The sequence below is a fragment of the Coleofasciculus sp. H7-1 genome (assembly GCF_057473865.1).
Window position 1 is genome coordinate 1 of sequence record NZ_JBYCCT010000086.1, and the last position, 57,360, is coordinate 57,360.

At 47.2% G+C, this 57,360-nt stretch carries 44 protein-coding genes; 26 read left to right on the plus strand and 18 right to left on the minus strand.

The window, feature by feature from the left end; genetic code table 11:
* The first annotated feature begins 148 nt into the window (after positions 1 to 148).
* The 3 genes from AC2VDX_RS24765 to ureC are packed head-to-tail and all read left to right on the plus strand — an operon-like array spanning position 149 to position 2,462.
* Entirely contained in the window at positions 149 to 460 is a 312-nt protein-coding gene (locus AC2VDX_RS24765) for an urease subunit beta (protein WP_378181198.1), read from the plus strand.
* Between the two features lie 31 nt (positions 461 to 491).
* Positions 492 to 704 (plus strand): DUF1349 domain-containing protein, encoded by a 213-nt coding sequence (locus AC2VDX_RS24770; protein ID WP_378181195.1) that lies wholly within the window; start codon positions 492 to 494, stop codon positions 702 to 704.
* Positions 705 to 731: 27 nt separating this feature from the next.
* On the plus strand, positions 732 to 2,462 hold the full coding sequence (gene ureC / locus AC2VDX_RS24775; RefSeq protein ID WP_378181191.1) for an urease subunit alpha: 1,731 nt from the start codon (positions 732 to 734) through the stop codon (positions 2,460 to 2,462).
* Between the two features lie 159 nt (positions 2,463 to 2,621).
* Here ureC and AC2VDX_RS24780 read toward each other — a convergent pair whose 3' ends face one another.
* Entirely contained in the window at positions 2,622 to 3,056 is a 435-nt protein-coding gene (locus AC2VDX_RS24780) for a hypothetical protein (protein WP_378181188.1), read from the minus strand.
* Between the two features lie 609 nt (positions 3,057 to 3,665).
* Here AC2VDX_RS24780 and AC2VDX_RS24785 point away from each other — a divergent pair.
* The gene (locus AC2VDX_RS24785; RefSeq protein WP_378181186.1) at positions 3,666 to 4,805 is read left to right on the plus strand and encodes a hybrid sensor histidine kinase/response regulator; all 1,140 of its coding nucleotides are present in this window, start codon (positions 3,666 to 3,668) and stop codon (positions 4,803 to 4,805) included.
* A gap of 78 nt (positions 4,806 to 4,883) precedes the next feature.
* Positions 4,884 to 6,263, plus strand: coding sequence for an aldehyde dehydrogenase (locus AC2VDX_RS24790; protein WP_378181183.1), 1,380 nt, complete (start codon positions 4,884 to 4,886; stop codon positions 6,261 to 6,263).
* Between the two features lie 105 nt (positions 6,264 to 6,368).
* On the opposite strand, the gene AC2VDX_RS24795 is transcribed toward AC2VDX_RS24790, so the two are convergent.
* From AC2VDX_RS24795 to AC2VDX_RS24805, 3 genes are all read right to left on the minus strand, one after another.
* Positions 6,369 to 6,962, minus strand: a complete 594-nt coding sequence (locus AC2VDX_RS24795; protein WP_378181180.1) for a sulfite oxidase-like oxidoreductase — start codon at positions 6,960 to 6,962, stop codon at positions 6,369 to 6,371.
* 126 nt (positions 6,963 to 7,088) lie between these two features.
* A complete protein-coding gene (gene rpmF / locus AC2VDX_RS24800) occupies positions 7,089 to 7,265 on the minus strand; it encodes a 50S ribosomal protein L32 (RefSeq protein ID WP_378181177.1) in 177 nt (58 codons plus the stop codon).
* Between the two features lie 154 nt (positions 7,266 to 7,419).
* On the minus strand, positions 7,420 to 8,394 hold the full coding sequence (locus AC2VDX_RS24805) for a hypothetical protein (protein WP_378181174.1): 975 nt from the start codon (positions 8,392 to 8,394) through the stop codon (positions 7,420 to 7,422).
* A 171-nt stretch (positions 8,395 to 8,565) separates the two neighbouring features.
* Between AC2VDX_RS24805 and AC2VDX_RS24810 the strand changes: the two genes are divergently transcribed.
* Both AC2VDX_RS24810 and AC2VDX_RS24815 read left to right on the plus strand, forming a co-directional pair.
* Positions 8,566 to 9,114, plus strand: a complete 549-nt coding sequence (locus tag AC2VDX_RS24810) for a DUF2808 domain-containing protein (RefSeq protein ID WP_378181171.1) — start codon at positions 8,566 to 8,568, stop codon at positions 9,112 to 9,114.
* A 165-nt stretch (positions 9,115 to 9,279) separates the two neighbouring features.
* Positions 9,280 to 10,854, plus strand: a complete 1,575-nt coding sequence (locus tag AC2VDX_RS24815) for a DUF1565 domain-containing protein (RefSeq protein ID WP_378181168.1) — start codon at positions 9,280 to 9,282, stop codon at positions 10,852 to 10,854.
* Between the two features lie 322 nt (positions 10,855 to 11,176).
* Here the strand turns inward: AC2VDX_RS24815 and AC2VDX_RS24820 are convergent, their stop codons facing one another.
* Positions 11,177 to 11,734: a chemotaxis protein CheB gene (locus AC2VDX_RS24820; RefSeq protein WP_486928258.1), complete on the minus strand. Its 558-nt coding sequence runs from the start codon at positions 11,732 to 11,734 to the stop codon at positions 11,177 to 11,179.
* Complete coding sequence (locus AC2VDX_RS24825) at positions 11,707 to 12,810, minus strand: chemotaxis protein CheB (protein ID WP_378181162.1); 1,104 nt, start codon at positions 12,808 to 12,810, stop codon at positions 11,707 to 11,709. The genes AC2VDX_RS24820 and AC2VDX_RS24825 overlap by 28 nt, the downstream gene beginning before the upstream one ends.
* A gap of 663 nt (positions 12,811 to 13,473) precedes the next feature.
* Between AC2VDX_RS24825 and pds the strand changes: the two genes are divergently transcribed.
* Both pds and crtB read left to right on the plus strand, forming a co-directional pair.
* Positions 13,474 to 14,907, plus strand: coding sequence for a 15-cis-phytoene desaturase (pds, locus tag AC2VDX_RS24830; RefSeq protein WP_378181374.1), 1,434 nt, complete (start codon positions 13,474 to 13,476; stop codon positions 14,905 to 14,907).
* Between the two features lie 125 nt (positions 14,908 to 15,032).
* Positions 15,033 to 15,962 carry a 15-cis-phytoene synthase CrtB gene (gene crtB, locus AC2VDX_RS24835; RefSeq protein ID WP_378181159.1) on the plus strand — a complete coding sequence of 310 codons (930 nt, stop codon included), beginning with the start codon at positions 15,033 to 15,035 and terminating at the stop codon, positions 15,960 to 15,962.
* Positions 15,963 to 16,177: 215 nt separating this feature from the next.
* On the opposite strand, the gene AC2VDX_RS24840 is transcribed toward crtB, so the two are convergent.
* Positions 16,178 to 16,537 carry a DUF952 domain-containing protein gene (locus AC2VDX_RS24840; protein WP_378181156.1) on the minus strand — a complete coding sequence of 120 codons (360 nt, stop codon included), beginning with the start codon at positions 16,535 to 16,537 and terminating at the stop codon, positions 16,178 to 16,180.
* Positions 16,538 to 16,887: 350 nt separating this feature from the next.
* The gene (locus AC2VDX_RS24845; RefSeq protein WP_378181152.1) at positions 16,888 to 17,775 is read right to left on the minus strand and encodes a PhzF family phenazine biosynthesis protein; all 888 of its coding nucleotides are present in this window, start codon (positions 17,773 to 17,775) and stop codon (positions 16,888 to 16,890) included.
* A 222-nt stretch (positions 17,776 to 17,997) separates the two neighbouring features.
* On the opposite strand from AC2VDX_RS24845, the gene AC2VDX_RS24850 reads away from it, so the two are divergent.
* A complete protein-coding gene (locus AC2VDX_RS24850; RefSeq protein WP_378181150.1) occupies positions 17,998 to 19,236 on the plus strand; it encodes a septal ring lytic transglycosylase RlpA family protein in 1,239 nt (412 codons plus the stop codon).
* Between the two features lie 2 nt (positions 19,237 to 19,238).
* Here the strand turns inward: AC2VDX_RS24850 and AC2VDX_RS24855 are convergent, their stop codons facing one another.
* From AC2VDX_RS24855 to AC2VDX_RS24870, 4 genes are all read right to left on the minus strand, one after another.
* Positions 19,239 to 19,538, minus strand: a complete 300-nt coding sequence (locus AC2VDX_RS24855; protein WP_378181147.1) for a hypothetical protein — start codon at positions 19,536 to 19,538, stop codon at positions 19,239 to 19,241.
* 222 nt (positions 19,539 to 19,760) lie between these two features.
* Positions 19,761 to 21,308: an anthranilate synthase component I family protein gene (locus AC2VDX_RS24860; protein ID WP_378181371.1), complete on the minus strand. Its 1,548-nt coding sequence runs from the start codon at positions 21,306 to 21,308 to the stop codon at positions 19,761 to 19,763.
* A 406-nt stretch (positions 21,309 to 21,714) separates the two neighbouring features.
* On the minus strand, positions 21,715 to 22,140 hold the full coding sequence (gene psaD, locus AC2VDX_RS24865; RefSeq protein ID WP_378181144.1) for a photosystem I reaction center subunit II: 426 nt from the start codon (positions 22,138 to 22,140) through the stop codon (positions 21,715 to 21,717).
* A gap of 172 nt (positions 22,141 to 22,312) precedes the next feature.
* Positions 22,313 to 24,532 carry a DICT sensory domain-containing protein gene (locus AC2VDX_RS24870; RefSeq protein ID WP_378181141.1) on the minus strand — a complete coding sequence of 740 codons (2,220 nt, stop codon included), beginning with the start codon at positions 24,530 to 24,532 and terminating at the stop codon, positions 22,313 to 22,315.
* Between the two features lie 472 nt (positions 24,533 to 25,004).
* Here AC2VDX_RS24870 and AC2VDX_RS24875 point away from each other — a divergent pair, with 472 nt between their 5' ends.
* The 8 genes from AC2VDX_RS24875 to AC2VDX_RS24910 all read left to right on the plus strand — a co-directional run bounded on the left by AC2VDX_RS24875 (position 25,005) and on the right by AC2VDX_RS24910 (position 35,715).
* A complete protein-coding gene (locus AC2VDX_RS24875) occupies positions 25,005 to 26,540 on the plus strand; it encodes a ferredoxin--nitrite reductase (protein ID WP_378181138.1) in 1,536 nt (511 codons plus the stop codon).
* Positions 26,541 to 26,615: 75 nt separating this feature from the next.
* Entirely contained in the window at positions 26,616 to 27,956 is a 1,341-nt protein-coding gene (locus AC2VDX_RS24880) for a CmpA/NrtA family ABC transporter substrate-binding protein (protein WP_378181134.1), read from the plus strand.
* Between the two features lie 104 nt (positions 27,957 to 28,060).
* On the plus strand, positions 28,061 to 28,903 hold the full coding sequence (ntrB, locus tag AC2VDX_RS24885; RefSeq protein WP_378181131.1) for a nitrate ABC transporter permease: 843 nt from the start codon (positions 28,061 to 28,063) through the stop codon (positions 28,901 to 28,903).
* A 343-nt stretch (positions 28,904 to 29,246) separates the two neighbouring features.
* Positions 29,247 to 31,250, plus strand: a complete 2,004-nt coding sequence (locus AC2VDX_RS24890; protein ID WP_378181128.1) for an ABC transporter ATP-binding/substrate-binding protein — start codon at positions 29,247 to 29,249, stop codon at positions 31,248 to 31,250.
* Between the two features lie 45 nt (positions 31,251 to 31,295).
* The gene (locus AC2VDX_RS24895; protein WP_378181125.1) at positions 31,296 to 32,141 is read left to right on the plus strand and encodes a nitrate ABC transporter ATP-binding protein; all 846 of its coding nucleotides are present in this window, start codon (positions 31,296 to 31,298) and stop codon (positions 32,139 to 32,141) included.
* 91 nt (positions 32,142 to 32,232) lie between these two features.
* Positions 32,233 to 34,482 (plus strand): molybdopterin oxidoreductase family protein, encoded by a 2,250-nt coding sequence (locus tag AC2VDX_RS24900; RefSeq protein ID WP_378181122.1) that lies wholly within the window; start codon positions 32,233 to 32,235, stop codon positions 34,480 to 34,482.
* Between the two features lie 278 nt (positions 34,483 to 34,760).
* Complete coding sequence (locus AC2VDX_RS24905) at positions 34,761 to 34,871, plus strand: DUF4351 domain-containing protein (protein WP_378181119.1); 111 nt, start codon at positions 34,761 to 34,763, stop codon at positions 34,869 to 34,871.
* Between the two features lie 4 nt (positions 34,872 to 34,875).
* Entirely contained in the window at positions 34,876 to 35,715 is an 840-nt protein-coding gene (locus tag AC2VDX_RS24910; RefSeq protein WP_378181116.1) for a M20/M25/M40 family metallo-hydrolase, read from the plus strand.
* Positions 35,716 to 36,008: 293 nt separating this feature from the next.
* Here AC2VDX_RS24910 and AC2VDX_RS24915 read toward each other — a convergent pair whose 3' ends face one another.
* Both AC2VDX_RS24915 and AC2VDX_RS24920 read right to left on the minus strand, forming a co-directional pair.
* The gene (locus tag AC2VDX_RS24915) at positions 36,009 to 37,994 is read right to left on the minus strand and encodes an alpha-amylase family glycosyl hydrolase (protein ID WP_378181113.1); all 1,986 of its coding nucleotides are present in this window, start codon (positions 37,992 to 37,994) and stop codon (positions 36,009 to 36,011) included.
* A 103-nt stretch (positions 37,995 to 38,097) separates the two neighbouring features.
* Positions 38,098 to 39,027, minus strand: coding sequence for a ribonuclease D (locus AC2VDX_RS24920; protein ID WP_378181110.1), 930 nt, complete (start codon positions 39,025 to 39,027; stop codon positions 38,098 to 38,100).
* Between the two features lie 365 nt (positions 39,028 to 39,392).
* On the opposite strand from AC2VDX_RS24920, the gene AC2VDX_RS24925 reads away from it, so the two are divergent.
* From AC2VDX_RS24925 to AC2VDX_RS24935, 3 genes are read left to right on the plus strand one after another with little or no spacing between them, the layout of a single operon-like run.
* On the plus strand, positions 39,393 to 43,121 hold the full coding sequence (locus AC2VDX_RS24925; protein WP_378181108.1) for a hydantoinase B/oxoprolinase family protein: 3,729 nt from the start codon (positions 39,393 to 39,395) through the stop codon (positions 43,119 to 43,121).
* 56 nt (positions 43,122 to 43,177) lie between these two features.
* Entirely contained in the window at positions 43,178 to 43,495 is a 318-nt protein-coding gene (locus AC2VDX_RS24930) for a hypothetical protein (RefSeq protein ID WP_378181105.1), read from the plus strand.
* On the plus strand, positions 43,492 to 43,860 hold the full coding sequence (locus AC2VDX_RS24935; RefSeq protein ID WP_378181102.1) for an aspartyl protease: 369 nt from the start codon (positions 43,492 to 43,494) through the stop codon (positions 43,858 to 43,860). Before AC2VDX_RS24930 ends, AC2VDX_RS24935 begins: the two co-directional genes overlap by 4 nt.
* 91 nt (positions 43,861 to 43,951) lie before the next feature.
* Here the strand turns inward: AC2VDX_RS24935 and AC2VDX_RS24940 are convergent, their stop codons facing one another.
* The gene (locus AC2VDX_RS24940) at positions 43,952 to 44,356 is read right to left on the minus strand and encodes a hypothetical protein (protein WP_378181099.1); all 405 of its coding nucleotides are present in this window, start codon (positions 44,354 to 44,356) and stop codon (positions 43,952 to 43,954) included.
* 199 nt (positions 44,357 to 44,555) lie between these two features.
* Here AC2VDX_RS24940 and AC2VDX_RS24945 point away from each other — a divergent pair, with 199 nt between their 5' ends.
* Entirely contained in the window at positions 44,556 to 45,725 is a 1,170-nt protein-coding gene (locus AC2VDX_RS24945; protein WP_378181096.1) for a helix-turn-helix domain-containing protein, read from the plus strand.
* Positions 45,726 to 45,762: 37 nt separating this feature from the next.
* A complete protein-coding gene (locus tag AC2VDX_RS24950; RefSeq protein ID WP_378181093.1) occupies positions 45,763 to 45,960 on the plus strand; it encodes a hypothetical protein in 198 nt (65 codons plus the stop codon).
* Between the two features lie 36 nt (positions 45,961 to 45,996).
* Here the strand turns inward: AC2VDX_RS24950 and AC2VDX_RS24955 are convergent, their stop codons facing one another.
* Together AC2VDX_RS24955 and AC2VDX_RS24960 are read right to left on the minus strand one after the other, a co-directional pair.
* Positions 45,997 to 46,398, minus strand: a complete 402-nt coding sequence (locus tag AC2VDX_RS24955) for an STAS/SEC14 domain-containing protein (protein WP_378181090.1) — start codon at positions 46,396 to 46,398, stop codon at positions 45,997 to 45,999.
* Between the two features lie 22 nt (positions 46,399 to 46,420).
* Positions 46,421 to 46,609 (minus strand): hypothetical protein, encoded by a 189-nt coding sequence (locus AC2VDX_RS24960; protein ID WP_378181087.1) that lies wholly within the window; start codon positions 46,607 to 46,609, stop codon positions 46,421 to 46,423.
* A 561-nt stretch (positions 46,610 to 47,170) separates the two neighbouring features.
* Between AC2VDX_RS24960 and AC2VDX_RS24965 the strand changes: the two genes are divergently transcribed.
* The 3 genes from AC2VDX_RS24965 to AC2VDX_RS24975 all read left to right on the plus strand — a co-directional run bounded on the left by AC2VDX_RS24965 (position 47,171) and on the right by AC2VDX_RS24975 (position 55,457).
* Positions 47,171 to 51,883 (plus strand): MHYT domain-containing protein, encoded by a 4,713-nt coding sequence (locus tag AC2VDX_RS24965; RefSeq protein ID WP_378181084.1) that lies wholly within the window; start codon positions 47,171 to 47,173, stop codon positions 51,881 to 51,883.
* Positions 51,884 to 52,168: 285 nt separating this feature from the next.
* Entirely contained in the window at positions 52,169 to 53,989 is a 1,821-nt protein-coding gene (locus AC2VDX_RS24970) for an EAL domain-containing protein (RefSeq protein ID WP_378181368.1), read from the plus strand.
* Between the two features lie 178 nt (positions 53,990 to 54,167).
* Positions 54,168 to 55,457, plus strand: coding sequence for a sensor histidine kinase (locus AC2VDX_RS24975; RefSeq protein WP_378181365.1), 1,290 nt, complete (start codon positions 54,168 to 54,170; stop codon positions 55,455 to 55,457).
* A gap of 390 nt (positions 55,458 to 55,847) precedes the next feature.
* Here AC2VDX_RS24975 and AC2VDX_RS24980 read toward each other — a convergent pair.
* On the minus strand, positions 55,848 to 57,360 hold a 1,513-nt coding region (locus AC2VDX_RS24980; RefSeq protein WP_486928259.1), incomplete at its 5' end, for a peroxidase family protein.

Consider the following 57,360-nt stretch of genomic DNA (forward strand, 5'->3'; position numbering starts at 1 on the left):
CATGAATTTAAGCCAATTTAGCGTTTATTAAATAGAAAATACAGTCCAAAATCGTTATACCTTGCTAGGTAAGCCTTTCAAGTTTTGGAATCAACTTTTTAGCATACCAAGTAATGAAGAGCCAAAACAATATATATAGGAAGTTGAGATGATTCCAGGTGAAATGATTGTACAAGCAGGGGAAATAGAACTGAATGCGGATCGTCCTAGGATAAAATTGCAAGTAGCAAATACAGGCGATCGCCCGATTCAAATTGGGTCTCACTATCACTTCTATGAAGTGAATGAAGCACTCAATTTTGACCGAGAACAAGCAAAAGGAATGCGGCTAAATATTCCAGCCGGTACAGCCGTCCGCTTTGAACCTGGAGATGAACGGGAAGTGGAATTAATACCTTTTGTTGGTAGCCGTCAAGTCTACGGCTTCAATGGCAAAATTAATGGCTCGATTGAGCTATAAACATTAGATAGATATGAGTTAACGCACTGCAATGGAATGGGACAACGAACCGCCTATTAGGAACGTCCAAAATGACACGATTTCTATCACTTCCGGTGTAAAAACTGATTTTTGGCGCGAGACTCACTACGGGTTCATTCCAGATAGCGGTCATTTTTTTTATCAACAAGTGAACAAAGACTTCCCAAGAATAACCCAAAACTCTGTGTACCTTGGCGCTAGCCTTTGCGTACCTTTGCGTTAAAAATATACCACTCTAAAGGAATAAAGGATGAGTTACAGAATGGATCGCCGCGCTTACGCCGAAACCTATGGCCCGACAGTAGGCGATCGCGTTCGTCTTGCTGACACCGAATTATTCATCGAAGTCGAACAAGACTTCACTACCTACGGCGATGAAGTGAAATTCGGTGGCGGCAAAGTCATCCGCGATGGCATGGGACAATCCCCCATTTCTAACGCTGAGGGTGCCGTTGATCTGGTGATTACCAACGCCTTAATCCTCGACTGGTGGGGGATTGTCAAAGCCGATATCGGCATTAAAGATGGCAAAATTTTCAAAATTGGTAAAGCTGGAAATCCCTATATTCAAGACAACGTAGATATTATTATTGGCCCTGGAACCGAGGTTGTTGCCGGGGAAGGAATGATTCTCACCGCTGGCGGGATTGACAGCCACATTCACTTTATTTGTCCGCAACAGATAGAAGTAGCGATCGCATCCGGCATCACCACCATGATCGGCGGCGGTACTGGCCCCGCTACGGGTACAAATGCTACCACTTGCACTCCCGGTCCGTGGAATATTTACCGAATGCTGCAAGCCGCTGACGCCTTCCCGGTGAATCTAGGCTTCTTGGGTAAAGGCAATAGCAGCCAGCCTGAAGGACTTATAGAACAAGTGTTAGCCGGGGCGATGGGTTTAAAACTGCACGAAGACTGGGGCACCACACCCGCGACGATTGATACTTGCTTAAGCGTTGCGGATAACTATGATGTGCAGGTAGCCATTCATACCGATACCCTAAATGAAGCTGGTTTTGTAGAAACTACCATCGCCGCGTTTAAGAATCGCGTAATTCACACTTACCACACCGAGGGAGCCGGTGGAGGTCACGCACCGGACATCATCAAGGTATGCGGCGAAGCGAACGTCCTGCCCTCTTCTACCAACCCGACGCGCCCTTATACCGTCAATACCCTAGACGAACACCTGGATATGCTGATGGTGTGCCATCACCTCGATCCCAGCATTCCCGAAGATGTCGCCTTTGCCGAGTCGCGGATTCGCCGGGAAACAATTGCTGCTGAAGATATCCTGCACGACTTGGGCGCATTCAGCATGATTTCCTCTGATTCTCAGGCAATGGGGCGTGTAGGCGAGGTAATCATTCGCACCTGGCAAACGGCACACAAAATGAAAGTGCAGCGCGGGAACCTCTCCCCAACCCTTCTCCTACCAGAAGAGGGGCAAGAAAGGGCAGATAATTTCCGGGCGAAGCGCTATGTTGCAAAATATACAATAAATCCAGCCATTACTCACGGCATTTCGCAGTATGTTGGTTCTGTGGAAGTGGGGAAACTGGCGGATTTGTGCCTCTGGCGTCCGGCATTTTTTGGCGTCAAGCCAGAGATAGTCATTAAAGGGGGGGCGATCGCTTACGCTCAAATGGGCGATGCCAACGCCAGTATCCCCACACCGCAACCAGTACATATGCGCCCCATGTTTGGCAGTTTTGGAGGAGCGATCGCTGCCACTTCTCTAACTTTTATTTCCCAAGCCGCACTCGAAAAAAATATTCCCGCTCAGCTTAAGCTACAAAAGCCCGCCGTTGCTGTCAGCGGTATGCGGAAGCTAAGTAAGCGAGACATGAAATTAAACGATGCCCTGCCTCACATGGAAGTAAATCCGGAAACCTACGAAGTCAGAGCCGATGGGGAATTGCTGACTTGCGAACCGGCAACCGTTCTTCCCTTAGCGCAACGCTACTTTTTATTCTAATTGAATCGGTGGGAGAGACGCGATTAATCCTGTAGAGACGCGATTAATCCTGTAGAGACGCGATTAATCCTGTAGAGACGCGATTAATCCTGTAGAGACGCGATTAATCCTGTAGAGACGCGATTAATCCTGTAGAGACGCGATTAATCGCGTCTCTACTTATCTATTTTTCAAAACTAACACCCCTTGCGAATTCACCTCGTATTGTGCCCCCACGTAACCAGTGCGCTCATACAGAATTTGATGAATGTATTGGTCTAGTTTTGCTTCATCAGAAATTTGAGGTCGATAATATTCTTTGATTTGCTCCTCGATTCCCATCACCTCCAGGCGATCGTGAAGTGCGGCGGGTTCTCCTGCTAAATAAGCATTTCGCGCCGCCTCATCGCTCAAGAAGCTCATCACAATTGACAACGGAACGCCTCCCACCGTCATCCTGCCACTGCTCAGTAGTACTGCCCCCAGAAAGATAGATAGAAGTATAGAAAAGTAGATGCCCGTTATAACTTTTACAGGAACTTTGGGTGAAGGACGGTAATCAGGGCGTTGTTGTTTGCGAATGGTTCGACTAGATTCAGGCGCTAAGCGAGCCATAGTTTCCGACTTTAAATCTGTGCTTCTATTGATGCCTGAAATTAAGTTGTTTGGTCAATCTATCCTGAGACGTAAAGATTCAAAGACTGCGGAAACAACGCAGTCAACATAGAGCGCAGATCGCTAAGCGGCGGAGAGTTTCAAGCGATCGCCTGCACGTCATCCTGTAGATAAAGCTGTCCTGATTGCCAACTACTCAAACTCATATCTGGAGCGCGATCGCCCAAAAGACCTGTCCTACCCATCCATTAGCAGTAGGAAATTGACTTCGCTACTTCGGATCTTTCCCGTTTTACTTAATTTATAGATGTAAATAAACTATATATCTGCGACTTTTTCTTTCCAGCAATGAGCAGCCAGATGTATCAGAGGACGGAAAACTATGACCGTCATACTTAAGGTTTATAATTAATTTTCTGTTACAAAGGTCATTTGGCTAGTACAGACACTGGATAGAAGCCAAAGAAACAAAGATTCGATGAAGATGCCCAAGAATCCTTCTGGAGAATGAGGCAAAATGATACCTTAGGCGTAAAGAATGTTACGTGATGCCCGATTAATTTACAAAAATTAATTTCAATAAACTTGAGTTGTTAACCTATCGCTTCCATGAAGAATCATTCGAGTCTCAATCAACCTTGTGAAACTGACCGCATTCTCGTTGTGGATGATTCTCCCGATAACTTGTTTTTGGTTCAAACCATTCTAGAAGAAGAGGGATATCAAATTACCTTGGCGGAAAATGGTCGTTCTGCCCTAAACGAGATTGAACAATCTCCACCAGACTTGGTGTTATTGGATGTCATGATGCCGGGGATGGATGGATATGAAGTCACAAGGAGAGTCCGTGATAATACTAAGTTGCCGTTTATCCCGATTTTGCTGATCACAGCCCACGATCACGCCAGCGTGGTAGAGGGATTAGATACAGGAGCGGATGATTTTATTCGCAAGCCAGTACAAGTCGATGAATTGCTGGCGCGGGTGCGATCGCTTCTGCGGCTGAAGCATAGTGTGGACGAACGCGATCAAATTGCCCGTCAGCGAGAAGATTTCGTTTCTTGGCTCACCCATGACTTACGGACGCCGATCGTCGCCGCAGAGCGGATGCTGGCTCTATTTAGGCAAGGAGCCTTAGGAGAACTCTCGCCAGGAATGCAAGAAGCGATCGCCACGATGGATCGCAGCAACCGCAACTTGCTGGCGATGGTGAATACTTTGTTAGAAGTCTATCGCTATGAAGCCGGTCGTAAAACCCTGAGCTTCTCGCCTATTGACCTGCGAAAACTACTTCAGGAAGTGATCCAAGAACTTTCCCCCTTAGCAGAGGAAAAAAATCTGACCTTGAAGCTGGATCTAGAAGACAGCGCAGACAATCATCCGCTTGATTGCAAAATAGTCGGCGATCGCATGGAAATCCATCGGGTTTTAACTAACTTAATCGGAAATGCTATCAAATTTACAGATAGCGGTTCCGTAGCCGTCCATGCGTCGATAGCCCCCCATACAAGTAACTCAGCTAATCCTGCCGTCGTTATTGACGTTAACGACACAGGCCCTGGCATCACCCTAGAAGACCAGAATGTTTTATTTGAGCGGTTCCGCCAAGGGAACCACAAGCGCTCTGGCAGTGGTTTAGGGCTGCATCTATCGCGTAGAATTGTGGAAGCTCATCAAGGTGCAATTGAGGTCAAATCTGAGTTCGGTAAAGGGAGTTTATTTAGAGTCCGTTTGCCTGCTCAAGTATGAAATTTTACCGTTGGATTTTAGATTTTGGATTTTAAAGGGCATAAAATCTAAAATTTAAAATCCAACATGGGAGAAAAAATGCTCGTTCCACTGAAAGTTAGTAACATCGTATCTCAGCAACGAAAGTTCTTTGCAACCGGAAAAACTAAAGACATATCATTTAGACTTCAACATTTAAAGCTTTTAAAACAAGCGCTTTTAGAGAATGAAGTCGCTATTTTTAAGGCTCTGCAAACCGATCTGAATAAATCAGTATTTGAAGCTGCTTTATCAGAAATAGGAGTTTGCTTAGAAGAAATTAATTATGCGTTAAAAAACCTAAAAAACTGGACAAAGCCTAAGAAAATAAAGCCACCGATTACCCAATTTTTATCCTCAGCTCAGGTTTATTCTGAGCCGTTGGGTGTAGTTCTGATCGTGGGAGTTTGGAACTATCCCTTGCAGCTACTAATTTTGCCTCTAGTGGGTGCGATCGCCGCCGGTAACTGTGCGATTTTAAAACCTTCAGAAATTGCTGAAAATACATCGCATTTGTTAGCTGAGATTATCCCTAAATACTTTAATCCAGAAGTAGTTGCTGTTGTAGAAGGCGGTATCGAAACCAGCCAGCAGTTACTCGAAGAAAAGTTTGACTATATCTTTTTTACAGGCGGCAGCGAAGTCGGAAAAATCGTTATGGCGGCGGCAGCCAAACATCTGACGCCTGTCACCCTAGAATTGGGCGGCAAAAGTCCTTGTATTGTTGATGCCGATACTCATCTGGAATACACCGCCAAAAGAATTGTTTGGGGTAAATTCATGAATGCAGGTCAAACTTGTATTGCCCCAGATTATCTTTTGGTAGATAAAAGAATTAAAAGAGATTTGTTAGCACAAATCAAAAATTGTATTCACGATTTTTATGGAGATGAACCGGAAAAAAGCCCTGATTATGGCAGAATTATTAATCAAAAACACTTTAACCGTCTCTGTAAATTTTTAGATGGCGGTGAAATTATGATTGGTGGAGATACTAATCCATCCGAGCGATACATTGCTCCTACCGTCATCGATCGAGTGGACTGGGAAGATCCAGTAATGCAAGAAGAAATCTTTGGTCCGATTCTGCCAGTCTTGGAATATACAGAGTTGAACGAAGCGATCGCTCTTGTCAACGCCAAACCGAAACCCTTAGCTCTCTACTTCTTCTCAAAAGACAAACAAAAGCAACAAACCGTCTTGCAACAAACCTCTTCAGGGGGTGTTTGCATCAACGATACCGTCATGCAAGTTGGCGTCCTAGATTTACCCTTCGGCGGCGTCGGAGAGAGCGGCATCGGTCGCTATCACGGCAAAGCAAGTTTTGAGACATTCTCCCATCAAAAAAGCGTACTCAACAAATCTTTTCTAGTTGATGTGAAGTTGAGATACGCTCCCTATAAAGACAAGCTCAAGATCCTGAAGTGGCTGATGAAATAATTAGTCATGAGGAAAAAGCTTTAAATTGTAGAGACGCGATTTATCACGGGTGAGTTTTGAATTACAGAATTCTCTCCTAACTCAAAACTCTCATTCCCCACTCCCTTAATAGCTATATCGCTCTTCTGCCCACGGTTCTCCCCGCCGATGGTAGCCATTGCGCTCCCAAAAACCCGATTCCTCTTGCCGGAGAAATTCTAAACCGTTAATCCATTTGGCACTTTTCCAGGCATAGAGGTGAGGGACAATTAGCCGCATCGGTCCGCCATGTTCTGCAGGTAGCGGTTCCCCAAATAGAGTGTGAGCAAAAAAGTTTTCTTCCCGGAGAAAGTCTTCTAAAGGAATATTCGTGGTGTAGTCGCCGTAGCAGTGTTCCATAACATGAACGGCTTTCGGGTCAACTTCCACCAGCTTCATAAAATCTGTCACCTTAACGCCAGTCCACTGCACATCGAGTTTAGACCAGCGGGTGACGCAGTGGAAATCGGCAGTAAAGTCATGTTGGGGCAGAGCCATGAAATCTGCCAAGCTAAAAGTCTTTTCGGTTGCCAAACCCCAGACGCGAAATTGCCAGTTGTCAGTATCAATCTGGGGAGTGTTGCCGTAGGTCAGCACCGGGAAGCCTTTCGTCAGATATTGACCGGGAGGAACGCGATCGCTCTGCTCCGATTCTGGTTTTTTGAAAAATTTTCCTAGCATGAGTCTAGTAAAGATGGCGTTATGTGTACTCTAATTCTTAATATGCACTTTTTTATCCACAAAAATAGCGCCCAAAGGCGCTCGGAAATTCTAGCAGGCTGAGACGAAAAGCAACCTCTAGGATGATTATTCTTCTTCGGCTTCTTCTTCTTGTTGCACCGGATACACAAACTTAGAACGCCCAGTCAGAATTGATTTGCCCAACGAGAGAGCTTTCTGAGCTTGAATTGTCGCCTTGTGCTTCCAGGTAGCTTTGCGCTTATCGCGCTTGGATTTTGATGTTTTCTTCTTAGGAACCGCCATGATCGTTACTCCAGCAATCGTTTACAGCCTTCCTATTCTAAGAGATCCCTTGACCAGTTCAATCTAGTCGGGCGAAATTCCTAGACCGTCTGAAGTTTGTTCGTTCCCCATGAGGCAATGAGCGGACAGGTTCACGCGGTTGTTATCGCGGTGGTTATAGCCCCTGTCCATTGGTTCCCGTTCCAGCAGGTGGTGGCGTAGTGGGATTTGGAATGTTCTGTGTAGGATTTGGAATGTTCTGTGTAGGATTTGGAATGTTCTGTGTAGGATTCGGAATCGTCTCAGTGGGATTTACATTACCGCCCGGAATCGTTGGTGTAGAGGGAATCGTTGGTGTAGAGGGAATCGTTGGTGTAGAGGGAATCGTTGGCGCAGTTGGCGCAGTTGGCGCAGTTGGCGCAGCTGTTCCGGGTGCCTGGTTCTGAGGAGTACCTGGAGCTGCGGGAGTGGCTGTTCCCGGCGTCTGGTTCTGAGGAGTATTTGTAGGCGCTCCGGGCGTGACATCCCTAACGTTACCGGGCACTAGGGTCGGTGGGGGAGTTGTCGCCGGTGCTGCGGGTGCTGGGGGTTCGGCAGTAGCGGGAACGGGCTGATCCGAAGGCGTCACGTCATCGACAAAACCGAGTAAAGACTTGGTATTGGGAAAGTAGGTTGCCCAGCGAGGAGTATCGGGGCGGCTTTTCCAGGCTCCGCGAGTTACTTTTAAAGAAAGAATCGGCGCGATCGCTCCCTGATTTTGCCCTAGAATCATCACGGCAACATCGGTTACTAAAATGTCGCGGTCAAAGCTACGCTGCGCCGCCGCCCTAGCCACCACCTCTGCTCTGCGGACAAAACCTTCGTAGGTTTCTGCTGGCTGACGGATCAGGGCAACTTCAGCGCGAGCAGTGTAAGCTTGGGCAATCTGCGGTGCAAAAGCCGCCGTCGCCAGCCAAGTTGCTCCTCCACAACCAAGCAATGTCACTAAACTAATGGGTGCAATTCGCTTGCAAGCAAAAGACTTCATCAAATTAGCAGTCCTCTGACTCCACCATCTCCCCTGAAACTCGATTGCTGATAAAACGTTCAAACTATCAGAACCCAACTTGTGCATAGTTGCCACCCGGTTTTTGCCCCGCCCTAGAATCACCGATTTTTAGCCTTCCTACTTTGAAGATAATGCCCAACAAAAATGTAGTTCATCTACATCATGGATGAGAATTACCTCCCACTGTAGAGGGATTTTGCCACAAATAACGACAAAATTGAATTCAAAATAGTTCCGAGTAAATGAATCTTTTCTTGTCGTTGGTACTTGGCTATGCGTTATTTTTTAGTTTTCAGCTCAACCCTAGCGGTAATGGCTAGCATTTGGGGAGTCTTGAGTCCTTCATCTAGAGCGATTCAGCTAGCAGATGGAACGGTTTCCTTTGAAAAACCGCCTCGCTTAATCAATGCTACGACTACCTTTGACGGGATTAATGTTTGGGGAGCTACCTATTATTTCACCGTCAGCTTGCCAGAAAATGCTGGTGAACCGCTCCAGCGAGTAGCGATCGCCCAGAGCGAGGGATTAGATAAAATTCGATTTAAACTCGACGACAGCGAGGCATTTGAAGGGAAGCCAGGAAAAAAAGGTGAGAAGCTAACCCTAGGATCTGTAACCATAGACAGCAAAACAGGCACCGTCTCAGTGACGTTCGATCCGCCAGTACCTCCGGGTCAAACCATTACAATTGGTCTTGAGCCGGTACGTAACCCCTTCAGTAGCGGCGTCTATCTGTTCCAAATCAAAGCTTTCCCAGCCGGAGAGAAAGCTTACGGTTTAGATTTGGGTGTGGGACGCCTGCACTTCTACTCGCCCTTTTAAAAGCTTGTCTTTCTCTTAAACATCATTGCTGAATTTTTCGGATAGGCTCTAATAGAGAATGTAACCGCTGGAATTACTTGCATAAAACAGGTAAAGTTGCAAGCGGTTGATGTGGTTGCAGATTTTTGTGGCAATCTATCCCGATTACCCTCTTTCAATATCACTATGGCTCAAACTTTTTTGATCGATCCAGCGACCGGAAATGATAGCGCTGCTGGCAGCCAGTCAGCGCCGTTCAAAACGATTACCAAAGCTCTCCAGCAAGCACAATCCGATACGACAATTCAACTGGCAGCCGGGAACTACAATGCAGCCAGCGGTGAAATCTTTCCCCTCAAGGTGCCGCCTGGGGTCAAGGTTATGGGGAATGAAGCCAATAAAGGCAGTGGCATTTTGATTGAAGGAAGTGGAACCTACAGCAGCCCTAACTCTTCTGGCGGTCAAAATGTAACGGTAACTTTAGCGAATGATGCTCAACTCCGGGGCGTAACTGTTACCAATCTGGCTACACGCGGGACTGCTGTCTGGATTGAATCGAATAGCTCCACGGTTGCCAATTGTACCTTCACCAATAGCAAGCGCGAGGGAGTCTTTGTTTCTGGTGATGGCAACCCGGTTATTACCAATAATGTATTTACTAAAAATTTGGGCAATGGCATCTCGCTAGCAGGAAATGCCAAAGGCGAAATTCGAGGCAATACCTGCCAGAATACAGGTTATGGCATGAGCATTGCCGATAGTGCTTCCCCATTGGTAATAGATAACCAAATTTCTGGCAACCGATCGGGGATTGTCATCTCTGGAAATGCTCGTCCCAAGCTGCGGAATAATCTGAGCGAACGAAACTCTGACGATGGGGTGACGGTGATTGGGAATGCCTTGCCGGATCTGGGCAGTACCACTGAGGCAGGAAAAAATATCCTGCGGTACAACACTAAATTTGATTTACAAAATAGCAGCTCAAACCAGCTGGTTGTGGCAGGAAATCAAATGAATCCCGACAAAGTAAAGGGAAGCATAAACTTGCTCGACAATCAGCTTCCTCCCACTGACACGGCTGGTGGAGGTACTGGTGGAGGTACTGGTGGAGGTACTGGTGGAGGTACTGGTGGAGGTACTGGTGGAGGTACTGGTGGCGGTACTGGCGGCGGATCTACAGTAGTTGAGCTAACCGATATTAAAGGTCATTGGGCTGAGGCTTTTATTCAGGAATTAGTGAAGCAAGAGATTATCAGCGGCTTTCCTGACAAAACTTTCAGACCCGATGCCAGTCTGACGCGAGCGCAATATGCCGCCTTATTGACAAAAGCCTTTAACCCAACTGCCAAACGAGAGGCGATCGCTTTCAAAGATGTGGCAGACAGTTTCTGGGGCTTCAAGGCGATTCAACAAGCCTATCGCGGCGAATTTCTCTCTGGTTTTCCCGACAAAACCTTCAAACCGAACCAGAATGTCCAGCGCGTCCAAGTAATTGTTTCTTTGGTGAATGGACTGAAGTTAACGGGGGGCGCTCTCAGTGCGTTAAACTTCTTCGATGACCGCACGGGCATTCCTGACTATGCCAAGGATGAGGTAGCAACAGCCGCCCAAAAGCAGCTGGTTGTCAATCATCCGACGCTCAAGAAACTTAACCCCACGCGCGATGCGACGCGGGCGGAAGTAGCGGCAATCGTTTATCAAGCTTTGGTGGATGCCAAGCGAGTGTCAGCCATCAACTCGCCCTATATCGTGACTGCTTGAGCTGACCTCTCCCCAAGCTTTGAAGATGGCTCCCCTTCCCTCCCAGGGAAGGGGTTGGGGGTTAGGTTCGGTATTTTCGCCCCTACTTCTCAAGTCAACAGGACTTACGCAACATCACCACATCTGAGGGCAACCACAAGGGGATTGCCCCTACAAAATGCTATATGTATAAGCTTTGCGTAAGTCCTGATTTGCCACCGCAACCACAGGGGATTGAACCCGAAAAAACCAGGACTTACGCAACTTGCGCGACATCTGAGGGCAACCACAGGGGGATTGCCCCTACAAAATGCTATATGTATAAGCTTTGCGTAAGTCCTGGTCAACATTGAGAGACTACTAGATTCACGAGAGTAGACCCGATCTCATTGAGGGGGAGGACGAAATCTACACTTCCCGTGGCAATGGCAGCGCGGGGCATCTCAAAAAATTCCGATGTACTTTCATCTTGGGCGATCGCTAATCCACCCATTTTATGAATTGCCTGCGCCCCGATTGCACCATCGCTGCCAATCCCAGAGAGAATGACAGCGATCGCTCGCTCTTTAAAACTCGCCGCCAGTGACTGCAACAGCAGGTCGGCAGAGGGGCGTGCAAAGTCCACGAATACCGCTCCAGACAGGCAGAAGGTCCCGTCCGGGGTGACGAGCAGATGCTGATTTGGAGGAGCCACGTAGACCATCCCCGGTTGTAATGGCTCTCCTGCTTGTGCCTGCTTGAGTGGCAAGGTTGTGGGGCGACTTAGGGCGTCGGTTATCCAACTGGAGGCAGACTGAGTGTCGAGTTTCTGCACCACAATGATGGCTGCCGGAAAATCCGGGCGGAAGGCAGGCAGAATGTGACCTAAGGCTCTCAAACCCCCCTCAGATGCCGCCAGCACCACCACTTTGAAAGGGGAGTGCGAATAATTCTGTCTGCACTCTCCCTCGGTTCCGCAGTCGCGGCTAGCTGCACTGTAGCAGGCAGTTGACCTTGGAAAAGCCCTTGCCGGATGAAATCAGAGCGTTGTTCCGCCTCTTTAGCCTGCGCTTCATAACGCTGTGCTGACAAGGTGTTGTTGCGATCGCGCGCATACTTTGCCATCTTATACATCAGCTCCGCACGCTCTTCTAGAGAACGGATTGCAGCCCACAACGCCTCCTCCTGAGCCTGGGACTGCCCCGCTACCAAAGTCTCTGCTGAATAGGCGTGCCCGACGCGACAGCGGTACTGGAGCAACCCTCTCTCATTCAGTTGGAACAAACTACCGCCACAATCTGGACAAGTAAAGTTTGAGCGAGTCCCAGGCTTTCCCCGTTGCCGTAAAGCGGCTCCATCCACTTCCACAATGTCGAGATCCATCTCAAATTCGCTTTCGCTAGGCACGGTGCTTGCTCCTTCCTCTGCCACGGGTTCATGGGCTAGACGCACTAAAGCAGGGGCAATTAACGACAGCGTCAGGATAAAATCAACGTCTGCGTGTTCGATGGCGCTCTTTGGCATCCCCGAAAAAAAGGCGTCCGTTGGGTCTTGAACGACAGCCACACCTTTTTGCCGCTTCAAATCGATGAGTCCCGCCGTGCCATCGTCGAGAGTGCCCGACAGCACCACCCCGACTACCCGGCGTTTGTACGCCCTCGCTGCGGTGCGAAACAGAGGATCGACTGCCGGACGAGTGTTGTTCTCTTTTGGCCCCTGCACCAGGCGGATGTATCCGCGTTTCACCAGCAGGTGGTAATCTGGCGGTGCCACATAGATCCGCCCATGCTCAATCTTCTCATTGTTTTTAGCATGGTCTGCGTGCAACGGACCTTCGCGGTTTAAAAGCTGCGGCAGAATACTCTTACCCCAAGCTGGAAAGTGAACGACGATGAAGATCGCAGCAGGAAGATTTGGCGGTAATTCAGCGACCAATTGAGTCAAGGCTTCCACTCCCCCTGCGGAAGCTCCGATAACGATAATGTCGTGACCAGGCATTTGCCTCTCCTCATGGAACAATGCGGAAAAATCCATCCGATTGATGGAATGGGGTGAAAACTCTGCTCAATCAGTGATGATTGTAGCTACATAGGTTTTGGCTAATTCCTACAAGGAAAAATATGCTTGGCGCGAAGCTCTATCCTTCACCCGCCAAGCATCTTCTTGAGAGAATCGCTATTTTCTGCCTTCGCCGTCAAGCTTGCAAGGCAGTGGAATTTTCAAAGCTTTGGCTTGCTTCTAACTAATGTAACTGCTAGTGTTTCACCCATCTTCTAGCTGGGGAATGAGTCCAGTATGAAGTTCATAAGTGAGCATGAATACAAAGAGTAGACCTCTTGCAAAAATACTTGGCGATGTTCGTAATCGCGGCTACAAAAACGTAGGCTTTAGCCTTCAAGGGAGGGTAGTCCGCCTGCGCGGACTCTTAAAACCCGCTTGGGGTTGTCGTGACGCATCGGTCTTTCCTGCCAGGTAAGCTCTAGCATGATGATTTCTAATAATTGCCCTTATCTGATATCTGATCGCAGCTAGTATTCACCGAGCGGGAGAGGGTGACAACTTTGCAGAGATTTGCAATGGTATAGCGCTATCTTCTGTAACGAAATGCAACGTATAATGAGAGCGACCAAACACGCAAGCAGCTATAAGGTAGACCATCAGATGCGAGTTGCGATCGCTGGGGCGGGGTTAGCAGGGCTTTCCTGCGCCAAATATTTGACAGATGCCGGTCACACTCCCATCGTTCTAGAACGTCAGGACGTTCTAGGCGGTAAGGTGGCAGCATGGAAAGACGAAGACGGCGACTGGTACGAAACCGGACTGCACATCTTTTTTGGGGCTTATCCCAATATGTTGCAGCTATTTAAGGAACTCGGCATTGAAGATCGGTTGCAGTGGAAAGAACACACAATGATCTTCAACCAACCCGATGCCCCCGGTACTTATTCTCGCTTTGACTTTCCGGACATTCCGGCACCATTTAATGGCGTCACAGCGATTCTGGGCAACAACGATATGTTGACTTGGCCTGAAAAAATTCGCTTCGGGATTGGTTTAATTCCGGCGATGATTCAGGGGCAAAAATACGTTGAGGCGATGGATAAATACTCGTGGTCGGAATGGATGAAAAAGCAAAACATCCCCCCACGGGTAGAAAAAGAAGTTTTCATTGCCATGTCCAAGGCACTGAACTTCATTAACCCGGATGAAATTTCTGCCACGATATTGCTGACCGCTCTCAATCGCTTCCTTCAGGAAAAGAATGGCTCAAAAATGGCCTTTTTGGACGGTTCCCCGACCGAGCGGTTGTGTCAGCCAATGGTAGATTACATCACCGAGCGCGGTGGGGAAGTGCGGTTGAATATGCCGATTAAGGAATTTTTGCTCAACGCCGATGGCACGGTGCGGGGATTCCTGATTCGCGGGTTGAATGGTGCTGCGGATGAAATAATAACGGCGGATGCTTACGTTTCGGCGATGCCCGTTGACCCCCTGAAGGTGATGTTACCCCAACAGTGGCGTCAGATGGAGTATTTCCAAAAGCTAGACGGCTTAGAGGGTGTGCCGGTGATCAACGTGCATCTGTGGTTTGACCGAAAATTAACTCAGATCGACCATCTGCTGTTTTCGCGATCGCCCTTGCTTAGTGTCTACGCGGACATGAGCAACACCTGTCGCGAATATGCTAACCCCCACCGCTCAATGCTGGAACTGGTGCTGGCACCGGCAAAGGATTGGATTGGCAAATCTGATGGGGAAATTGTAGACGCCACCGTCGCCGAATTGGAAAAACTTTTCCCCGACCATTTTGGGGGAGAAAACCCAGCCAAGTTGCTGAAATATCACGTTGTCAAAACGCCTCGTTCAGTCTACAAGGCAACTCCAGGGTGTCAGCAATACCGTCCCTCCCAGGAATCACCGATTGCAAATTTCTATTTGACGGGTGATTACACGATGCAGCGTTATCTAGCGAGTATGGAAGGTGCCGTACTTTCTGGTAAGCTGACAGCGCAGGCAATTGTGAGCAGTCAGTCGTCAGTAGTCACCGATCAATCGTCAACGGTCATCGATCAGGCGTTAGTCGTTAGTGGGTAATGGTTAGGGGGAAAGAGTCTACTCCCAAATCTCTGACTATCTATTACCTGCTACCGAAGAATAACAGACTCAGGACAATTGACAATTGACAACGGACAACTGACAATCTCTGGTGCCTGTACTGAATGCTGCAACTGTCTAATTTCCCGCGCATGAGAACGCTGGCTTCAATAGAGGACGCTTACCAACTCTGTCGCCAGATTACGGCTAAGTACGCAAAGACGTTTTATCTGGGTACGCTGCTGATGCCAGCAGCCAAGCGTCGTGCCATCTGGGCAATTTACGCTTGGTGTCGTCGCACCGATGAACTGGTGGACGGTGCCACAGCCGCGATTACGACTCCTGAAACTTTGGATCGGTGGGAAAAACAGCTAGAATCTGTCTTTGCTGGCGAACCCCTAGACGATCCGGATGTGGCTTTGGTAGACACGCTGAAACGCTTCCCGATGGATATTCAACCATTTCGGGATATGATTGCGGGTCAGCGAATGGATCTATACCGCAGCCGATACGAGACGTTTGAGGAACTCAATCTTTACTGCTATCGGGTTGCCGGTACGGTGGGGTTGATGTCTACTGCGGTGATGGGTGTCGATACGGAACCGTATACAGCACCCTGGAAGCGCCATCAAGAGATTTATGTTCCCACCTCGGAAGCGATCGCCCTCGGCATCGCCAACCAACTCACCAATATCCTGCGAGATGTCGGAGAAGACGCCCGTCGGGGTCGCATTTACCTGCCCCTCGAAGAATTAGCGTTATTTAACTACACCGAACAGGATCTGATGAATGGCGTGGTCGATGAGCGATGGTGCGAATTGATGCGTTTCCAAATTCAACGGGCACGCAAATTCTACGCTGAAGCCGAACAGGGGATCGGTGCCCTTAGTTCCGACGCTCGTTGGCCCGTCGCGGCGGCTTTAATCCTCTACAGCCAGATTCTCGATCGGATTGAACGCAATCAGTACGATGTATTTAGCACCAGAGCTTACGTCCCGACTCCCCGCAAGCTGCTGAGTTTGCCAGCCGCTTGGTTGAGGGCGCAGGTGCTATAACTCTGTGGTAGCGACAACCAGAGGAAAATCAACTCATGTCTGGAAACCCTATGCTGTTTGGGATTAGCGATTCCCGATTTCAAGTCCGTTTATCGATCGATCGATAAACGGACTTGCTCCTATCAAATCGCTTGAAAGTCTGAAATCAATCAGGGATGCGGTTCAGGTCGCCTCTAATGGGCAACTGATGCTGCTCACGAGGACGCTCCCGTTCTTCAAGCCTTGTCAGCACCATCAGCAATTTCTGGCGGCAATTCAAAGCAGCCATCTTCCCCCGGATAGAAGTCCAGCACTTGCACCACAGCAGTGATATTTAAAGCCCCATAGATATGAGGAAAACGTTCTCCTTCGTCTAATCCCTCATATCGGATTTCTGCCTCAATTTCCTCCGATTCAAGGCACAGCAGAACTAAGCCACTTTGGGAATGAAAAAAGCTATTCGCTACTTTGATAACTTGCTCTGGAGTTGAGCAGTGGATAAAACCCTCCGATTCCAACGTATCGCCGCAATATTTTTTAGTTGATTTTGCTTCTTCCCACTGTTCGCGCTTCGTGATGTGCAAAATAATACTCATGAAATTTTCCAAAAATTGTTATTTTAAAATCTCAGGACTTACGCAAAGCTTATACATATAGCGTTTTGTAGGGGCAATCCCCCTGTGGTTGCCCTCAGATGTGGTGATGTTGCGTAAGTCCTGATCTAATTGGTAAGAGGTAGACCTTTATTTACTTCCACGGATAGAGGCACAATCTGGTTCGCTTAAGGCTAAAAACCTTACCCCGTGAGGTTGGGTTAAGGCAACATTACCCAACAAACGCTTTATAATGTTGGGTTTCGCTTAGGCGCTTAACCCAACCTACAATCATTACAATCACTAGAATTATACTTAACCAAACCCGATTGCGTTGAAACAAATCTCGCAGATTAGACGAATTCCCCTTTTGCAACTAAAATTACCTTACCACCCACCGATACTTCAATGGAATCAGCATTTTTGTGAGCTTTTAACAACAACAAAGAAGGTCTGCCAATTTCATATCCTTGCTCAACTCTAAGATTAATTGTCTCTACTCCCAAATAGGAATGCTGAACTAAATAACCAGCTAAACAACCATTCGCACTTCCTGTAGCTGGATCTTCTGGAATCCCTGCATATTCTGCAAACACGCGCACACTCAAGTCATTCTCTGGATTATAAGTTTCAGGACAGAAAACCAATATACATTTGCCTTGAGTGTGACTAACTAAATCAAAATATTTATCCTTATTTATCTTGATTCGCTTTAAGGATTGGTGCGTTTTCAAGGGAACGATAATAAAGGGAACCCCAGTCGAAACTTCTTGAATTGGGAATTGACGATCTATCTCGCTTGGTTCTAAATTCAAAACTTGGGCGAGTGTCTCTCTCTCGAAGGTTTGGCTAAAAATAGGTGGTTTTTGCTGCATCCACAACCATTCTACTGCTTGCTCTGCGTAATGCAGCGATACGGGAATTTGCCCAACCTTCAGATTTAAAATTAAGTTTTCAACCAGCTGATTAATAATTGCTTGTTGCAAAATATAGGCAGTTCCTAAGGTAGGATGACCCGCAAACGGTAATTCTTGCTCCGGCGTAAAAATTCGCACATCATAACCTCCTTCTCGAACCTCAAGAGAGGTTACAAAAGTGGTTTCTGAATAGTTCGTCTCCTTAGCAATTCGTTGCATCTGAGCATCAGAAAGCTCACCGGCATCCGTAAAGACTGCTAGCTGATTACCAGTATATTTTTCTACGGCAAATACATCAACAATGTAAAAGTTAAGTGGCTTCATACTTGTCAAAATCGCTGCTATATGGTTTATTAGCAAGAGGCTGGGATCGCGTCCAAATGCACAACTCAGCCGGAGGGCAGATATACCAAATAGGGAGGTTGGTATACTAGAGAACGTTTGCAAATCCAGCGTGCATTGTAACTAAAGATTTTTTTGCCAATGCCATTTTTCGGACTTGTTTGGGTAACTTCTTGGGTCAGCTGTTTTTTCTCTAACCAGGCGTTGTCGAGTATACCTGATTACCTCTCGATAACACTTCCAGCCAAGGTTTTTTCAGCTGTCAATAATCCCCTCGAAAGCGATAAACCTCTGTTCGTTCAGGCTGTAGGAACGGGGGAACCTTACTCTTATTTAAGTGGTTTACATTCTCAGACTTTCAGTGCGTTCTTGCCTTCCTGGGGTTTCCAGCTAGGAGGAAACCAGAGCCAGTCTTCATCAAACAAAGCCAAAGCGCCCGGACAAGCTAGCCGGAAGCTAGATACGGTGGATAATGTGCTTTGCCGCCCCGGATCGACATCAACGAAGGAAGTGCCAGTAGCGCCAACCATCCTATCCCAGTCGGCTTCATGGGTTGAAGTCCCTGCCAGTCGAGTGCCAAAGCCTAGTTTTCCGGACAGAATTATGCAGGTGATGCAGAATTTATTGAAATTGCCTGCTTGGGCTGAATCTCGCGACAAAACAACGCCTTCGCCGGTTGCAGTGGTTCAGACTCGCTACAAGGGCGAATCGGGCGATCGCCCAATCGGTGAAAAAATGGGTAAACGGCGAGGTTTTTGGATGTCGTTGACTGGGCGCAAAAGCAAGAGCGTCGCCACATCCGACAGAGAACAAGAGCAGTTTCAAGTCTGGGTGAAGGGACATTTGGTTGCTCAAATACCCGAAAAAACCCAAGCTGAGCTATTTGCTAAGCGAGTCGCGCAACTCCTGCAAAACTCCCATCTAGATGCTTCGCAACTGAAACCAACGCTGGTGGAAGGGAAGCCAGGGGGTAAGCTGGGCAATGACCAGTTGTTTGTAATTGACGACGCGATCGCCACCAACTTCAATCGCGATCGCCAACTCTTAGCAATCGAATGGGTAAATAATCTCCGCATCGCCTTGGGGGAAAAGCCTTTAAGCTTGGTGGAAGCTCAAGCCCAAATGCACGGATTAATCCAGACAGATACCAAACTGGAGGGTTTAGCCTCTTGGTATGGGGGCTATTTTCACGGACGCCAAACGGCAAACGGCGAAATCTACAACCAGGATGCACTCACGGCGGCTCATCCCTCTCTACCTTTTAATACCTTTCTAAAAGTGACAAACTTGAAAAATGGGGATGCTGTCATCGTGCGGGTGACTGACCGTGGCCCCTACATTGCGCCGAGAACGCTGGATTTGTCGCGGGGAGCCGCTCGCTGCGTTAAGAGTGAAGAGGTGGGCGTCATTCCGTATGAAGCAGTAGTGATGAAACCGCTCTAAGCTCAAAGACTGAGGAGTGAGGGCTGAGGACTGAGGGCTGAGGAGTGAGGGCTGAGGGCTGAGGGCTGAGGGCTGAGGGCTGAGGGCTGAGGGCTGAGGACTGAGGACTGAGGGCTGAGGGCTGAGGACTGAGGGCTGAGGACTGAGGGCTGAGGACTGAGGACTGAGGGCTGAGGACTGTCAAGCGTAGCGGTGCGAAGCACGGACTGAGTATACCCCAGACTTAAAAGTCGGGGATTGAAATAATGATGCGATTTCTTCGGGCTGCGCCAGAAGAGAAACAATTCTTTCTTCTTCTCCATAACTAAATAATGGTGCTTTAAACCATTAGTTACTCAGTCCTCAGCCCTCACTCCTCAGTCCTGACTCCTCAGTCCTCAGTCCTCAGCCCTCACTCCTCAGTCCTGACTCCTCAGTCCTCAGCCCTCAGCCCTCAGCCCTCAGTCCTCAGCCCTCAGTCCTCAGCCCTCAGTCCTCAGCCCTCACTCCTCAGTCCTCAGTCCTGACTCCTGACTCCTCAGTCTCTATTCAAGACAGCGGATAGCCTCTAGCAAGCCTTTGGCTTTGTTGAGGGTTTCTTGGTACTCAGTTTCGGGGCGAGAATCGGCAACCAGACCCGCACCCGCTTGGACTGACACCTGATGTTTACCACTGGCTTGAGAACGAACAACCATCGTGCGAATAGCGATCGCTGTATTTAATTGCCCCTCAAAGTCATACCATCCATAAGCCCCCGAATAGGGACCGCGACGACAGAGTTCAAGTTCGTGAATAATCTCCATTGCTCGAATCTTCGGCGCACCGCTGACGGTTCCTGCGGGGAAGCAGGCTTTGAGTAAATCCCAGGCGGTTTTACCGGGCGCAAGTTCTCCCAGCACGTTGCTGACGATGTGCATCACATGAGAGTAACGCTCAATTAGCATCAATTCATCGACTCTCACCGTACCGCTAGTGCAGACGCGCCCCAAATCATTGCGACCTAAGTCAACCAGCATCACGTGTTCGGCAATTTCCTTAGGGTCTTGAAGTAAGTCCTCGGCAAAAGCGTCATCTTCTTTTGGCGTCTTCCCTCGCGGGCGCGTCCCAGCAATCGGGCGCACGGTAGCGCTCATCCCCCCCTCAGAAGTTAGCGCATCGCCTGCGTAGGAACTCAGCACCGCCTTGACCATCACTTCCGGACTAGAACCGATAATCTGCCAATCGCCGAAGTTAAAATAAGCCATATAAGGCGAGGGATTAATTAGGCGCAAAGAGCGATATAAGGCAAAGGGGTCGCCGCTATACTCGGCACAGAGTTGTTGAGACAGGACGACTTGGAAAATATCTCCGGCGCGAATGTAATCTTTTGCCTTTTCGACGTTAGCGCAGAATTGTTCGCGTCCGGTGTTGCTGGTGTAGGTGAGTTCTTTCTCTCGGTTTTCTGGGGGCGTCCATTGCAACAAAGTATCTTTTCCCGACAGAGGTAGCTGGAGTTTGCTTACCAGTTGAGTAACGCGATCGCACGCCTGTTGATATGCCTGAGCATAATCCACATCCAGGTCGCGCAAATCCGCATACGCGATCGCCCAAATCTTCCGCTTCACCTGATCGAAAATAATCAGGTTATCTACCTGCATCCACAATCCATCCGGCAAATCGTCCTCTGAGGCGGGATAAATCGGCACGCGCGGCTCTATCCAGTTAATCAGTTCATAACCCCAGAAGCCAAATAATCCGCCGATTCCAGGCGGCAATTGGGGCAACTTCACCGGGTGAAACGGCTTTAGACAATAAGCTAATGCTTTAAACGGATCGCCTTCAAAAGCGATCGCCCTCCCGTCACGGTGGGTTTGCGTCGTTTTACTTCCTCTAGCCTCCAACACCCACAAAGGATCGCAGCCGACAAAACTGTAGCGTCCTACTTTTTCCCCACCTTCCACGGATTCCAGTAAAAAGCTATAAGGCTGTCCAGCACAGACTTTGTACCAAGCCGACACGGGTGTATCTAGATCTGCCACCCATTCCTGATACACCGGCACAAAATTACCCTGTTTAGCCAGATCGGAAAATTGGGAAAAATCAGGAAAAATCATAATTTTCTTGCGTTCTGGATCGAGGCGATTCGCCCTAGCGACGCCATTATTCATCCAGGGTAAAACAGAAACGGGCGTAAAAGGGAAAAGGGAAGAACCAGACGCTTCAGTTCATCCTTCATCCTTCAAATTTTGACTCTCGTGTTTTGACAGAGCAGGACTTACGCAAAGCTTATACATATAGCGTTTTTTCGGGTTCAATCCCCCTGTGGTTGCCCTCAGATGTACTGACTTTTCAGGGAGTTCCCCCCAATTTATCGAGGAGTCGTGGCGGCTCACATATCTGAATGCAAACCTTTAACCCACCAGTATTGCCATTTCTCCGCCCATCTATGCCATCATCTTTAACGAACAAAGTAGGGTGGATAGTACCCACCCTACTCAAGAAGAAAAAATTTAAAAGGTGCTAAACCTCGTAAGTCGGACGACCGCTAAACTTAACGGTTGGAGGTTCCGGGTTGCTGCCAATGTTACGGTCTAGCTTATTCACATAAGGACGACCTTGATTGACTTTCTCTGGGAAGACGCCATCCTTAGGATGCAAGTACTCAGTTTCACCGTTCGGAAAGACACGGTAAATCTTGTAGTTGTTGATTTTGAACTTGGCTCGGAGTACCTGACCGCCTAACATGATGCAGTATTCTTTACGTGCCAGGTATAGCAAGTTTTCACCTTGATTCATGATGGCAGAGCCACCAGTGGGCAATTCAAATACTTGCTGTTTCGGGCTTGTCCAAGTGATGGCGTACTTTTCTTCTACTTCAGCTTTGGTGAGCAAGCCGCCGGTACCGCCACCAAATATGGGGGTTTGTCCAGTAAGAGTTTCTGGCATAGATTTTTCTCCCAACGTTTTAGGGCATCCTATCACCGAGGCAACGCCTGTCTTGCGAGTCTGTCAAGAACTGTAACAGTTTGTCATTAGTCATTGGTCGTTGGTCATTTAGTCATGGGTCATGGGTCATTAGTCAAGGGCTGCTGACTACTAATTGCTGACTGGTGATTAATCAAGGACTACTGACTGCTGGCTGCCTTGCCACGATAGGGACGGTAAAGTGAAACTGACTGCCTTGGTCTTTACCAGCAGATTCAGCCCAAATTTGACCGCCCCAACCCGTGACAACTTGGCGACAAATCGCCAGTCCCAGACCAGTACCGCCAGTGGTTCGCCGCAGAGCGCCTTCTTCCTGATAGAACCGATCGAAGACAACCTCAAGCCCGTTGGGTTCAATGCCACGACCTGTATCGGCAACCGTAACTTCCAGCATCGAGCTGTCGTTACACTGAGCGAGTATAGTAATTTTTCCTTTAGGCGTTGTAAATTTGCAAGCGTTGTCCAGCAGTTTGGCAAGAACCTCGACCAGCCACTCCCCATCCGCTCGCACTAAAGGCAGCGAATCTGGCACTTTGGTGATAATCTTTGGCAGCTGACCATCCGAATTGCGGGCGCGGATACTGCTGAGGGCAAGATCGATGCACTCTGGCAGCGCTAAGGCTTCTGGATGCCATTGCACCCGACCACTTTCCAGGCGAGAAAGTGTGAGGAAGTCTTGCACCAGTTTACGCATCCGCTCGGCGTCGGTGAGAGCGGTGCTGAGCATCACTTGCCGCATCTCCGGGGGCATATCAGGTTCGCTTGCCAGACTTTCCAGGCAGACTTGGATAGTGGAGAGGGGGGTGCGGAGTTCGTGACCCGTAATCGCGACTAAGTTGCTGCGGGTGCGGTCGAGAGCTTCTAGCTGTTGGTTGAGGTCTTCCAGGTTCGCGTAGGCTTCGGCTTGAATCAGTGCCCCGGCGATTTGAATAGAAATGGCTTCTACGAGTTCCAATTCGTCGTCCTGCCACTCATAGGGGGTAGCACCGCAATGATGCAACTCTACTATTCCCAGCAACCGATCCTGATACAGGACTGGCACCAGCAGCCAAGACTGAATAGAAAAGTCGCTCACCAAAGTCTGGAGTGAGGGATTAGAAGGAAGTTCCGACACTCCTACAATGCGAGGGTCTATATGAGTATCGGCAACATAAACTCGCTCTCGGTGCTGCACAACTTCCTGAAATAGAGGATTTTCCTGTAGAGGCCAATCCTGACCGAGTGCAGAGACAAGTCGAAAATTCCCGTTATCCGTCACTTTCAAAAATTCATGGTTAATCGTGGCAGATGTATCCGTTGCCCCGGCACGATAAATCAGACACCGGCAAGGAGAGAGTGCCTGTCCTAATTCCTGCACGGCAACGGACAGAATTTCATCCGGGTGCAAGGGCTGTCCGGTGTGGCTGCCCCGCCGGATGGCAGCGGTAATTGAGTTCACCAGGCGCTCTTTGCGTTCTTGGGCAGAAATCGAGCGATAAGCTTTGAGCAGCTTGTATTGCCCCGCTTGCAAGTAAGTCACCAGGCACTGGACAAAGGGATCGGGATTGTCGGTTAGAGACTCTGGGGTTTGGGCGGAGGATTCCTTCGCCGCCTGTATGGAGTTTTGAACTAAAAAATTCTGCCTATCGGCTGCTTCCCGATTGGTTTTTCCCAAGGAAGCTTCTAAAAACTGACCCGTGGAAGGGATGCCGTAAATATTCCGGGCTTGAGCGAGCTTTTGAGCCAATTCTGGACGGTACTGCAAAATCCGATTCAGCAATAATTCAGCAACGACGCAACTGACTTGCCGATCGAAAGTCCAGATTCCCTCAAACCGGCGGGCGGGGTCTATCCCTTCAAACGATGAAATACGCAATCGGGAGGTCGTTCGAGGGGGGTCGGAAGGGAGGCGGGTGGAGGAAACCGCTGGTGGGATTGCAATTCTTGCTGCTGTATGACCTTTTGCACCCTGACGCGATCGCATATCATCCGTTATCTTTCGTTCTCGACAAACTAAGCAGGTGGCATAATTCTGTCCAATCACTACTAAGTGCCACTCTTCACTTAAACCATCTGTTGGCTCAAACGCGACCGTTTCGTAAGCTCCCGAACAGCTGGTAAAGTCCGTTTCTGGTGCTGCCAGCACATATAACTGCTCTGTCCGTTCTCCAATCCGTCGATAACGGTGAGCCTCCTGACGATAGAAGCGCTCTCGCTGGAAGCTGGCAATCACCAGATGCTGGTCTAAAGATGCCAGAACCTGGTCTTCCATCGCATGGGATAAGGCGATTAAAGAAGACTTGAAATACATTTGAGGTCGCAGCTGGGGCAGGACTTGCAGCAAATCTGCCAGTACAGAAGTCGGGATGCTCATTTAATAATTTGCCGAGTTTTGTACCCGTTCTATGCCTATCGTACAAAACAGCGTTCCTCTTAACGTTTTGAATATTTCCTGCTAATCCGGTTTTACGGAGCGTAAATTCTCACACAATTGCTTAACTCTAGGTTCTAGGGGAGGCGGCGTCACGCTCCTGTGAGTTCTGCTACTTGATGGCTGTGAGTTGAGGGAAACTCAATGGTTGCATTGATAGGGCTTTGAGAGGAAGCGATCGCTTCCCCAGCCCTCCCTATAAAAATTTCTTATGCTTATTATTAATCTTCCTTAAGGAGGATGTCATGACTAAACTGCATCTAACCGATGCAAAAACTTCATTTCTATTAATATTTTGTAATTTCTTATACGAATTTCCCGGTTCAGTTTGCATAACTTATCATCAACGAGCAATTGACAAACACAAGATTATCCGTTTGGGGGCATTCGAGCGACACGTAATGAGGACATACCCATGACAAGCACAGCCACGCCCACAGCAAGTCTGAATAAATTTGAAAAATTCAAAGCAGAGAAAGATGGTCTGGCGGTAAAGGCAGAAATCGAACATTTTGCCCAGGTTGGCTGGGAGGCGATGGACGAAACAGACCGCGACCACCGACTCAAGTGGGTAGGGATTTTCTTCAGACCCGTTACGCCCGGAAAATTTATGATGCGGATGCGGATGCCCAGCGGTATCCTCACCAGCGCTCAAATGCGAATGTTCGCCGAGATTGTGCAGCGCTACGGCGAAGATGGCAGTGGCGACATCACCACCCGGCAAAATATCCAACTGCGGGGAGTCCGGATAGAGGATGTGCCAGAAATCTTCCGACGGTTAGAGCGAGTGGAGATGACCAGCGTTCAGTCGGGTATGGATAACGTCCGCAACATCACAGGTTCGCCAGTAGCGGGGATTGATGCGGATGAATTGTTTGATACGCGATCGCTAGTTCAGCAAGTTCAGGATATGATTACGAATCATGGGGAAGGCAACAAAGCTTTCAGCAATCTGCCCCGGAAATTCAATATTGCGATCGCGGGTTGTCGCGACAACTCAGTTCACGCTGAAATCAATGACCTCGCCTTCGTCCCCGCCTACAAAGATGGCATCTTCGGTTTCAATGTCCTCGTCGGTGGCTTCTTCTCTGCCAAACGGTGCGATGCTGCCATTCCCCTCAATGCTTGGGTGCATCCCGACGATGTTGTAGAAGTATGCCGAGCCGTTTTAGAAGTTTTTCGCGATCGCGGCCCTAGATCGAATCGGCACAAGGCACGCTTAATGTGGCTGATCGATGAATTGGGGTTAGAACAGTTCCGAGCATTGGTAGAAGAATATCTGGATAAGCCACTGCAACTAGCCGCAGAAAAAGACGAAATTGACTGGGAAAAGCGCGACCATATCGGCGTGTACCCGCAGCAGCAACCCGGCTTAAACTACATCGGCTTACACGTTCCTGTAGGGCGTCTTTATGCCCAGGATATGCTAGACCTCGCCCGAATGGCTGAAGTCTACGGCAGCGGCGAAATGCGGTTCACAGTTGAGCAAAATGTCATCATCCCCAATATTCCCGACTCGCGCTTAGACTCCTGCTTAGCCGAACCCCTGCTAGAGCGATTCTCCATCAATCCCGATCCCTTATCGCGATCGCTAGTCTCCTGCACCGGGTCACAGTTCTGCAACTTTGCCTTGATAGAAACCAAAAACCGCGCCCTGGCAACGATTGAGGAACTGGGAGCCGAATTATTTCTAACCAAATCCGTGCGGATTCACTGGACTGGTTGCCCCAACTCCTGCGGTCAGCCTCAAGTCGCCGACATCGGTTTGATGGGGACGAAAGTTCGCAAAAACGGCAAAACCTTAGAAGGTGTCGATCTTTACATGGGCGGCAAAGTCGGTAAAGAAGCCCATCTGGGTACCTGCGTCCAGAAAAGCATTCCCTGCGAAGACCTCAAACCCTTATTGCGGAACTTATTGATCGAACAGTTTGGGGCTACACCTCGCTTTTAAGCGGAGAAGCTTTTACCGACTCCCTACCGCCAATTACCGACTCCCTACCACCGACTTACCACTTGCATGAGAAATATGAGCAGATTTTCTAGACGGCAATTCATTATTACAGCAGGAGTAGCCACAGCAGGAAGCCTGTTGGCTCATGGCTGTAGTTCCGGCCCCACCAATAGCGCCAAATCCGCTTCGGGTTCCTCCCCCGCTGCCACCAGCACGGCAGCCAACGCACCGAAAGTAGAAACAACCACCGCCAAGCTAGGATTTATTGCTCTGACGGATTCTGCACCCCTGATCGTAGCGAAGGAAAAAGGGTTGTTTGCCAAATACGGCATGACAGATGTCGAAGTTGTCAAGCAAGCTTCTTGGCCCGTCACCCGCGATAATTTGGAGCTAGGTACAGCCGGTAACGCCGGTGGCATTGATGGGGCGCATATTTTATCCCCCATGCCTTACTTTATGACCTTGGGACAAACCAAGAACAAGCAGCCAGTGCCGATGTACATCCTGGCGCGGTTGAATACCAACGGTCAAGCAATTTCTGTTGCCAATACTTACAAAGATGCAAAAGTCGGCTTAGACAGCAAAGGACTCAAAGAAGCCTTTGCCAAAGCCAAAGCTGGAGGCAAGAATGACCTCAAAGCAGCCATTACCTTTCCCGGTGGTACCCACGACCTCTGGATGCGCTACTGGTTAGCAGCAGGCGGCATCGATCCCAACAAGGATCTTTCTACAGTCCCCGTACCACCGCCCCAGATGGTGGCGAATATGAAAACGGGCAACATGGAAACCTTCTGTGTAGGCGAACCGTGGAACGCCCAGCTGGTGAACCAAGGGCAGGGTTACACCGCCTTGGTGACGGGAGAACTGTGGAAAGACCATCCCGAAAAAGCTTTTGCCATGCGGGCTGATTGGGTAGATAAAAATCCCAATTCTGCCAAAGCGCTGCTAATGGCAGTCCAAGAAGCCCAGCAGTGGTGCGACAAGGCAGAAAACAAAGAGGAGATGTGCCAAATTGTCTCCCAAGCAAAGTGGTTCAAGGTGCCAGCCAAAGATATTATAGAGCGTGCCAAAGGCAACATTGACTACGGCGATGGTCGCCCAGTCGTGCAAAATAGTCCGCTGCTGATGAAGTTCTGGTCAGATAACGCTTCTTATCCCTACAAGAGCCACGACACCTGGTTCCTGACTGAAAACATCCGTTGGGGTAATATTCCTGCTGACACCAAAGTTAAAGAACTTGTTGACAAAGTGAACCGGGAAGACCTCTGGAAAGAAGCGGCAAAAGCGTTGGGAGTTGCAGATACAGAAATTCCGACCAGCAGCTCTAGAGGTGTGGAAACGTTCTTTGATGGCGTCAAGTTTGACCCAGAAAAGCCAGAGGAATACTTGAAGAGTCTCAAGATTAAGAAGGCATAAATGGCGAATAGCGAGTAGCTAATTGCTAATTGTTCAAGAGCGATCGCCTACTCGCTATTCCCTAGCCAATAACTAATCAATATGATTAACAAATAGGAGAAAAAATGGCCGCTAGGACTGAGAATCGCTTTTTAAGTAACAATCCCCAGAAGTTAATCGGCAACTTCTTCCAGAAGAAACTTAAACACATTGTACCACCGCTGCTAGCACTGGCAGTCTTTTTGATCGTTTGGCAAATCCTCTGCCCTCCCGGTTCTAAAGGGTTGCCAGGACCACTGCTAGTGCTAAGTGAAACTTGGGACCCTTATATCATCAATCCCTTTTTTGATAATGGCGGTACGGATAAAGGCTTGGCGTTGCAAATTTTCGCCAGCTTACAAAGGGTGGCGATTGGCTTCTCTCTGTCTACCATAGTTGGGATCGCCTTGGGTATCTTGATTGGCACCAATCAGTTTACTTACCGTGCTTTAGACCCCCTCTTTCAGGTTCTGCGTACCATTCCCCCCTTAGCATGGCTACCGATTTCTCTGGCGGCATTTCAACAAAGCAATCCCTCAGCTATTTTCGTAATTTTTATTACATCTATCTGGCCCATTATTATTAACACCACGGTGGGCGTACAGCAGATTCCTCAAGATTACCGAAACGTCGCCAGAGTGTTGCGACTTTCTAAGCAGAAGTATTTCTTTAAGATTCTCTTTCCCGCAGCGGTTCCTTATATCTTTACTGGACTTAGGATTGGGATTGGTTTGTCTTGGCTGGCAATTGTTGCTGCTGAAATGTTGGTAGGCGGTGTGGGAATTGGTTTCTTTATCTGGGATGCTTACAACAACTCTTTACTGAGCCAAATTATTCTCGCGCTTGTGTATGTCGGCATTGTGGGTCTGCTGCTAGACAGGGTGGTCGGTTTCGTCGCCTCCAAAGTTGTACCAGAAGAACAGAAGTAAGGAGTAAGGACTGAGGACTGAGGACTGAGGAGTGAGGAGGAAGTATAAGTAAAATCTTCGCTTTTAACTTCTCAACTCATCTTCAATCTTTATCCCTCAGTCCTCTTTTAGTTCCCTCACTTAGTCCTCAGCCCTCAGTCCTCAGTCCTCAGCCCTCATACCTCAGCCCTCATACCTCAGCCCTCAGTCCTCAGCCCTCATACCTCAGCCCTCATACCTCAGCCCTCATACCTCAGCCCTCATACCTCAGCCCTCAGTCCTCAGTCCTCAGTCCTCATACCTCAGCCCTCAGTCCTCAGCCCTCAGCCCTCAGTCCTCAGTCCTCATACCTCAATCCTCTTTTATGTCTGTCTTTGTAGAAATCGACCATGTTGACCGGGTGTACTCGCTTGCCAATGGCGGTACTTATGTGGCACTCAAGAATATTGACCTGAAAATCAAACAAGGTGAATTTGTTTCTTTAATTGGACACTCTGGATGCGGCAAATCCACCCTACTGAATATGGTCGCTGGTCTAGATAGACCCACGAGTGGGGGTGTGATTTTAGAAGGGCGACAGGTGACTTCGCCAGGACCAGACCGAATGGTGGTGTTCCAAAATTATTCGCTGCTTCCCTGGCTAACCGTGCGGGAAAACATCGCTCTGGGGGTAGATGAAGTATTGCAAAACAAGCCCAGGGGTGAACGCAAGGGGATTGTGGAGCATCACATCGATTTGGTGGGGTTGCGGAATGCTGCGGATAAACGACCCGGTCAGCTATCGGGGGGAATGAGACAGCGGGTAGCGATCGCGCGTGCCCTCGCCCTTCGTCCTAAGTTGCTGCTACTCGATGAACCGTTCGGGGCACTAGACGCCTTGACACGGGGCGGCTTGCAAGAAAAGTTGATGCAAATCTGCCAGGAAAGCAAAGTCACCGCGATCATGGTGACGCACGATGTGGACGAAGCACTGCTACTGTCTGACCGAATTGTGATGCTGACCAATGGTCCAGACGCGCATATCGGGCAAATTCTGGAAGTCCCCATCCCCCGTCCGCGCAAGCGGATGGAGGTCGTTAATCATCCCAGCTACTACGGCTTGCGGAATGAGATAATTTACTTCCTCAACCAGCAGAAAAAAGCCAAGCAGCGCAAGGCAACGCAACCTGTGGTGGTTGCCCGGAATGGGTTGGAGAAAATCAATCTGGAAATTGGTTTTATTCCCCTGACTGACTGCGCCCCTTTGGTAGTGGCAAAGGAAAAAGGTTTCTTCGCCAAGCACGGGTTAGAAGATGTGACGCTGAACCGCGAACCCAGTTGGAAAGCGATCGCGCAAGGGGTGGCGACAGGACGCCTGGACGCCGCCCAGATGGTTGCTGGGATGCCGATGGCAATGACTTTGGGAGCCGATGGTCAGCCGCCAATGCCCGTGTGTACGGCGATGACTTTATCGCGCAATGGCAATGCGATTACTTTGAGTAAGGATTTATACGATCGCGGCGTTCGCACCTTGGCAGATTTCAAGGAAGCGATCGCCCAAACTCCCGACAAAATCCATACCCTAGGAGTGGTGCATCCTGCCTCCATGCACAACATGATGCTGCGCTACTGGCTGGCAAGTGGCGGCATCGATCCCGATCGAGATGTCAGTTTGACGGTGATTCCACCCGCCCAAATGGTCGCCAATCTGAAATCTGGAAGTATTGATGGCTACTGTGTTGGCGAACCTTGGAACTCTCGCGCCGTTCATGAAAAACTCGGTTTTGTCATTGCGACCGATATGGAGTTGTGGGCGGGACATCCGGAGAAAGTACTCGGATGCAAGGAAGAATGGGCAAATAAGCATCCGCAAGCTCATATCGCCTTAATCAAAGCACTTTTGGAAGCTTGCGAATACTGCGATGACCGACGCAATCGGGAAGAAATTCTCAACTTACTTTGTCAGCCGCAATACGTCGGCTCCGCCCCAGAATACACCCGTCCCGGCTTTATCGATCCCTACGTTCGCGGGACGGGCGCAGCACCCGAACAGATATTGCGTTATAACCAGTTCTTTGTAGATAAAGCGAACTTCCCAGAACGGGAGGAAGGACTGTGGGTGATGACTCAGCTAGCACGGTGGGGAATTGTCTCGTTTCCCAAAAACTGGCTAGAAATTCAAGAACGGGTGCGGCGCATCGATGTATTTGGGGAAGCGGCGCGGGAACTAGGCTTAATGGATATTGGACGCGATCGCGCACCCATGCAGATGTTTGACGGCACCATTTTCAATCCCGACGATCCCATCCAATACCTCAATAGCTTGGAAATTAAGCGTCCAATTCACATCGAAGAAATTAACATCGACCCATTAGTTGTGAGTCGTTAGTTATCAGTCATTAGCCATTTCCTATTAACAACCTTCAACCTCCCCATGCACACTTTGAACAACACAGGCGTCGTCACCCAACTAACCCCAGAAACCGTCAACCGCGACCCGTATTTGGTAATTGAAGACGTTTCCAAAATTTATCCCACGCCTACCGGGTCGTATACCGTTCTGGATGGGGTAAACCTCACCGTCTACGAAGGCGAATTTATCTGCCTGATCGGGCACTCTGGTTGCGGCAAATCTACCCTGTTAAACATGGTGTCAGGTTTCAACAAGCCAACTGACGGTGAAGTGCGGCTAGAAACCCTGAAAATCCGCGAACCCGGTCCAGACCGGATGATGGTGTTTCAGAACTATTGCCTGCTTCCCTGGTTGACTGCCTTCGAGAACGTTTACCTAGCCGTGGATTCTGTCTATTCCGGCAAACCCCGATCGGAAAAAGTCGCCATCGTCCGGGAGCATCTGGCAATGGTAGGACTTACTGAAGCGGCTGACAAAAAACCGTCTCAGCTGTCTGGGGGGATGAAACAGCGAGTAGCGATCGCTAGGGCGCTCTCGATTCGTCCTAAAGTATTAATTCTGGATGAGCCATTCGGAGCCTTAGATGCCATCACTAAGGAAGAATTACAAGAAGAACTGCTAACCATCTGGCGCGAACATCAAGTCACCGTCTTGATGATTACCCACGACATCGACGAAGCACTCTTCTTGGCAGATCGGCTGGTGATGATGACCAACGGGCCATCGGCAAACATCGGCGAAGTTTTGAAGATTCCCTTCCCCCGCCCCCGCAATCGCGCCCGGATTATGGAAGATCCGGAATATTACAACCTGCGGAACTACGCCCTCGACTTCCTGTTCAACCGATTTGCTCATGATGATGATTAGTTATTGGTTAATGGCTAATCCCCTTTTCCCCAATGCAAGTATGGCTAATAGCAATTAGCAATCCAACAAGATAGCAACTGACAACTGACTAATGACAACTGACAGTACAAAAACCCTTTGCCCTTACTGCGGCGTCGGCTGTGGATTGGAGGTGTCACCTCCAGCCCAAGCCGGTAAGCTAACGCATCGGGATGCTCAAGGGAATCCCATCTGGAAAGTGCAGGGCGATCGCGCGCACCCTTCCAGTCAGGGGATGGTGTGTGTCAAAGGTGCTACCGTTGCCGAATCCCTTTCCAAAGACCGCCTTCTCTATCCGATGATGCGCGACTCCCTGGATGAACCCTTCCGCCGCGCCAGTTGGGAGGAAGCCTTGGATCGCGTAGCGGGCAAGATTCAAACCGTTCTGGCAACTCAAGGAGCGGACGCCGTGTGTATGTACGGCTCCGGGCAACTGCAAACTGAAGATTACTACGTTGCTCAGAAACTGCTCAAAGGGTGTCTGGGCACGAATAATTTTGATTCCAACTCCCGGCTGTGTATGTCCTCCGCCGTTGCGGGTTATATGCAAAGTTTTGGTTCAGATGGTCCTCCTTGCTGCTACGAAGATTTAGACTTGACCGACTGTGCTTTTATCATCGGCAGCAACACCGCTGAGTGTCACCCCATCATCTTTAACCGCCTGCGGAAACACCACAAGAAAAACCCCCACGTCAAAATGATTGTGGTCGATCCGCGCCGGACGAAAACGGCTGAGGCAGCAGATTTGCACTTGGCGATTCGGTCAGGCACGGATATGGATCTCCTCAATGGCATCGCTCACCTGCTGCTGCGTTGGGGCGAGATTGATTCTTATTTCATTGACGAGAACACGACAAATTTTCCAGCTTTTGCAGAAGTCATCCAGCACTATCCACCGGAAGTGGTCGCCGACCGATGCGGCATTTCCATCCATGAGCTGGAAACAGCAGCGCGATACTGGGCAAAGTCGAAGCGCGTGCTGTCTCTGTGGTCGATGGGTGTGAATCAGTCTTCAGAAGGTACTGCCAAGGTGCGAACGATCGTGAATCTGCACCTGATGACCGCCCAAATTGGCAAACCCGGTGCGGGGCCGTTTTCCCTCACGGGTCAACCCAATGCAATGGGCGGTAGGGAAACTGGGGGTCTTTGCCACATTCTGCCTGGATATCGAGCGGTCAAAAATCCCCAACATCGAGCGGAACTTGAAGCGTTTTGGCAACTCCCCGCCGGACAAATTTCGCCCTATCCCGGTCGCACGGCGTGGGACATCATCACGGGTTTGGAAACCGGAGATGTGGGCGTTCTCTGGATTGCCGCTACGAACCCCGCTGTTAGTTTACCTGACTTGGAACGTGCGAAAGCCGCATTGCAGCGATCGCCTTTCACGGTCTATCAAGACGCCTACTACCCCACCGAAACCGCCGCCTTTGCTCACGTTTTGCTCCCGGCGGCGCAGTGGAGCGAGAAAACCGGCACGATGACCAACTCCGAGCGAGTGGTAACGCTGTGTCAGGCATTTCGCACTCCCCCAGGAGAAGCCAAACCCGATTGGCAAATCTTCGCAGAAGTCGCACGGCGCTTAGGTTTTGCCGAAAAATTTTCCTACGATACGTCAGCGTCAGTCTATGCCGAATATGTGAAGTTGACACGCGATCGCGTCTGCGATATGAGCGGCATCAGTCACGAACGACTGGCGCAACAAGGTCCGCTTCAGTGGCCCGAACCAATTAAAAATGAAAAATTAAAAATTAAAAATGAACCGAAAAAATCTTCCCTCAGCACTCCTAAAAGGCTTTACACCAATTTGAGCTTTCCGACGCCGGATGGACGGGCGCGGTTTGGTGCCTATCATTCGCGGGGGCTGGCAGAACCGCCCGATCCCAATTATCCTTTTGTTCTGACGACGGGCAGACTTTACGGACACTGGCACACCCAAACCCGTACCGGACGCATTGAGAAACTCCGCCAGATGCACCCGCAGCCATTCATTGAAATTCATCCCCGCGATGCGGCTTCTTTGAAGATTCAGGAGAATGACTGGGTGGAAGTGCGAAGTCGTCGCGGCACTGCTCGATTCCCCGCCAAGGTCACAAAGGCGATCGCTCCCGGTATTACCTTTGTCCCCATGCACTGGGGCGCTCTTTGGGCGGATGGTGCCGAAGCTAACGCCCTCACCCATGCCGAATCTTGTCCCGAATCACTGCAACCAGAACTGAAAGCTTGTGCGGTGCAACTGGTACCCTTGGCTGCTGAAAAAGTTGACTCTGAGTATCTACTCCAGCCCACTCAGTCCAAGGCTTTTTCCTCAGCTTTGTCTGTTTAAAATAACTGCTAAGTTGAGGTTATTTGTTCTCAATTCTTTGGGCTTAAATAGGGACACGGCATTGCCGTATCCCTATTTTTAGAAACGATGCAAGTATAGCCAGGACTTACGCAAAGTTATGGAAAAACGAACCGCGAAGGACGCAAAGGACACGAAGGAATAAGAGTTGCAGAGAGTTCTTGCGTAAGTCCTAATAGTAATCAATCCGGTTCACGAAGAAGCTAAAAATCCCAAACAAAGGTAGGTTGGGTTGAGGTATCGAAACCCAACAAATGCTTATGCGTGTTGAGCAATTATCCATTCCCCAGTTAGAAGATTTGGGCAAGGCGCTATTGGATTTCTCGTGTGTAAATGATTTAATCGCCTGGTTAGAAACTCAGGAGCAATAGACAATTGGATTTAAAAGAAAACTTGCGATCGCATCTCACCCAAATAGTACGCGATCGCGATCCTTATCTCGCCAGTTCGGGGCATTTCTACGTACAGCACTACATCCGCGAACAACTGCAACAATGGGGAACTGTAAAAACCCATGAGTTCAGCATTCGAGGTCAAAACCATCAGAATCTCATCCTGAATCTACCCGCTGTGACAAATAACCAGAAGTCCCCGATTCTCATTGGCGCACACTATGACGCGGCACCGGGCACCCCAGGCGCAGATGATAATGCCACGGGTGTCGCCGCGCTATTGGAATTAGCGAGAATTTTCGCAGCAGAACCGGCAAAATACCCGGTGCGATTGGTTGCTTTTGATATGGAAGAATACGGGATGCTGGGGAGTCAGCAATATGCCGCTGATTTGAAGCAACAAGGACAATCGCTTCGTTTGATGCTTTCCTTAGAAATGCTGGGATATTGCGATTCTGCCCCTGGTTCGCAACGCTATCCGACTGGTTTAGAACGCTTTTACCCCAATCGGGGTGATTTCATTGCTTTAATCGGTAATTTGCCGACCATTCCTGATTTAATCCACCTTAGCCGCAACATTCGTAAAGTTGGGGTTCCAAGCGAATGGTTGCCGGTGCCAAATAAAGGATTAATGGTTCGCCAAACGCGATTGAGCGATCATTCGCCCTTCTGGGATTTGGGCTATAAAGCAATGATGGTGACGGATACGGCGTTTATGCGGAATCCACACTACCATCAGCCGAGCGATCGCATTGACACCCTGGATTTAGATTTTCTTACTGGCGTCTGTCACGGCTTGGCTTTTGGCATTCGCCATCTGTGACGGTAATTTGGACAAAACTAATTCTCTCAACTTTTAATTAGATGCCCATCTAATCAGAAGAAAAACTATGGAAAAATGCAAAAAACGCTAAGTCATTCTCAAGCGGTTGGCAAACCAAGTTGAAATCGGGATTAACTACTAGAAATTCAGTCAAGCGCTATCATTCTGACTGCGCCACGCTACGACGAAACTTAATTAGCTACCAGCGAATTTAGCAGAAAATAGCGTGTATTGATGTTTAGAAACCCATAGGGACACGGCAGTGCTGTGTCCCTATTTAAGGGTGAATTGCTTTAAACTAGCTCGTACACCTTCGCTTCCCACGGGAAGACACCTTCTTTGCCTGCCCATTCAACTGGAACCATGCGATCTTGCGTCATTTCTTTCCACTGTTTACCTGCCGGAGTTGCAGGCCAATTCGGTATTTTATACTCAGAACCTGGAGGAGTCCCGTACTCAGAGAAATTCGCCACCACAATCACTAATTGATCGTCTTTGCCTCGCTGCCAAACAACAACTCGCTTGCCTTCATTGAAGTCAACCTGAATAAAATGAGTGTCATTTACTGCTAAAGCATTAGAAGTAGTCCGAAACTTCACTAATCTACAAACATAATTGAAAATACGCTGTCGCCAATCATCCGTCAGACGGCTGTAGTTAACCGGATCGACCTGTTTTTTATGGTCATCTGAAGTTGGCAAGTCATTCTGATCAGCGAATTCATCTCCTGCCAAAATCATCGGAACCCCGACAGCAGTAAACAAACAAACAAATGCTAGTTTGATGCGCTTTTCTGTATCAAAAACTTGATTGTTATTTAGGTAGCTGTAGAGACGTTCGTTGCCAAAACCTCCCACATCATGGGAAGTCAAATAATTAACCGCTTGAGAACCATCTGCAAACCCTAAGTTACGACAGTCAATGAGTTTGCGGACGCTCCATTCAAAGCTAGGCTCATCAGAAGAATTTTGTCCTAGAATGACGCTACGGACAATCTGCTTAAACTTTTCGTTCCACAGTCCGTCGAGGCGATTCTGAGAAATTAAAGCCAGAGGGACGCTTAATTCTTCACCGACTACAAGAAATTTATCACCGCTTTTGCCTTGCTCCTGCCAAAGCGATCGCGCATAATCTTTGAATTCCTGCAAAAAGTCAAAATTGCCGATATTGTTGACGCTATCGAGGCGCAAACCATCTACCCGATAATAATCTATCCAGTGGGCAATGTAGGCTTTCATGTATTCGCGGGCAGGAACGAAATGCGACAGGTTTCCTGTTATCGGGTGATAGCCTTGTACCCAAAAGTTGTACTTAAACAAATCACCGCCAAATCCGTCCCGATTTCCTTGTTCTGCATCGCCGCTGTTAAATTTGATGTAAAAATCCAGATAATTGATATTACGGTAAGGATTGTTGTAGGAGAAAGCCATTACCGCATCAACAAAAAAGCGCACGCCGTGTTCATGGCAAACTTTGATGATATTGATTAAATCGGTGGAAGCAGTAGGTGCTTCTTGACTATCTGGGCGACCTAAGTCATAATCGGGGGCAAAATAATTAGCCGTACCGTAGCCCCAATTATCCGTTTGATCGCTATCAGATGGCGGTAAAAGTTCCAAAGCATTGACACCTAATTCCACAAGATGAGCGCGGTTTTGTAAGGCGCGGACTGTAGAAAAATTAGGCGCGATCGCTTCTTGCACAAATAGAGAAATTACGTCTTGAAAAGTCCCATTTCCTTCTTGAATTCCCCCAGTTGAACGAATTCGAGTCCAGCGGGTGGGTAACTCGTAAATAACTAACCGATTATTAGGTTGTAGGTTTTCTGTCGTATCTCCTTCCCAATCCGCAGTTTGCCCCTCCGGATCGCACGGAACCAGCATTTTATCTCGATACAATATTACGCTGGCTGGATCTAGGCTGGAGATACTGTTTTCTTGGGAGGATTCTTTTGGGGCAGAGAAACGCCGATCTACTGTGTAAGCTGTAGGATCGGTGCAGTAGAGAATTCGAGGGGTGTTGGTGTAGGCGTCGGTGTCGCGGACTTTAAACCAGTAAAAATAAACCTGCCCGTCGATTAAATTGCAGTTTTCAGCGGGGATTTCCCACAATTCTGGAAAATCTGTTGATTGGATCAGGTCAAATTCTTGAAAGTTTGCAAATGAGTTTGGATTATCTGCTGGAAAGTAGCCAATGTAAAGCGTTGGATGTGGTTGAATATTTCCTGGACGCCACAAAATGAAATGCGTCTGTTTGCGGTGTAATAAATTGGGAAGCATTACAAAAACCTCTTGAATACGAAGGTTAGCTACGAGCTTTTACACACGAGAACAGACTGCTATTCCGGATAAAAATCTGGAATCTAAGTTACCAGAATTTTCCCTAAAATGGAATATCATCATCCTCTTCGTCTTCCTGTTCTTTGGGAGTCAGCCGCACATTGGTACTTTTCTCCTCTTCCACTGGAAGTTCCGAGATCAAGTCTCCCAGTTCTTTCTGAAGATTTTGTGTCAGCGTCACCGGAAACTCTAAATCAATTCCATGAATTTCTGCCAGTCTTGCCAACTGATTAAACGCAACTTTTTTTGTAGTTCGCTCATAACTAGATAGCTGGAAATACTTGGTTTCTGATAATTCCTGTGCCTGCATTGCTGCTTTGAGCCTGTTTTGGATGTGGTTAATTTCTGTATCCAGCAACTTCCATTGCTGCTCAATTTCTCGATAGCGTTGGGCTAGGGCTGTTACATCTTCCTGTTCTGGATTTGGACTACTCAATTGAGTTAATTCCAACAGTCGCTGATGCACATGAGCCAGATAAATTGGGTCCATCTTTGCATAATGTAGCTGGTTTTCTGTCAGCGATCGCACTCCCCAGTCGCTGCCTTGTTCGGTTTTGTCTACATTGGGAAAATAGCACAGGTTTTCTGCCAGAGTTCTCAATTGTAAATTTGGCACTGGCAATAAATAGTAAGGTATTGATTTAGCAATTTCTAAAGTGCAACTTACATTTTTAGCTTTAGTTTTTCCTAAGAACTTCACATCATAGCTAGAATTGTGAAACACTTTTTCAATCGCGGGATTAAGCATAATTTTTTCAATAAATATTTCTGCGATTTCAGGTTGTTCTAAAACATCTAAAATACAAACACTTTCACCACTTACATCGGTGAAGTCATCTAGTATTTGAATTAAAGAGAGTTTCGGCTTGCGAGTATTATAATCAGCAACTTCTGTATCTAAATATAAAAGTTGACGCTTTGAATATTCATCAATTATAAGTTTGATTTTACTGGCTTCGGTGAGATAAGGCATTATCTAAAACATCCTTTTGCTATAAAAAACTGAGTTACATTTATATTTGTTAGTTTAACTTTTTAACCAAAATTATAATCTAATCTTTTTTTACAAAAAAGCATTTTCATAAGTAGGTGGGAGTAATTATTTGTAGAATGGGATAGCAATAGCGTAACCCGTGCAGATGTTGGGTTTCCTACGTCAACCCAACCTACGAACTTAAAAGATTTTTTAGGGCAAAAAAGCATTTTTATATTAAAAAATATGGTTATTAAAGTAAATTGGCTATTTTTAAATTAAAACCGAACAAACTAGCAACTGTATTTATAATAAGAATTACTCAGAAAGATTTTATCATCAAGATAGCCCGATTATTTTTTATTATGCATTCCAATCAACCTTCCCACGGGAATAACCGCTGGCAATTCTGGATCGATCGCGGTGGTACGTTTACTGATATTGTGGCGCGGCGTCCGGATGGACAACTGGTAATTCATAAGCTGCTGTCGGAGAATCCCGAACGCTATACTGACGCGCCAGTGCAGGGGATTCGGGACATTTTGGGAATTGCGGCAGATGCACCCATTCCATCGCAACAGATTGCGGTTGTCAAGATGGGAACGACAGTGGCGACGAATGCGCTGCTGGAACGCAAAGGCGATCGCACTCTTCTGGTGATTACTCAGGGATTTCGAGATGCCCTCCGCATCGGCTACCAAAATCGTCCCGATATCTTCGCCCGTCACATTGTATTGCCAGAGATGCTCTACGAGCGAGTGATTGAGGTCGAGGAACGCTACAGCGCCCAAGGCGAAGAATTAATCCCGGTAGAAACAGGATATATTGCGTCTCTACAACAAGCATACGACGACGGTATTCGCTCGTGCGCGATCGCCTTCATGCACGGCTATCGCTATCCCGAACACGAAAAGCAAGTCGCGGCGTTAGCGCGGAAAATTGGCTTTACCCAAGTCTCGGTGTCGCACGAAGTTAGCCCGTTGATGAAGTTGGTAAGTCGCGGCGATACCACTGTCGTTGATGCTTATTTGTCACCCATTTTGCGCCGATATGTAGATCGCGTGGCAAGTCAGTTGGGTGGTACGGGCGGAGACAATACATCTGGATTAACCTCTCCCCAACCCTTCTCCGACAAGGAGAGAGGCTTTTCCCCGCCCCTACAGTTCATGCAATCCAACGGTGGACTTGCCGATGCCCAACAGTTTCAAGGGAAAGACAGTATTTTATCTGGTCCGGCTGGGGGCATTGTCGGCGCGGTACAGACAAGCTTGATGGCGGGATTCAACAAAATCATCAGCTTTGATATGGGCGGCACTTCTACCGATGTCGCCCACTACAATGGCGAATACGAACGCACCTTTGAAACGGAAGTTGCCGGGGTGCGATTGCGAACGCCGATGATGGCAATTCATACGGTTGCTGCCGGTGGCGGTTCGATTCTCTTCTTCGATGGTGCGAGGTATCGCGTGGGTCCCGAATCAGCGGGGGCGAATCCGGGTCCCGCTGCGTATGGAAAAGGCGGTTCGCTGACGGTGACGGATTGCAATGTGATGGTGGGCAAGTTGCAACCGGAGTTTTTCCCGAAATTGTTTGGATCGAACGGAGACTTGCCGCTGGATGCAGAAGTGGTGCGGCAAAAGTTTACTCAACTGGCGGCAGAAATTGGCGACAACCGGATGCCGGAACAGGTGGCGGCTGGATTTTTAGCGATCGCTGTTGAAAAAATGGCGAGTGCGATTAAAAAAATCTCCCTCCAGCGCGGTTATGACGTTTCGGAATATACTTTGTGCTGCTTTGGTGGTGCGGGGGGACAACACGCTTGTCTGATTGCCGATGCCTTGGGGATGAAGCAGGTGTTTCTGCATCCCTACGCTGGCGTGTTATCGGCTTATGGTATGGGTTTGGCAGATGTGCGGGTGCTGCGGGAACGGGCGGTGGAGGCACAGCTGAGTGAGGAATTGCTACCGACGCTAGATCGGATATTGGCGGAGTTGGCAACAGAGGGAGAGGAGGAGTTAAACCGCAAAGACGCGCAGGAAGAGGAGGTTCAGATAATTCGGAAGGTGCATTTACGGTATGAGGGAACTGATTCGGCGCTGATTGTAGATTTTGGGGATACAGGGGCGATGAGGGGGCGGTTTGAGGAGTCGCATCGGCAGCGTTACGGCTTTGTTGTGGAAGATAAAAGGCTGATTGTAGAGGCGGTTTCGGTTGAGGTGGTGGCGAAGACGGAGGTGGTAGAGGAATCAATAATTGAGCGTCGCAGCGCTGAACTTCCCTCGCCGGTGGCAACTGTACAAATGTATACGGCGGATCGGTGGCACGAGACGCCAGTGTATAAGCGAGAGGATTTGCAACCAGGAGACTGCATTTCTAGCCCTGCGATCGTTGCCGATGCGACGGGTACGAATGTGATTGAACCCGGTTGGCAGGCACAACTAAGCGATCGCAATCATCTGATTTTGCAGCGTTCGGCAGATTTACAATTATCCATCCAAAATCCAGAATCTAAAATCCAGAATCGCCCCGATCCGGTGATGCTAGAGATTTTCAATAATTTGTTTCGCGCGATCGCTGAACAAATGGGTATCACTCTGCAAAATACCAGTTCTTCAGTCAACATCAAAGAACGCTTAGATTTCTCCTGTGCAATTTTTGACCAAAACGGGCAGCTAGTCGCTAACGCCCCCCATATTCCCGTGCATCTGGGTTCCATGAGTGAAAGTGTCAAAAGTTTAATTGACACTGGCGACACTATCAAACCGGGAGATGTTTTTGCATCGAACAATCCCTACAACGGCGGCACGCACCTACCCGATATTACCGTTATTACCCCTGTATTTGCTTCCTCTCCAGACGCGATAAATCGCGACTCTACAATCTCCCCTCCCACTCTTCCCCTCTTCTACGTCGCCTCGCGGGGACATCATGCAGATATCGGCGGTATCACCCCAGGTTCCATGCCTCCAAACAGCACCACGGTAGAACAAGAAGGAGTGCTACTTGATAATTTCCAACTTGGACGGGGACATTTTCGAGAAAAAGAACTGCTGGAACTGCTTGCATCTAGCGCTTACCCAGCGCGAAATCCCAGTAAAAATATTGCAGATTTGCAAGCACAAATTGCCGCCAACGAACGCGGCGTGCAGGAACTCCACAAAATGATGGCTCATTATGGTTTAGAGACGGTGCAAGCTTATATGGGCTTTGTGCAGGACAATGCAGAAGAGTCTGTACGTCGGGTTATCGAGGTTCTCAAAGATGGCAGTTTCACCTGTCCTCTGGATAATGGCAGCGCGATCGCAGTTACAATTACCATCGACAAATCAACTCGCAGCGCCAAAATAGATTTTACCGGCACTTCTGTTCAGCAACCTAGCAATTTCAACGCACCAGCAGCAGTGTGCAAGGCAGCAGTATTGTATGTCTTCCGCACTTTAGTGAATGACGATATTCCCCTCAATGCTGGTTGTCTCAAACCTTTGGAAATTATTATTCCCGAAGGGTGTATGTTAAATCCGCGTTATCCTGCTGCTGTAGTGGCGGGAAATGTGGAAACTTCGCAAAACATTACCGATGCTTTGTATGGGGCGCTGGGGGTAATGGCAGCTTCCCAAGGAACCATGAATAATTTTACCTTTGGAAGCGATCGCTATCAATATTACGAAACTATCTGCGGTGGTTCTGGTGCTGGCGCAAATTTCCCCGGCACCGACGCCGTACAAACTCACATGACAAACTCCCGCCTCACCGATCCAGAAGTATTAGAATGGCGATTTCCCATCCTTTTAGAAAGTTTTGCTATTCGTCCCAATAGTGGTGGGAATGGGCATCATCGCGGCGGTAATGGTGTTATCCGTCGCCTTCGTTTTCTTGAACCAATGACTGCTGGAATTTTATCAAGTCGTCGTGTAATTTCTCCCTTTGGATTGCACGGTGGCGGATCGGGTGCATTGGGTAAAAATTCTGTCCAACGTAGTAATGGAACTGTTGAGGAATTGGGAAGTACAGGGGTTGTAGAAATGCAACCCAGTGATGTGTTTGTTATTGAGACGCCTGGAGGTGGAGGTTATGGAATTGCCAACAATATGTAACCTATAATTAATACATGATAAAACCAACACTTATCCTTAAATAAGAAAGCCAAGTTATGACTCAAACCAAACCAACTCGTCTGCGTCGTCAAGGTAGAATATTCCCTGAATATACAATACTGCCAGAAGAACTAGCCAGACAAGAAGCTGAAAAAAATGCCCGTGGTCAGCGTTATCGAGAGATTTTTGCACAAGTTAGCCCTCAACTGATAAATGACCATTACAACTGGTTCATGATTATTGAACCAAACAGTGGGGATTATTTTATTGATATCGATGAAGAAATAGCTGTTCAAAAGGCTCGTGAAAAATACCCTACTGGTATGGTAGGTGTCATGCGTCTTAATGAAACTGGAACTTGTGGCAAGATATGATTTCAGGCAAGTTCGGTGAGAGGGGAGAGCTAATTTTTGAAATTGATTTAATTGCAGATGATGGAGAAAAATTACCCCTTGAAGTGTTATTAGATACGGGCTTTACAACAGGCTGGCTGGCACTTGATACTCAAGATGTCCAAAGCCTAGGATGGCATAAGGTTGAAAGTGAACGAGCTATGCAACTGGCACGGGGCGAGGAGTTTTTTGATATATATGAGGGAAGAGTTGTACTAGATGAAGTTGAATATATTATCCCAGTTTTGGCGGGAGCAGGAATTGCCGAACCTCTACTAGGTTTACAGTGGTTAAAAAGGCTGCCACTATCGGTGAATTTTTCGGCGGGAGTGTTGACGCTGGGGTAAAAAGAGAAAGCGATCGCTTTTTTTGGTTGAAGTAAATCAAAAGCGCGATCGCCCTTTTAGAATAGTGCGATCGCGCTCTGACCAGCTAAAACTATGGACAGATTCTAAAGCTTGGAGGATTACCACACTCGGAGCTTGGATTATTTAAACACGCAAAAGAGCCAGGTCTAGCAGGACTTTCTCTTATAGGTGTGATATTAGTTATGCGAGATCCTACAGGATTCCCACAAGCAGGATTCGGATTATTTAAACATATAAAACTTCCGGTTTTTGCATTAACACACTGACCATTTTCTGTGGGGCTTTGAGCTACTACTCCTGTACTTTTCGTAGTTGAGTCAATTTGGGAAACATAGTTAGTTAAACAGCCATTAGAGTTATTTTCATTGTGATTATCCAGTGCAAAAGCTGGAAAAACCAGAAAAACGCTGGTACTAGCAACTCCGGCTATACTGAGCATCTTTTTGAGATAATTTTTATTCCGGTGTACGTTCATCGTTATTTGCTGACTCCTAGACTATCCTATAAATATACAAATATCGCTTTATATGAGTTTTGTAAGCCGGATAATGTAGGCAAGTTTATAATTTTTCAGCATCTAATGAAGTAAGAAAAAGTCGGATTTAGTTGGTCGGCTCGGAGAAAGTCGGAAAAAGTAGGATTATAATAGGTAAAACCTCGGATGTAACCGACCAATGGATGTTAAAGAAGTCTTAAGGCTTGCCGATCGCCTAATTTTTGATAAGACTGGAAAACACCTGGACGATCTGCAAGAGGCTATATTACGGGGTGTTTGTCAAGGTAATAAATACTCAAAAATAGCAGAGGAATCCCACTGCACCGAAGGTCATGTCAGGGATGTTGCATCTGAATTGTGGAAGATTCTCTCAGATGTATTAGGAGAAAATGTTAGTAGAGCAAATTTTCGCTCAACCTTGGAAAGGTGGCAAGTCTCTATCATTTCATCAAATTTCGCACAAGACTTTGTAGGGATTGGTAACGTTAATATCTGTGCAGATACTTTGCAATCTCCAAAAGTTACAACCACGCCAAGCAATAAGCAAACCTCTCACGAAGATAATCCCATCAAGGTGCGTCAAGATTTGGGGGATGCGCCGGATGTCTCGCCTTTCTATGGACGTAGTGAGGAACTGACTAAGCTAGAAAAATGGATTGTGCAAGAACGCTGTCGCCTAGTAACACTGCTGGGAATTAGTGGTATTGGTAAAACGGCTCTGGCTGTAAAATTGGTAGAACAAATTCAGGATAAATTTGAATATGTAATTTGGCGGAGTCTTTGCGACTCACCACCCCTCAAACTAATTGAGAAAAACTTGATTCAATTTTTTTCTATCTATCAAGAAACCGAGTTACCAGAAAATTCAGATTGTAGACTATCGCAATTGATGGAGTATCTGAAAAAGCACCGATGTCTGCTCATACTAGATGATGTGCAGATGGTTCTTAGCAGCGGACAACTCGCTGGAAACTATCAACCAGGATATGAGAATTATGGCTTACTATTCAGACGATTAGGAGAACTATCCCATAACAGTTGTGTAGTGCTGAACAGTTGGGATAAACCTAGAGAACTTGCTGCATTAGAAGGCGAAAATCGACCAATTCGCTCATTACAACTAGATGGTTTGGGTGAAGCTGCACGGGAAATACTCAGAGACAAAGGTTTAGCTGAAGAGGAAACATGGGACAAACTGATTAATACCTACCAAGCCAACCCATTATGGTTAAAGATAGTTTCCACAATGATTCAAGATTTATTTAGTGGCAGAGTTTCTGAATTTTCCAAGTATGACACGCTATTTTTGAGTGAAGAGTTGAAATATTATATTACTCAACAGTATTAATCGCTTATCAGAGTTAGAAAAAAAGGTGATGTCCGTTATGGCGAGTGAAACTGAGCCAGTTTCTATTTTAGAAATTACAGAGAATATGCAATTATCTCATTTAGAATTATTAGATGTGATGCAATCTTTGGGACGACGTTCGTTGATAGAAAAAACTAAACAAGGTAACGAAACACTTTTCATACTTCAGCCTGTGGTGAATTGTTATGTAAAAACCCACTATCCTCGCAGTTAAAACTTAGATTTAAATGTTATAAGTCTTCCTTGACTTTCAGGCATACGCTGGTATCTGAATGCCTAAATCTTCCATCAATACCGTGAGCGAAATTTTACGAAGACGTGCCAACTCTGCCAAGTATTCTATGCGTTGCACTTGCAGCTTTTCTATCTGTTCGGTCAAGTGCAGTAACTCGCTATACTCGGTAGGCGTGAGAGTTTCAGCCTGTCGCTTAGCAATCAATTCGTCGTAATACTTCTGAATATCTGAAGGAATACTTTGATTGATTTTTATTAACAATTCAGCTTCGACTTGCGGTAGGCTATTAGCTTTGCGCTGTGCTTGTAGCAAGAGGACTTGAGATACAAATTTCTCTAATTCAGGTAAGCTCAATTGTTCAACAGCCTTTAGCAACTCTTCTGAAGATAGTTGTACTTCAACTTGAACTGTTGGCATTTTCCACCTCTCGCTAGCGAATCTAGCGATATTCTATCAACTGCATAATAACCTTGAGATGAATAGTGCGATCGCGCAGCGGCTGGAGAAAGAGCGATCGCGCTTCTTTTGGTTGAAGTAAATCAAAAGCGCGATCGCCACCCTTCGACTTCTGGGGATGATATGTTGAACCGAAAATGATTGAATAGCAAAACCTGCTTGGCTTTGGCAATACTCGCAGCAGCTCTCAAATAACAAGTAGGAAAAGTAGGAAAAGTAAGTAATTTTACTTTTGGCTTCATTTGCATTAATTGCCAGAACTGCCGAAGTTCTTTGTCCACAGGACTACTGAACCAATTGCTAAAAGTGAGTGTTCAGCAGCTGTCTTATAAGTAATTCTTACTAGGGCTTATTTAATTAAAAAATGCTAGCTTAGGTGGTTGACAGAACTGTTACTGTCCCAATCTGACGCTTTAACTGAAGGTATTATCTTATGATAGCAAAAAAATCAAGTATAAAATTACACAATTTAAAGCAAGTTATCGAAAAATTTAATTATCCAATTCTGGCGAATGCTGATGAATTCGTCTAAAAACGGTGAAAGTTCCTTTTTTAGGCGAATTTATCGGATTGGGAGCTTTCATTCTTCCTTTTTACGGGCGATAGGTTGACAGGGCATTAAACCGGCAAATGAGGGTGAGAAGGAAGTTATTCAGAAATGCATTCCTTTCCCTGGAAAACTTTTTTTATATCAATTGATTTTTAGCAATCTGCGAACGACGTTGAAAAAGATATGCATAGCGCAATGACTGGCACTTATGACATAGGTTTGGTAATACTTTCCTTGGCGATCGCGGTAATTGCCTCTTACACAGCGCTAGACTTAGCCGCACGAGTGCGCTCTGCTGTGGAAGGGGGGCGACGGCTCTGGCTTTTGGGTGGAGCAGTGGCAATGGGAACCGGAATTTGGTCAATGCATTTCATTGCCATGCTGGCTTTCCAATTGCCACAGTCTGTCAACTACGATGTGTGGATTACCCTATTCTCCCTCATGTGCGGGATTCTTGCCTCAAGCATTGCTTTGTGGCTGCTGAGTCGCGCTGTTTCAATACCGCTTGTCATCGGCGGCGGCGTTTGTATGGGAATTGCCATTGCATGGATGCACTACACAGGTATGGCAGCCATGCAAATCCAGGCGACGATTGAGTATGACTGGAGGTTGGTGAGCCTATCGGTAGCGATCGCTATCATCGCTGCTTTTGCCGCACTTTGGCTGGCATTTCGGCTCCAGGATCGCTCCTTAAAAGGACTGTTGTGGCAGAAATTTGGCAGCGCCTTGCTTATGGGAATTGCCATCAGCGGGATGCACTACACGGGAATGTGGGCAACTCACTTTATTCCCCACAAAGTCCTTCCAGTAGAGCCGTCCCCCGCCATGACTCAGTCTTGGTTGGCGATTGCCATCGGGATTGCTACCCTGTTCATTTTGAGCTTAGCCCTGTTAACCGCTCTATTCGATCGGCGTTTAACAGCGCAGTTAGTGCGACAGCAAGCGTTACAGGAAAGTGAGAAACGCTTTCGGATGCTGATCCGGGAAATGCAGGTAGGAGTATTGCTGCTCAATGCCAATGCTGAAATTCTTATCTGCAATCAAGCGGCAATTCATCTGCTCAATCTCAAGTCAGAAGATTTATCGCATCAAGTATTTGGTGCAAATTGGCTGTTGCTGCAAGAAGATGGTACACCCTTCCCAACCACAGAACTACCCGTGCAGTTCAGCATCGCCCAGCGCCGACCGATTCATAATATTGTTGTGGGAATCGAGCATCCTGAGAGTCAAAATCAACGCTGGCTGCTAGTAAATGCCGATCCGCAGCTAGCAGAGGATGAGAGTGTAGAACGAATTATTTGCACCCTCAGCGATATTACGAACCAAAAGCAAGCTGAAGCCGCACTGCGCCAAAGTGAAGAACGATTTGCTTTAGCGGTAGAAGGAGTTAACGACGGGATTTGGGATTGGAATATTCAAACAAGTTATGCATATCTGTCACCTCGCTGGAAAGGTATGTTGGGCTATGAAGACTTAGAAATTCCTAATACCATCGATGCTTTCAAACAAATGCTGCACCCAGAAGATTCAGAGCGAGTGTTAACGGTGTTGTTTGCCTATTTAGCGAAAAAAATCCCCAACTACGAAGCAGAGTTTCGGGCATTACATAAAGATGGCAGCTGGCGCTGGATTCTCACCCGTGGAGTGGCATTGTGGGATGAAACAGGCACAGCCTATCGCGTGGCAGGTTCCCATACTGATATTACCGATCGCAAGCAGAAGGAAGAGGCACTACAATTAATTGTTGAGGGGACAGCTTCTGCAACTGGCAATGAGTTCTTTCGCTCCTGCGTTCGCTATCTCGCCCAAGTTCTGGGAGTTCGCTACGCTGTGGTTGGTAAGTTGGCAAACGATACTAAAACTAGAGTGCGGACTTTGGCATTCTGGACAGGCGAAGACTTTGGCGAAAACTTCGAGTACGACTTGGCTGGTACTCCTTGCGAAAACGTCTTGGAGGGGACGAGCCGTTTTTACCCATCAGAACTACAAAAACTCTTTCCTAACTACCAAGATTTAGAGAAGTTAGGCGCACAAAGCTATTGGGGAATTCCGTTAGTAGACTCTGCTGGCAATATAATTGGCAATTTGGCGGTGTTGGATGTGCAGCCAATGGCTCACAATCCCGACAAAGAAATGATTTTGAAAATTTTTGTCGCCAGAGCGGGAGCCGAGCTGGAGCGGAAGTTAGCCGAGGAATTGCTAACAAAACGAGCGGCAATGGACAGTTGCTTGAGCCGAATTTCCCGGACATTGATTGACGAAAAATTAGATACTGCGATCGCTTTCACTTTGCAAGTCGTTGGCGAGTTTTTGGGGTGCGATCGCACTTACCTGTTTAATTACTACAATCACCAAAGTTGCTTGACAATGACCCACGAGTGGTGCGGCTTTGGCATTGAGCCATTTATCGATAAGTTTCAAGGATTGCCCGTTGAAAATCATCACTGGGTTCACAGTCAACTTTTGAGTGGCAAAACGGTTCAAATTCCTGCCGAACTCCCACCCGTAGCTGCCGAACCAACCTTGACGGAACTCCAATGCATCCAGTCCCGGCTTGCCGTTCCGACGCTTTACTCTGGTACCGTTGTCGGTTTTATGGGTTTGGATGTCACTAGCTCTTCAAAAGTCTGGAGTCAAGAAGAAATTAATTGGTTGAAATTAGTCAACGAATTCATCGCAATTACTCAGGCACGTCAAGCAGCAAAAGCAGAATTACAGGAGAGTGCAGAACGGGAAAAAGCGATCGCTTTCGTGATTCAGCGAATGCGCCAAACCTTAGAAATTGACAAGATTTTTGTCGCTACAACTGAAGAACTACGCCATGCTATCAAATGCGATCGCGTCGGTGTCTATCGTTTCCATCCCGACTGGAGTGGGGAATTTGTATCGGAGTCGGTAGCAGAAGGCTGGAATTTGCTAGTGCCCGAACAAAGCCATGAATCCACTCTGACCAAGGTAGCTGTTAACCAGGCAGGTTGCGTTGCCAAAACTTTGGGAAATGCAGATGAGCCAATTCAAGATACTTATTTGCAAGCAACTCAAGGCGGTATTTATCGCCAAGGAATCAGTTATCGCTGTGTCCCAGACATCTACCAGGCTGGATTTAACTCTTGTTACCTGGAACTATTGGAGCGATTTCAAGCACGAGCTTACATCATCGTTCCTATCTTCTATAGCAGTCAACTGTGGGGCTTGCTAGCAACTTACCAAAATTCCGGTTCTCGCCAATGGCAAGAGACAGAAATCAAAATGGTCGTTCAGATTGGCGCACAGTTAGGAGTTGCCATCCAACAAGCAGAATTACTAGCGCGAACTCAACAGCAGTCAACTGAACTGATGATCGCCAAGGAAGCTGCCGATGCTGCCAACCGTGCTAAAAGCGAATTTCTTGCCAACATGAGCCACGAACTGAGAACACCTCTCAACGCCATCCTGGGTTTTACCCAATTGATGAACCTAGATACCTCCCTATCCGCCGAACATCAGAAATACCTGGAGATCATCAGCCGCAGTGGCGATCATCTGCTGGCATTGATTAACGATGTTTTAGAGATGGCTAAAATCGAGGCAGGGCGAGTCACGCTACATGAAAATGACTTTGACCTGTATTGTCTGCTCAATAGTCTCGAACAGATGCTACAACTGAAAGCCACATCCCAGGGGATTTTGCTTAACTTTGAATGCACGGCATCTGTGCCCCAATATGTAAGAACCGACGAAAGTAAACTGCGTCAGGTCTTGATTAACCTTCTCGGCAATGCCATCAAATTTACTGAAATAGGGAGCGTCACCCTGCGCGTTACCGGGGAACAAGGAGAGCCGGAAAGCAGGGATGTCGGGGAGCAAGCAGATAACCCCTCACCTGCGCCTTTTATCCGTCTGTTCTTTGAAGTGGAAGATACTGGTCCCGGTATTGACCCAAATGAATTCGAGCTGGTGTTTGAAGCTTTTGGACAAACCACAGTTGGGCTGAAATCCTGCCAAGGAACGGGTTTGGGTTTACCAATCAGTCAAAAGTTTGTCCGACTGATGGGGGGAGGAGCGATCGCTGTTAGTAGTCATCCAGGTCAGGGAGCCAAGTTTTCCTTTGACATTCAGGCAGGTTTGGTTGAACAGATTGCGATTGAAACACCCCAATCTATCTATAAAAAAGTTATCGGTTTAGCTCCTAACCAACCCACCTATCGTGTTCTAGTGGTAGAGGATAAGCTAACAAATCGTCTCCTCCTAGTTAAGCTTCTCACTTGGTTGGGCTTTGAGGTGCAAGAAGCTGAGAATGGTCAAGAAGCCGTGGTAATTTGGGAGAGTTGGGAACCCCATCTAATCTGGATGGATATGCGGATGCCTGTGATGAACGGCTATGAAGCTACCAAAAAAATTAGAGCTTCCTTAAAAGGTCAGGCAACAATAATTATTGCCCTAACTGCCAGCGTTTTTGAAGAAGAGAGACAAGTTATCTTGTCAGCTGGATGCAACGACTTCGTGCGTAAACCTTTTCGAGAAGAGGAACTACTCTTTAAAATGAACAAATATCTAGGGGTGCGATATCTCTACGAGGAGGAAGCATTGCCCACAGAAAGCAGAAGGCAAAATCTACAAGAGGCTCCCGACGATTCCGACATCCCGCTTCAGATTGCCACAATGCCCTCTGAATGGATACAACAGGTACATTATGCAGCTTCCCAAGGCAGCGATTTCTTCCTCCTTCAGCTCCTTCAAGAAATTCCCGTAGAAAATTCGTATGTCATAAATGCTTTGACCAATTTAGTCGAGAACTTTCAGTTTGAGCAAATCATGGAATTAATTCAATCAACTGGGAAACAGCTTACTGGGGAAAACTCACAGCAAACCTCCCTCAATCCCCCGCCCCTTCTATCACATTACCAGCGGGAGTAAGACTTGAAAAACCTTGTTTTCAGGATGGTAAATAGGTTTTTTCTCACTACCTTCCTCTATTCTCCCGCCTACGGTGGGTGATTGAAAATTTTTTTGAATGAGAAATGCAATAAGATTTGGGGCTGAGATTGATGGGGTTCAATTTTTTGAATTGCTCATAATTAACTTTGATCTAGAAACTAGAAAATGGAAGGAATAATGCAATTTTCAATAAAACCCCAAATCAATGACCATTTCGCCAAAAACGATGATGATAAACTTGAAATAAATTATCTTCCGATTGTTATGGAAAAAGAAGACATTCTTATCGTTGATGACACTCCTGAAAACTTGCGTTTTCTGTCTACTCTGCTAATGAAACAAGGCTACAGCATTCGCAAGGCATTGAGTGGGCAAATGGCGCTGACAGCGGTACAAACGGTTGCACCCGATCTAATTTTGCTCGATATTATGATGCTTAGCATGGATGGTTATGAAGTTTGTGAAAAACTGAAAGCCGATCCAGAAACTGCCGCGATTCCTGTAATTTTCTTAAGCGCTCTCAGCGAGGCTTTTGATAAAGTAAAAGCTTTTTCTGTTGGCGGAGCAGATTATATTACAAAACCTTTTCAATTTGAAGAAGTTTTAGCTCGCGTTCAGAATCAACTAGAGTTAAGAGCAGCAAAAATTCAAAACCAACAACTGAATGCCCAACTTGAAGAACGAGTTAAAGAGCGGACTTTGCAGCTAGAAGTAGCGAATCAAGAACTGAGGCGAGAAATCAACGAGCGGATGCTCCTTCAAGAACAACTATTGAAAATGGCACTTTATGACAATCTCACGGGTTTGCCCAATCGAGTTTTATTCATGGAGCGTCTAGAACAAGCTCTCAAAGGCTCCAAGGAACGTCCAGAAGAGGCGTTTGCCGTGTTGTTCCTTGATTGCGATCGCTTTAAAGTAGTTAATGATTCTCTAGGTCATCTTGCCGGTAACGAACTGCTGATTAGTCTGGCTCGTCGCTTAGAAAAATTACTGAGTCAACATGATACTTTGGCTCGGTTAGGCGGTGATGAATTTGCGATTATCTTGACAAACATTGAAAATATCAGCAGCGTACTCTTTGTAGCAGATCGAATACTTCAATCTTTCTCTTCTCCGTTTCAACTTAATAGACAAGAAATTTTTATAAACGCCAGTATTGGCATTGCTTTGAGCAATATTAATTACGAGCTACCAGAACATCTATTGCGGGATGCGGACATCGCAATGTATCGTGCCAAGACCTTAGGAAAAGGTCAATACCAAATTTTTGACCCGAAGATGCACGATGCTGTGATTCAAGTTTTACAGCTAGAAAATGACCTACGTAAAGCCATCGAACGGCAAGAATTTATCGTCCACTATCAGCCGATTATTGCCCTTGACACCAGCAAGATTGTTGGGTTTGAGGCATTAGTCCGCTGGCATCATTCTCAACGAGGAATGGTTGCTCCCAGCTTGTTTATTCCTGTAGCAGAAGAAACAGGTTTAATTAACCAAATTGGCAATTGGGTTTTGCGGGAAGCTTGCCATCAGCTTCAACAATGGTATCAAGAAAAACAGAGTGATTATCCCCTATTTATGAGTGTCAATCTTTCAGCGCGGCAGTTTGCCCAGCCAGATTTAATTGAGCAAATTGACCAAATTCTCGCGGAAACTCAACTTAATCCCCAAAGCTTGAAGTTAGAAATCACCGAAAGTGTTCTGATGAATAATACTCAATCTGTAAAAGCGATTATGCAGCAACTTCGAGAGCGTAAAATTCAGTTGTGTATTGATGACTTTGGTACAGGGTATTCTTCTCTAAGTTATTTATATAATTTTCCCGTTGATACTCTCAAAATTGACCGTTCTTTTATTAGCTATTTGGATGAAAAAGCAGATAGTTTGGGACTGATACCGGCGATTATGAAGATTGCTCAGACCCTAAAAATGAGCGTAATTGCTGAAGGAATTGAAACGAGCGAACAGTTAGCTCAACTAAAATATTTAAATTGTGAGTTTGGTCAGGGATATCTGTTTTCTAAAGCTGTAGAGGGCAAAAAAGCAACAAACTTAATTGCATTGGATAGTCGGGAATATCGGTAGTAAAGAGTTTAGTTAATGCTAATAAACCTAGTTTATTAATTATTGACTTAAGCCGAACATCTTTCAAAAAAAGTTAATAACTTTAAATAATAGTTGATTCTGTAAAAACCTTAACTATTTCGGAGGCAGTAATAATCCGCGAATGAAAAATTTTGATATACTTTTAATTCAAAACCCAATGAATGCAAAATCAGCTCATATTTTCAAAGCCGATATTCTGATAGTTGATGATACACCAGACAACATTCGCTTTTTATCTTCTCTGTTGTTAGAGCAAGGATATAACGTTCGTAAATCGATTAATGGTCAGATGGCGTTAACCGCAGCTAAGACACTTCAGCCTGATTTAATATTGTTGGATATTAATATGTCGGGCATGAATGGTTATGAAGTTTGCGAAAGGTTAAAAAAAGATACTGAAACTTCCTCTGTACCTGTAATTTTCTTAAGTGCTTTGGATGATGTATTGGATAAGGTTAAAGCTTTTCAGGTTGGGGGCGTAGACTATATTACCAAGCCTTTTCAAATTGAAGAAGTTTTAGTGAGAATTCAAAATCAACTGACGATTCAAAGCCTTCAAACTCAGTTAAAAGGGCAGAACTCACAACTTCAAAAAGCCTTGGGCGATCTCAAGAAAGCTCAAGCACAACTGGTTCAAAAAGAAAAAATGATTGGTTTGGGTCAATTAGCCGCAGGAATGGCTCATGAAATCAATAATTCTATTGGCTTTATCTCTAGCAATCTCGATCCGGCACGCAAATATATTCAAGACTTGCTAAATCTGGTTTGTCTCTATCAGCAAGATTATCCAAAACCTACTCTTCCCATTCAAAAAGCAATTCAAGAAATCGACCTAGATTTTCTCAGTTCAGATATCCAAAAGCTTGTAGGCTCAATGCAGACGGGTGTAGAACGTATCTGCACAATGCTCCTTGCTTTACGCATTTTCTCACGACTTAATGAATCAGATATTAAAGCTGTAGATATCCATGAAGGGCTGAATAGCACTTTATTATTGTTGCAGCATCGACTCAGGGAAGAAGGGAAACGTCCAGAGATTAAGACGATAAAAAACTATGGGGATTTACCCTTGGTTACTTGTTATGCTAGTCAGCTTAACCAGGTCTTTCTTAATCTTTTGAATAATGCGATTGATGCTCTAGAACTGGGGATTGGGCAAGAATTTTCTGAATCTTCAAGTCCAACGATTTGGATTAGTACTGAGTTCAGTGCCTGGGAAACGATAATTATCCGAATTAAAGACAATGGTGTTGGTATTGCCGAGGAAATGCGATCGCGTTTATTCGACCCATTTTTTACGACAAAGCCTATAGGCAAAGGCAGCGGGTTAGGGTTATTGACGAGTTATGAGATTGTAGTAGAAAAGCATAAAGGTCAGCTGACGTGTCATTCATTCCCCGAACAGGGTGCAGAGTTTACGATTGAAATTTCAGTACATCTTAGTTAAGGCTACATAGACTTAAACTAAGCCGAAAGCGGGAGAGACGCCATGTGCAACTTTTTTTAGTCCCCAATTTATCGGGGGATGCAAGGGGGATCTCTGCGTAAGTCCTAATAATGTTGTGCTGTCTGCTAGCACTAGCTTGTGAAGTTGCTGTGAGATTGCGGCAAAATTTTTCTAAATCGAGTCGTGCGGGTAAATGTCTTTTCCGGGACGCGAATCGCTAAACCTCACCACAGAAAAAAAGCGGGTAGATTTTCATCCAGCCGCTTATAGCTTAGTGGAGAATAAATTTTGCTTGCGTGCTTGTGAGAGATTGCCAGCACTTACAAGCGCGATCGCTCGGTCGGTACTTAGTCTGGCCCAAAAGTTAGCCCTTGGGCACTCAGTAGTTCCCTATGGGGCAAGTCCCGCAAACTTTAACAGGTCAACCATCTTGAAGTCCTGCTTTTGCCCTAAAATCGGCTTCCACTTGGGGCATTGCCGGAGGTAGGATTTGCGATCGCCTTCCAGCAGACCGATGAACACCTCCGCAACAATGCGTCCGCCCACAGGACCGAGTGTCTTGCCTTGCACTCTCAGCTCCGCTTCCTTCAAAATATAGAACCACAAGGGTGTTCGCTTGTCGAATCCCAAATCCTTGAGGTCGCGCAGATCGGATGGACTGAGAGGATCGATTTCCATCGCTCTTGCTACATCCTGACCGGACGGCAAGCTGAAGGTGAGGTGACGCAGCAGATTGCGCTGCGCCAGCGACCGGATTGGTTCCCCTTGTCCTGGCAAGCCGGGTGCTGGAAAAGGCAGCGTGAATAATGCACTTGAGAGCTTAGAATCAATCTTTTTGTTGGGCTTGACTTTTCCGTTTTTAAAATCGAAGAAGGTATCCCAGTCAACAAACCGCCGAGGTGCGCGTTTGCCACCGCGCAGGTCATTCGGATCGGGATGATTGGCGTCTAAACTGAAATTGAAAATCGGTGCCCTGAATTCTGGCATATCCTTAGTGCCATGATTAGCGATGTAGCCCGGTCTGACTTGGCTGTGACCGAATCGATAGGCAGCTACCGAAAACTCAACTGGGATAAATGGCTTGTTGCGCCAGTTGTAGAACCGCCGACCTTTTTTCAAAATCTCATCTACCAAATCCTGTCCTACAGTTGTAGGCAGGAACTCATGCACGATAATCCATTGGTAGTGCCAGCGAACTAGCTCCTGTGCCTCGGTGAATGCATCGTTGGGATCTTTGATTCCACTATCAATGACATAATCCACAACATGATTGTGGAATTTCAGAAACGCCAATTGCATCTGAGAAAGAATCGTGTTCTCATCATTCCTTGGGTCGCCAATCAGTGCGGTATTTTGGCTATTTCGAGGGAGATCGTCTTTCGACCCTTCTCCACCCAATTTCTCAATCAGGAACTTGATGCCTCCCGTTGTTTTGTCATACAAGTGAGGAGTGGCTGCACGACCCGAACTGTAAACGTTATCTAGCTCTAGAAAAGGCGTTCGGAAATTTTCAATAGATTCCGGGTCACTTTGTCGCTCAAGACTAGAGGTGGGATCGAAGGTCATATCATGATCCAGAAACTGCCCCAAAAAAGTGAACCCTGCGGTCATATTGGGGTTATCGACGTTGCTAGAACTTCCAGGTACGGGATCTGTCGCGTTTAAATCGTCTCTTGCATCCATCAAACCGCCTGGTTTCCCAAGCTCCATCAACCTCTCGCGTACTGATTGGGAGTCGCTAGCAAAGGGGGGTAAGGACGGGAACAGCCGACCAAACTTTCCTTGATCGTAAGCAGTGGAGCGAGGTGGAACTTGGTCTCTTAGATACAGTTGTCCGTGTCTAGTCATTGTGTTTCCTCCTTGTTGATTACCGTTGTGTGTGGCACTGGTTTTGACTACCTCG

Bases quoted from the DNA above. Each gene is read 5' to 3' on its own strand.
- AC2VDX_RS24765 (WP_378181198.1), top strand. From the start codon at position 149: ATGATTCCAGGTGAAATGATTGTACAAGCAGGGGAAATAGAACTGAAT.
- AC2VDX_RS24770 (WP_378181195.1), top strand. From the start codon at position 492: ATGGAATGGGACAACGAACCGCCTATTAGGAACGTCCAAAATGACACG.
- ureC (WP_378181191.1), top strand. From the start codon at position 732: ATGAGTTACAGAATGGATCGCCGCGCTTACGCCGAAACCTATGGCCCG.
- AC2VDX_RS24780 (WP_378181188.1), bottom strand. From the start codon at position 3,056: ATGGCTCGCTTAGCGCCTGAATCTAGTCGAACCATTCGCAAACAACAA.
- AC2VDX_RS24785 (WP_378181186.1), top strand. From the start codon at position 3,666: ATGAAGAATCATTCGAGTCTCAATCAACCTTGTGAAACTGACCGCATT.
- AC2VDX_RS24790 (WP_378181183.1), top strand. From the start codon at position 4,884: ATGCTCGTTCCACTGAAAGTTAGTAACATCGTATCTCAGCAACGAAAG.
- AC2VDX_RS24795 (WP_378181180.1), bottom strand. From the start codon at position 6,962: ATGCTAGGAAAATTTTTCAAAAAACCAGAATCGGAGCAGAGCGATCGC.
- rpmF (WP_378181177.1), bottom strand. From the start codon at position 7,265: ATGGCGGTTCCTAAGAAGAAAACATCAAAATCCAAGCGCGATAAGCGC.
- AC2VDX_RS24810 (WP_378181171.1), top strand. From the start codon at position 8,566: ATGCGTTATTTTTTAGTTTTCAGCTCAACCCTAGCGGTAATGGCTAGC.
- AC2VDX_RS24815 (WP_378181168.1), top strand. From the start codon at position 9,280: ATGGCTCAAACTTTTTTGATCGATCCAGCGACCGGAAATGATAGCGCT.
- AC2VDX_RS24825 (WP_378181162.1), bottom strand. From the start codon at position 12,810: ATGCCTGGTCACGACATTATCGTTATCGGAGCTTCCGCAGGGGGAGTG.
- pds (WP_378181374.1), top strand. From the start codon at position 13,474: ATGCGAGTTGCGATCGCTGGGGCGGGGTTAGCAGGGCTTTCCTGCGCC.
- crtB (WP_378181159.1), top strand. From the start codon at position 15,033: ATGCTGCAACTGTCTAATTTCCCGCGCATGAGAACGCTGGCTTCAATA.
- AC2VDX_RS24840 (WP_378181156.1), bottom strand. From the start codon at position 16,537: ATGAGTATTATTTTGCACATCACGAAGCGCGAACAGTGGGAAGAAGCA.
- AC2VDX_RS24845 (WP_378181152.1), bottom strand. From the start codon at position 17,775: ATGAAGCCACTTAACTTTTACATTGTTGATGTATTTGCCGTAGAAAAA.
- AC2VDX_RS24855 (WP_378181147.1), bottom strand. From the start codon at position 19,538: ATGGAGAAGAAGAAAGAATTGTTTCTCTTCTGGCGCAGCCCGAAGAAA.
- AC2VDX_RS24860 (WP_378181371.1), bottom strand. From the start codon at position 21,308: ATGATTTTTCCTGATTTTTCCCAATTTTCCGATCTGGCTAAACAGGGT.
- psaD (WP_378181144.1), bottom strand. From the start codon at position 22,140: ATGCCAGAAACTCTTACTGGACAAACCCCCATATTTGGTGGCGGTACC.
- AC2VDX_RS24870 (WP_378181141.1), bottom strand. From the start codon at position 24,532: ATGAGCATCCCGACTTCTGTACTGGCAGATTTGCTGCAAGTCCTGCCC.
- AC2VDX_RS24875 (WP_378181138.1), top strand. From the start codon at position 25,005: ATGACAAGCACAGCCACGCCCACAGCAAGTCTGAATAAATTTGAAAAA.
- AC2VDX_RS24880 (WP_378181134.1), top strand. From the start codon at position 26,616: ATGAGCAGATTTTCTAGACGGCAATTCATTATTACAGCAGGAGTAGCC.
- ntrB (WP_378181131.1), top strand. From the start codon at position 28,061: ATGGCCGCTAGGACTGAGAATCGCTTTTTAAGTAACAATCCCCAGAAG.
- AC2VDX_RS24890 (WP_378181128.1), top strand. From the start codon at position 29,247: ATGTCTGTCTTTGTAGAAATCGACCATGTTGACCGGGTGTACTCGCTT.
- AC2VDX_RS24895 (WP_378181125.1), top strand. From the start codon at position 31,296: ATGCACACTTTGAACAACACAGGCGTCGTCACCCAACTAACCCCAGAA.
- AC2VDX_RS24900 (WP_378181122.1), top strand. From the start codon at position 32,233: ATGACAACTGACAGTACAAAAACCCTTTGCCCTTACTGCGGCGTCGGC.
- AC2VDX_RS24905 (WP_378181119.1), top strand. From the start codon at position 34,761: ATGCGTGTTGAGCAATTATCCATTCCCCAGTTAGAAGATTTGGGCAAG.
- AC2VDX_RS24915 (WP_378181113.1), bottom strand. From the start codon at position 37,994: ATGCTTCCCAATTTATTACACCGCAAACAGACGCATTTCATTTTGTGG.
- AC2VDX_RS24920 (WP_378181110.1), bottom strand. From the start codon at position 39,027: ATGCCTTATCTCACCGAAGCCAGTAAAATCAAACTTATAATTGATGAA.
- AC2VDX_RS24925 (WP_378181108.1), top strand. From the start codon at position 39,393: ATGCATTCCAATCAACCTTCCCACGGGAATAACCGCTGGCAATTCTGG.
- AC2VDX_RS24930 (WP_378181105.1), top strand. From the start codon at position 43,178: ATGACTCAAACCAAACCAACTCGTCTGCGTCGTCAAGGTAGAATATTC.
- AC2VDX_RS24935 (WP_378181102.1), top strand. From the start codon at position 43,492: ATGATTTCAGGCAAGTTCGGTGAGAGGGGAGAGCTAATTTTTGAAATT.
- AC2VDX_RS24940 (WP_378181099.1), bottom strand. From the start codon at position 44,356: ATGAACGTACACCGGAATAAAAATTATCTCAAAAAGATGCTCAGTATA.
- AC2VDX_RS24945 (WP_378181096.1), top strand. From the start codon at position 44,556: ATGGATGTTAAAGAAGTCTTAAGGCTTGCCGATCGCCTAATTTTTGAT.
- AC2VDX_RS24950 (WP_378181093.1), top strand. From the start codon at position 45,763: ATGGCGAGTGAAACTGAGCCAGTTTCTATTTTAGAAATTACAGAGAAT.
- AC2VDX_RS24955 (WP_378181090.1), bottom strand. From the start codon at position 46,398: ATGCCAACAGTTCAAGTTGAAGTACAACTATCTTCAGAAGAGTTGCTA.
- AC2VDX_RS24965 (WP_378181084.1), top strand. From the start codon at position 47,171: ATGCATAGCGCAATGACTGGCACTTATGACATAGGTTTGGTAATACTT.
- AC2VDX_RS24970 (WP_378181368.1), top strand. From the start codon at position 52,169: ATGGAAAAAGAAGACATTCTTATCGTTGATGACACTCCTGAAAACTTG.
- AC2VDX_RS24975 (WP_378181365.1), top strand. From the start codon at position 54,168: ATGAATGCAAAATCAGCTCATATTTTCAAAGCCGATATTCTGATAGTT.